Source organism: Gluconobacter sp. P5B12 (genome assembly GCF_018812035.1).
Lineage (GTDB): Bacteria > Pseudomonadota > Alphaproteobacteria > Acetobacterales > Acetobacteraceae > Gluconobacter.
The window spans coordinates 750,623-808,293 of sequence record NZ_JACRVV010000001.1 but is presented as its reverse complement, the minus strand read 5'-3'; the positions used below and the strand labels follow the sequence as shown (position 1 = coordinate 808,293).

At 57.2% G+C, this 57,671-nt stretch carries 53 protein-coding genes (2 of these 53 running past the window's edge); 27 read left to right on the top strand and 26 right to left on the bottom strand.

What is annotated here, in order from left to right:
- Window positions 1–420: the 3' portion of a glycosyltransferase gene (locus KP702_RS03675; protein ID WP_215768510.1), read on the top strand. Its footprint begins 681 nt before the window's first position; only the last 420 of its 1,101 coding nucleotides appear in the window; its start codon lies off the left edge, out of view; it ends in the stop codon at window positions 418–420.
- Here the strand turns inward: KP702_RS03675 and KP702_RS03670 are convergent.
- A complete protein-coding gene (locus KP702_RS03670) occupies window positions 386–1,276 on the bottom strand; it encodes a hypothetical protein (protein WP_215768509.1) in 891 nt (296 codons plus the stop codon). The genes KP702_RS03675 and KP702_RS03670 overlap by 35 nt on opposite strands.
- A 66-nt stretch (window positions 1,277–1,342) precedes the next feature.
- On the opposite strand from KP702_RS03670, the gene KP702_RS03665 reads away from it, so the two are divergent.
- The 3 genes from KP702_RS03665 to KP702_RS03655 all read left to right on the top strand — a co-directional run bounded on the left by KP702_RS03665 (window position 1,343) and on the right by KP702_RS03655 (window position 3,638).
- Window positions 1,343–1,870, top strand: coding sequence for an MmcB family DNA repair protein (locus tag KP702_RS03665; RefSeq protein WP_202206690.1), 528 nt, complete (start codon window positions 1,343–1,345; stop codon window positions 1,868–1,870).
- Between the two features lie 9 nt (window positions 1,871–1,879).
- Complete coding sequence (locus KP702_RS03660) at window positions 1,880–2,668, top strand: inositol monophosphatase family protein (protein ID WP_202206689.1); 789 nt, start codon at window positions 1,880–1,882, stop codon at window positions 2,666–2,668.
- A gap of 91 nt (window positions 2,669–2,759) precedes the next feature.
- The gene (locus KP702_RS03655; RefSeq protein WP_046899537.1) at window positions 2,760–3,638 is read left to right on the top strand and encodes a lipid-binding SYLF domain-containing protein; all 879 of its coding nucleotides are present in this window, start codon (window positions 2,760–2,762) and stop codon (window positions 3,636–3,638) included.
- Between the two features lie 40 nt (window positions 3,639–3,678).
- Here the strand turns inward: KP702_RS03655 and mltG are convergent, their stop codons facing one another.
- From mltG to KP702_RS03615, 8 genes are all read right to left on the bottom strand, one after another.
- Entirely contained in the window at window positions 3,679–4,719 is a 1,041-nt protein-coding gene (gene mltG, locus KP702_RS03650) for an endolytic transglycosylase MltG (RefSeq protein ID WP_215768508.1), read from the bottom strand.
- A gap of 18 nt (window positions 4,720–4,737) precedes the next feature.
- Window positions 4,738–6,021, bottom strand: coding sequence for a beta-ketoacyl-ACP synthase II (gene fabF / locus KP702_RS03645; RefSeq protein WP_202206687.1), 1,284 nt, complete (start codon window positions 6,019–6,021; stop codon window positions 4,738–4,740).
- Between the two features lie 119 nt (window positions 6,022–6,140).
- Window positions 6,141–6,380: an acyl carrier protein gene (locus KP702_RS03640; protein WP_007282219.1), complete on the bottom strand. Its 240-nt coding sequence runs from the start codon at window positions 6,378–6,380 to the stop codon at window positions 6,141–6,143.
- A 202-nt stretch (window positions 6,381–6,582) separates the two neighbouring features.
- Window positions 6,583–7,323 carry a 3-oxoacyl-[acyl-carrier-protein] reductase gene (fabG, locus tag KP702_RS03635; protein WP_202206686.1) on the bottom strand — a complete coding sequence of 247 codons (741 nt, stop codon included), beginning with the start codon at window positions 7,321–7,323 and terminating at the stop codon, window positions 6,583–6,585.
- Window positions 7,324–7,335: 12 nt separating this feature from the next.
- Window positions 7,336–8,280, bottom strand: coding sequence for an ACP S-malonyltransferase (gene fabD / locus KP702_RS03630; protein ID WP_046899540.1), 945 nt, complete (start codon window positions 8,278–8,280; stop codon window positions 7,336–7,338).
- Window positions 8,281–8,351: 71 nt separating this feature from the next.
- The gene (locus tag KP702_RS03625) at window positions 8,352–9,098 is read right to left on the bottom strand and encodes a DUF2987 domain-containing protein (RefSeq protein ID WP_215768507.1); all 747 of its coding nucleotides are present in this window, start codon (window positions 9,096–9,098) and stop codon (window positions 8,352–8,354) included.
- A 26-nt stretch (window positions 9,099–9,124) separates the two neighbouring features.
- Entirely contained in the window at window positions 9,125–10,003 is an 879-nt protein-coding gene (locus KP702_RS03620; RefSeq protein ID WP_215768506.1) for a bifunctional 2-polyprenyl-6-hydroxyphenol methylase/3-demethylubiquinol 3-O-methyltransferase UbiG, read from the bottom strand.
- Window positions 10,004–10,127: 124 nt separating this feature from the next.
- Window positions 10,128–11,537, bottom strand: a complete 1,410-nt coding sequence (locus KP702_RS03615) for a carbohydrate porin (protein WP_373687829.1) — start codon at window positions 11,535–11,537, stop codon at window positions 10,128–10,130.
- A gap of 473 nt (window positions 11,538–12,010) precedes the next feature.
- Between KP702_RS03615 and KP702_RS03610 the strand changes: the two genes are divergently transcribed.
- Window positions 12,011–12,790, top strand: a complete 780-nt coding sequence (locus tag KP702_RS03610) for an acetoin reductase (RefSeq protein WP_215768504.1) — start codon at window positions 12,011–12,013, stop codon at window positions 12,788–12,790.
- A 52-nt stretch (window positions 12,791–12,842) separates the two neighbouring features.
- On the opposite strand, the gene KP702_RS03605 is transcribed toward KP702_RS03610, so the two are convergent.
- From KP702_RS03605 to KP702_RS03590, 4 genes are all read right to left on the bottom strand, one after another.
- On the bottom strand, window positions 12,843–13,574 hold the full coding sequence (locus KP702_RS03605; protein ID WP_215768503.1) for a glycine betaine ABC transporter substrate-binding protein: 732 nt from the start codon (window positions 13,572–13,574) through the stop codon (window positions 12,843–12,845).
- 73 nt (window positions 13,575–13,647) lie between these two features.
- Window positions 13,648–15,807: a M13 family metallopeptidase gene (locus KP702_RS03600; RefSeq protein ID WP_215768502.1), complete on the bottom strand. Its 2,160-nt coding sequence runs from the start codon at window positions 15,805–15,807 to the stop codon at window positions 13,648–13,650.
- Window positions 15,808–15,821: 14 nt separating this feature from the next.
- A complete protein-coding gene (locus KP702_RS03595) occupies window positions 15,822–16,454 on the bottom strand; it encodes a Dabb family protein (protein ID WP_215748777.1) in 633 nt (210 codons plus the stop codon).
- A 93-nt stretch (window positions 16,455–16,547) separates the two neighbouring features.
- Complete coding sequence (locus KP702_RS03590; protein WP_046899547.1) at window positions 16,548–17,369, bottom strand: acyl-ACP desaturase; 822 nt, start codon at window positions 17,367–17,369, stop codon at window positions 16,548–16,550.
- 116 nt (window positions 17,370–17,485) lie between these two features.
- Between KP702_RS03590 and bioB the strand changes: the two genes are divergently transcribed.
- Entirely contained in the window at window positions 17,486–18,511 is a 1,026-nt protein-coding gene (gene bioB, locus KP702_RS03585; protein ID WP_202206803.1) for a biotin synthase BioB, read from the top strand.
- 48 nt (window positions 18,512–18,559) lie between these two features.
- Here the strand turns inward: bioB and KP702_RS03580 are convergent, their stop codons facing one another.
- Window positions 18,560–19,114 carry a flavodoxin family protein gene (locus tag KP702_RS03580; protein WP_202206677.1) on the bottom strand — a complete coding sequence of 185 codons (555 nt, stop codon included), beginning with the start codon at window positions 19,112–19,114 and terminating at the stop codon, window positions 18,560–18,562.
- Between the two features lie 110 nt (window positions 19,115–19,224).
- On the opposite strand from KP702_RS03580, the gene KP702_RS03575 reads away from it, so the two are divergent.
- A complete protein-coding gene (locus KP702_RS03575) occupies window positions 19,225–19,632 on the top strand; it encodes a helix-turn-helix domain-containing protein (RefSeq protein WP_215748780.1) in 408 nt (135 codons plus the stop codon).
- Between the two features lie 105 nt (window positions 19,633–19,737).
- Complete coding sequence (locus KP702_RS03570) at window positions 19,738–21,042, top strand: Hsp70 family protein (RefSeq protein WP_202206675.1); 1,305 nt, start codon at window positions 19,738–19,740, stop codon at window positions 21,040–21,042.
- 4 nt (window positions 21,043–21,046) lie between these two features.
- On the opposite strand, the gene KP702_RS03565 is transcribed toward KP702_RS03570, so the two are convergent.
- The 6 genes from KP702_RS03565 to KP702_RS03540 all read right to left on the bottom strand — a co-directional run bounded on the left by KP702_RS03565 (window position 21,047) and on the right by KP702_RS03540 (window position 28,208).
- Window positions 21,047–22,492, bottom strand: coding sequence for a glycoside hydrolase family 32 protein (locus KP702_RS03565; RefSeq protein WP_202206674.1), 1,446 nt, complete (start codon window positions 22,490–22,492; stop codon window positions 21,047–21,049).
- An 81-nt stretch (window positions 22,493–22,573) separates the two neighbouring features.
- Window positions 22,574–23,398, bottom strand: coding sequence for a hypothetical protein (locus tag KP702_RS03560; RefSeq protein WP_202206673.1), 825 nt, complete (start codon window positions 23,396–23,398; stop codon window positions 22,574–22,576).
- Complete coding sequence (locus tag KP702_RS03555) at window positions 23,395–24,348, bottom strand: MlaD family protein (protein ID WP_202206672.1); 954 nt, start codon at window positions 24,346–24,348, stop codon at window positions 23,395–23,397. The genes KP702_RS03560 and KP702_RS03555 overlap by 4 nt, the downstream gene beginning before the upstream one ends.
- On the bottom strand, window positions 24,348–25,076 hold the full coding sequence (locus KP702_RS03550) for an ABC transporter ATP-binding protein (RefSeq protein WP_202206671.1): 729 nt from the start codon (window positions 25,074–25,076) through the stop codon (window positions 24,348–24,350). Before KP702_RS03550 ends, KP702_RS03555 begins: the two co-directional genes overlap by 1 nt.
- Window position 25,077: 1 nt before the next feature.
- Window positions 25,078–25,893 carry an ABC transporter permease gene (locus KP702_RS03545; RefSeq protein ID WP_202206670.1) on the bottom strand — a complete coding sequence of 272 codons (816 nt, stop codon included), beginning with the start codon at window positions 25,891–25,893 and terminating at the stop codon, window positions 25,078–25,080.
- The gene (locus KP702_RS03540; RefSeq protein ID WP_215768501.1) at window positions 25,890–28,208 is read right to left on the bottom strand and encodes a cache domain-containing protein; all 2,319 of its coding nucleotides are present in this window, start codon (window positions 28,206–28,208) and stop codon (window positions 25,890–25,892) included. Before KP702_RS03540 ends, KP702_RS03545 begins: the two co-directional genes overlap by 4 nt.
- A 289-nt stretch (window positions 28,209–28,497) precedes the next feature.
- Between KP702_RS03540 and KP702_RS03535 the strand changes: the two genes are divergently transcribed.
- Both KP702_RS03535 and hisI read left to right on the top strand, forming a co-directional pair.
- On the top strand, window positions 28,498–29,307 hold the full coding sequence (locus KP702_RS03535) for a folate-binding protein YgfZ (RefSeq protein WP_202206668.1): 810 nt from the start codon (window positions 28,498–28,500) through the stop codon (window positions 29,305–29,307).
- On the top strand, window positions 29,304–29,714 hold the full coding sequence (hisI, locus tag KP702_RS03530) for a phosphoribosyl-AMP cyclohydrolase (protein WP_202206667.1): 411 nt from the start codon (window positions 29,304–29,306) through the stop codon (window positions 29,712–29,714). The genes KP702_RS03535 and hisI overlap by 4 nt, the downstream gene beginning before the upstream one ends.
- On the opposite strand, the gene KP702_RS03525 is transcribed toward hisI, so the two are convergent.
- From KP702_RS03525 to KP702_RS03515, 3 genes are read right to left on the bottom strand one after another with little or no spacing between them, the layout of a single operon-like run.
- Window positions 29,708–30,484: a ribonuclease T2 family protein gene (locus KP702_RS03525; protein ID WP_202206666.1), complete on the bottom strand. Its 777-nt coding sequence runs from the start codon at window positions 30,482–30,484 to the stop codon at window positions 29,708–29,710. The two genes, hisI and KP702_RS03525, sit on opposite strands and share 7 nt — an antisense overlap.
- Window positions 30,481–31,329 carry an S-formylglutathione hydrolase gene (gene fghA / locus KP702_RS03520; RefSeq protein ID WP_202206665.1) on the bottom strand — a complete coding sequence of 283 codons (849 nt, stop codon included), beginning with the start codon at window positions 31,327–31,329 and terminating at the stop codon, window positions 30,481–30,483. Before fghA ends, KP702_RS03525 begins: the two co-directional genes overlap by 4 nt.
- Before the next feature lie 2 nt (window positions 31,330–31,331).
- The gene (locus KP702_RS03515) at window positions 31,332–32,447 is read right to left on the bottom strand and encodes an S-(hydroxymethyl)glutathione dehydrogenase/class III alcohol dehydrogenase (RefSeq protein ID WP_046899562.1); all 1,116 of its coding nucleotides are present in this window, start codon (window positions 32,445–32,447) and stop codon (window positions 31,332–31,334) included.
- 234 nt (window positions 32,448–32,681) lie between these two features.
- On the opposite strand from KP702_RS03515, the gene KP702_RS03510 reads away from it, so the two are divergent.
- The 5 genes from KP702_RS03510 to KP702_RS16445 all read left to right on the top strand — a co-directional run bounded on the left by KP702_RS03510 (window position 32,682) and on the right by KP702_RS16445 (window position 37,123).
- Window positions 32,682–33,557, top strand: coding sequence for a bestrophin family ion channel (locus KP702_RS03510; protein ID WP_215768500.1), 876 nt, complete (start codon window positions 32,682–32,684; stop codon window positions 33,555–33,557).
- A 53-nt stretch (window positions 33,558–33,610) separates the two neighbouring features.
- Window positions 33,611–34,198 carry a CarD family transcriptional regulator gene (locus tag KP702_RS03505; RefSeq protein ID WP_046899564.1) on the top strand — a complete coding sequence of 196 codons (588 nt, stop codon included), beginning with the start codon at window positions 33,611–33,613 and terminating at the stop codon, window positions 34,196–34,198.
- 157 nt (window positions 34,199–34,355) lie between these two features.
- Window positions 34,356–35,156 carry an SDR family NAD(P)-dependent oxidoreductase gene (locus KP702_RS03500; protein WP_064274068.1) on the top strand — a complete coding sequence of 267 codons (801 nt, stop codon included), beginning with the start codon at window positions 34,356–34,358 and terminating at the stop codon, window positions 35,154–35,156.
- A gap of 3 nt (window positions 35,157–35,159) precedes the next feature.
- Window positions 35,160–35,540, top strand: a complete 381-nt coding sequence (locus KP702_RS03495) for a response regulator (protein ID WP_202206664.1) — start codon at window positions 35,160–35,162, stop codon at window positions 35,538–35,540.
- 5 nt (window positions 35,541–35,545) lie between these two features.
- Window positions 35,546–37,123, top strand: coding sequence for a tetratricopeptide repeat protein (locus KP702_RS16445; RefSeq protein WP_202206663.1), 1,578 nt, complete (start codon window positions 35,546–35,548; stop codon window positions 37,121–37,123).
- Here the strand turns inward: KP702_RS16445 and KP702_RS03485 are convergent.
- Together KP702_RS03485 and KP702_RS03480 are read right to left on the bottom strand one after the other, a co-directional pair.
- A complete protein-coding gene (locus KP702_RS03485) occupies window positions 37,117–41,256 on the bottom strand; it encodes a translocation/assembly module TamB domain-containing protein (RefSeq protein ID WP_215768499.1) in 4,140 nt (1,379 codons plus the stop codon). The genes KP702_RS16445 and KP702_RS03485 overlap by 7 nt on opposite strands.
- Window positions 41,256–43,364 carry an autotransporter assembly complex family protein gene (locus tag KP702_RS03480; protein WP_202206661.1) on the bottom strand — a complete coding sequence of 703 codons (2,109 nt, stop codon included), beginning with the start codon at window positions 43,362–43,364 and terminating at the stop codon, window positions 41,256–41,258. Before KP702_RS03480 ends, KP702_RS03485 begins: the two co-directional genes overlap by 1 nt.
- Window positions 43,365–43,578: 214 nt before the next feature.
- Between KP702_RS03480 and KP702_RS03475 the strand changes: the two genes are divergently transcribed.
- The 12 genes from KP702_RS03475 (at window position 43,579) to KP702_RS03425 (ending at window position 56,253) form a co-directional block, all read left to right on the top strand.
- Window positions 43,579–44,535, top strand: coding sequence for a 1-acyl-sn-glycerol-3-phosphate acyltransferase (locus tag KP702_RS03475; RefSeq protein ID WP_202206660.1), 957 nt, complete (start codon window positions 43,579–43,581; stop codon window positions 44,533–44,535).
- Window positions 44,536–44,644: 109 nt separating this feature from the next.
- Window positions 44,645–44,779: a hypothetical protein gene (locus tag KP702_RS16380; protein WP_255494175.1), complete on the top strand. Its 135-nt coding sequence runs from the start codon at window positions 44,645–44,647 to the stop codon at window positions 44,777–44,779.
- Window positions 44,776–46,185, top strand: coding sequence for a tRNA (N6-isopentenyl adenosine(37)-C2)-methylthiotransferase MiaB (gene miaB, locus KP702_RS03470; protein WP_202206659.1), 1,410 nt, complete (start codon window positions 44,776–44,778; stop codon window positions 46,183–46,185). The genes KP702_RS16380 and miaB overlap by 4 nt, the downstream gene beginning before the upstream one ends.
- On the top strand, window positions 46,179–47,363 hold the full coding sequence (locus tag KP702_RS03465; RefSeq protein ID WP_215768498.1) for a PhoH family protein: 1,185 nt from the start codon (window positions 46,179–46,181) through the stop codon (window positions 47,361–47,363). The genes miaB and KP702_RS03465 overlap by 7 nt, the downstream gene beginning before the upstream one ends.
- Window positions 47,332–47,820, top strand: a complete 489-nt coding sequence (gene ybeY, locus KP702_RS03460; RefSeq protein WP_064274062.1) for an rRNA maturation RNase YbeY — start codon at window positions 47,332–47,334, stop codon at window positions 47,818–47,820. The genes KP702_RS03465 and ybeY overlap by 32 nt, the downstream gene beginning before the upstream one ends.
- Window positions 47,817–48,755, top strand: coding sequence for a hemolysin family protein (locus KP702_RS03455; protein ID WP_202206656.1), 939 nt, complete (start codon window positions 47,817–47,819; stop codon window positions 48,753–48,755). The genes ybeY and KP702_RS03455 overlap by 4 nt, the downstream gene beginning before the upstream one ends.
- Before the next feature lie 58 nt (window positions 48,756–48,813).
- Entirely contained in the window at window positions 48,814–49,443 is a 630-nt protein-coding gene (locus KP702_RS03450) for a thioredoxin domain-containing protein (RefSeq protein WP_202206655.1), read from the top strand.
- Window positions 49,444–50,082 (top strand): thioredoxin domain-containing protein, encoded by a 639-nt coding sequence (locus KP702_RS03445; RefSeq protein ID WP_202206654.1) that lies wholly within the window; start codon window positions 49,444–49,446, stop codon window positions 50,080–50,082.
- A 28-nt stretch (window positions 50,083–50,110) separates the two neighbouring features.
- A complete protein-coding gene (locus tag KP702_RS03440; RefSeq protein ID WP_215768497.1) occupies window positions 50,111–54,634 on the top strand; it encodes an AAA family ATPase in 4,524 nt (1,507 codons plus the stop codon).
- Window positions 54,635–54,746: 112 nt separating this feature from the next.
- Window positions 54,747–55,433 carry a metallophosphoesterase gene (locus tag KP702_RS03435; RefSeq protein ID WP_215768496.1) on the top strand — a complete coding sequence of 229 codons (687 nt, stop codon included), beginning with the start codon at window positions 54,747–54,749 and terminating at the stop codon, window positions 55,431–55,433.
- Window positions 55,423–55,737 (top strand): chorismate mutase, encoded by a 315-nt coding sequence (locus tag KP702_RS03430; RefSeq protein WP_202206651.1) that lies wholly within the window; start codon window positions 55,423–55,425, stop codon window positions 55,735–55,737. The genes KP702_RS03435 and KP702_RS03430 overlap by 11 nt, the downstream gene beginning before the upstream one ends.
- Window positions 55,738–56,253 carry a histidine phosphatase family protein gene (locus KP702_RS03425; protein WP_202206650.1) on the top strand — a complete coding sequence of 172 codons (516 nt, stop codon included), beginning with the start codon at window positions 55,738–55,740 and terminating at the stop codon, window positions 56,251–56,253. It abuts the gene before it with no gap.
- 19 nt (window positions 56,254–56,272) lie between these two features.
- On the opposite strand, the gene KP702_RS03420 is transcribed toward KP702_RS03425, so the two are convergent.
- Window positions 56,273–57,671: the 3' portion of a Hint domain-containing protein gene (locus KP702_RS03420; protein WP_252348498.1), read on the bottom strand. The gene runs 347 nt beyond the window's last position; 1,399 of the gene's 1,746 nt are visible here — the last part of the coding sequence; the start codon falls outside the window, past its right edge; it ends in the stop codon at window positions 56,273–56,275.

The window sequence follows — 57,671 nt, the reverse complement described above, 5'->3', positions numbered from 1 at the left end:
CAGATCGCCAGGGAGAAAAAACTCCCGGTCGATTTTCTCGGACATTGCGACAAGCCGTTCGATTTTCTGTCGACGCTGCATCTGTATGTTCAGCCGTCCCAGTGGGAGGGCATGTGCGTTGCCGCCCATGAGGCCATGGCCTGCGCGCTGCCCGTGATTGCTACGCCAGCCGGCGAAATCCCTCACACCATGGAAGACGGGCATTCCGGTCTTGTGGTACCGTTCAACAACGCTCCGGTTCTGGCCAGCGCGATTGCTGAACTCATCATGACTCCGGGAAAGCTCAAACCCATGGGGCGCCTCTCCCGAGAGCGTGTTCTGGAGCGGTTCGGCCCGACGGCGTTTCTGCGTCAGGGAAATGCCGTTCTGGACCGAATTCCTGGCTTCAACCCAGCCCCAGACGACGCTTCACATTCATAAGATCCCGACGCGGGCCAATCCCAACACGCTTGACGTCGACAAGCGTCACCTGACCAGCGGCTGAGAGCGTGTGGAAACCGTCCGGAAAGCGACGGCGCAGCACGGCAGGCGCATCCAGCACATCACTTGGCGTCACTTTCGGCAACCCACGCTCAAGCCCTTCAATCTTCAGCAGACGAATGCCTTGGCCATAAGTGTCACGGCAGTCTTGCGTGGGAAGGAAGAGCTCTCCATCAACAACAATCGGAGTGCCACCCGGACGCGCTCCCGCGCGGTCACTCAAAAACAGTCCAAGATGTGTCCACCGCCCCGTAAGACTATCTGCTACGGAGATGTGCAGAGCGCTTTGCCGTTCATCTCGCGTGCCTGCGGGCGTCCAGAACATCCACCAGCGCTCGGCATAATGGAACGGCGTGGCGTCAATTGCGGCCTCTCGGAAATCAAATGCTTCGACCTTTTCCCATTCCAACGGAAAAGCTTTGGCCCGATACAGGGTCAGGCGGCCTGAAGCACTGGCCTCGGGCAGCATGTATGTCTCCCCACCATGCTCAAAGACGTACGGGTAGGACAGATGCCAGTCCTCAGACAGGACAGGCTGTTGCTGAATCAGCTTTCCTGTCCTGTCATAGACCAGAACATCAATGGTGCCTTTGGGGCTTCGATAGTCGAAGGCTTCCGCAAAAACATGCAGCTTTCCGTCCCGCCAGAGACCAAAAGGATCGGCCAAAAAACGGTGGTCTCCGATATCCGGCAGGGTCGTCACCTCAAACCCGTTGAGACTACCCGCTCGGATCAGGTCCGCCAGAGGAGCGTGGATAATGGCGCAACGCCAGTGGTCCGTGCGTAGAAACGGCATGCCGACTCTCCTTGAAAAACGCGAACAGGGGCAGACGTAAAGCGCAGATCCGGGCAATATGGAACCATGAGTTCGGTCCTTTCCGAGATCCCGCCTGGTTTCCCTGAACGACAGTTTGCCATCCGGCGTGCTGTTTTGGGGCTATGTCGCGCCATGGGCTGGGCAGCAATCAACGAATTTGCTCTTCCCTCGGCCGGGCGTCGCGCAGACGTGATGGCCCTCCTGCCCGATCACAGCCTCTGCTGCATTGAGATCAAATCCGGACTCCGCGATTTCCAGACAGATCAGAAATGGCCGGATTACAGGAACTGGTCTGACAGGCTGTATTTTGCCGTAGATGATGGCTTTCCGCTGGAAGTTCTGCCTCCGGACGTTGGCATTATCACTGTCAGCCTCAGCATGGTGCCCAATAGCCTCTTCCACAGTGTGGTAGCAGAATGCGCCATCATCCGTGACCCCGCAGAACACCGGATCGCACCGGCACGTAGGCGGACAATTCTGCACCTGTTTGCCACCACGGCCGCCAGTCGCCTCATGTCTCTTGAGGATCCGGCCATCACTGCCTCCCTGCGCGCAGCACGCCGCACAGAATAGGATATGTCCATGAGTTTTGACCCTATTGCCGTCCGTCTTGAAGCCGCCCGCAGTGTCGTCCGGGACGCAGCGGCCCTCGCCCTTTCCATGCGCCCTCAGCCTGGTGGCCCGACCGGCACCCTAAAGGGCCGTCAGGACTATCTGACGGAAGCAGACGGAGCGGTTGAAGCGCTCGTTAGCCGCCGGATTCAGGAGCTCTTCCCGGAAGATGGTTTTCAGGGTGAAGAAGGCGGCCTGACACGTGAGGGGCAGTTCCGTTGGGTCGTGGACCCGATTGATGGAACCTCCAATTTTGCACGCGGGCGAGACCGGTGGTGCGTGTCGCTGGGTCTGCTTGAGGGCAATGTACCCGTTGCTGGCGTTATTGAGGCTCCGGCCCTCAACGAAGTTTTCACTGCTCAGAAAGGCAAAGGCGCCTTTTTGAACGGAAAACCCATCAAAGCCTCCCCTATCAGCAACCCGCAGGAAGCCATGATCGAAATGGGATGGTCCTGCAGGGTGTCGACCGAACTGTTTGGTGAAAAAATCGGTGCCATCATGTCTCTGGGCGCCATGCCGCGTTCAGGTGGTTCCGGGGCTCTGGCACTGGCGGACGTCGCATGTGGCCGCAGCGATGGTTACCTTGAAATCGTGATCCAGCTTTGGGATGTCGCCGCAGCACTGATCATTCTTGAAGAAGCTGGCGCTACCGTCTCTCCGTTCCTTCAGACAGGCGGCCTGACAGGAGGCGCCACTATTCTCGCGGCGGCTCCCGGTATCGCCCAAACCCTGTCAAACGCCGTGAAGGTGGAAATCTGACACGACCTGCCACCCCCGCACTCGTGATTTGGCCTCATTTCACGCATAGTGCGGGGAGATCTATTTTTGCCGTTAGCAGAAGGTAAGTTTTATGACCCTGTCCGGTCTCCTGCGTTCGACCGTTCTTGCCGCCACAGGGTGTGCAACGCTCGCTGCGTGTTCTGGCACAACCACCACGACAGCAAGCGAACAGCAGATCGTTGTGGATAAAGCGACGCTGGCTGTTCAGGACCTGTTTGCAAAAACAACCTCGACATCCCGCTCACAGCAGCTTCTGGCGGAAGCCAAAGCCGTCATGGTGTGCCCGTCTGTTCTGAACATGTCTTTCGGTCTGGGAGGCTCTGGCGGTCGCTGCGTTCTCATGAGCCGCGATGCGCGTGGGTCATGGTCTGATCCGGCATTTTACCGTCTGAGCACGGGGTCTCTGGGTGTTCAGGTTGGCGTCCAGAACTCCGAGATGATTTTCTTCATCATGTCCCAGCGCGGCATTCAGGCCCTGCTGGATAGCCAGTTCAAGTTTGATGCGACAGCATCCGCCTCTTTCGCCACGATCGGAACTGGTGTTGAAAGCAGCACGGCCGGTGCAAAGAATACGGACATCTATGCGGCACAGAAGGCTCAGGGCCTGTATGCGGGCGCAGCACTTGGTGGCTCCAAGCTGACAGTGGATAGCGGCGCGAACCGCGCGTACTACAATCAGGCTGTTGGTCCTGAAGACATTATCGTGACGATGCGCGTCAACAATCCGTCTGCCGATCCGCTTCGTCGCATGATGATGAACATTGCGAAACTACCAACAGCCTCCACGGCCCGCTCAACAAGCGCAACAGCTCCAGCCTCTCAGGGAAGCACGTCAACGGATATCGACCCCGTAAGCAGCAGCCCCTACCCCAGCAACTACGACACCTCAAAGCCTTACAGCACCCAGACGCGCGGTGTGCAGAGTTCATCTCTGAACCCTGTGAAGTAAGACAAAAAAAAGCCCCGCACATGAAAATGCGGGGCTTTTTTTATTGTGGGACGACGGGGATTTTTTCTCGGTAGGCGCGGATATTTCGGTCCTGCTCCTGAAGTGTCTCAGCGAAACTATGGCCGCCCTCGCCCGTCGCGACGAAATATAGCGCCTTCCCTTCGGCCGGATGGGCCGCAGCCTCAAGAGACGTCTTACCCGGTGAACAGATTGGCCCCGGTGGCAGGCCGGTTTCTAGGTACGTGTTGTATGGGCTCGGCACCTGAAGATCATCATGTGTCAAAGGACGATCCAATGTCCCCAGACCGTCGCTTAGCCCATAAATAACGCTTGGATCTGTCTGAAGGCGCATGCCGAGTTTAAGACGGTTCAGGAAGACGCGCGCCACCATCGGACGCTCGGACGGCACGGCTGTTTCCCGCTCAATGAGTGATGCCAGAGTCACCAGATCCTGCGGGCTCTCAATCAGGCTATCCAAGGCTTCCACATCACGCTTGTCCCATATGGACTGCACCTGAGCGTCCATCATGCGCTTCAGGCGATCAACCATGGATTGCCTTGCAGTGCCACGGACATAGGCAATAGTCTGAGGAAGGACGCTTCCCTCCACGATTTGAGGGACGTCTCCCGTCAGGAAAGGTGCTTTGCGAAGAATATCCGCAATCTTCAGCGCCGTCAGACCTTCAGGAACAGTCAACTGATGGGAGACAGGCCTACCATGCCGCAAAATTTCCAGCACATGAGCCACGGACGCTCGGGCGGGAAACTGAAGTTCCGCCGCATGAATCTGTCCGTCCCGATGCGTAAGAAACGCTGACAGCCGGAAGAAGGCTCCGGAGGACCATGTTGGGGAAAGAATTCCGTCATCCTGAAGAGCTTTTGTAACCGTCGCGTTGTTACCACGCGGAATGACAAAGGCTTTTGTTTCAGGAAGCGGACCTGGATCAGTATAATGACCGTACCCGGCCACCGCGGCTGCAACAAAGAGCAGCGGCGCCATGAAGATTGCCAGCTTACGGCCAGCCTTGGGGGGAAGAAGAGGTTTTCTGTTTTCTTCGCCGTCCGGCTGGCTTTCAGGCATAAATCAAAACGACTCCGCTCAGTCCTTGCAGCGCTTCAAAATAATGCTGGCATTCGTACCGCCAAACCCGAAGCTGTTGGACAGAGCAACATCAACCTTACGCTTCTGAGCCTTCAGAGGCACACGATCGATTACGCTCTCGCGTGCCGGATTTTCAAGGTTCAGCGTGGGCGGCACGATGCCGTCACGGATGGCCTGAAGGCAGAAGATCGCCTCCACAGCACCCGCTGCGCCAAGAAGATGGCCAATTGCGGATTTGGTAGAGGACATCACCAGGTTCTTGGCATGGTCGCCGAAGAAACGCTCGACCGCATCCAGTTCCAGATCGTCAGCCATGGTGGAGGTGCCATGCGCGTTGACGTAGTCGATATCGGATGCCTGAAGACCACTGTTTTTCAGGGCGGCCTTCATGGCGCGGAACGCACCCTCATGACCTTCAGCCGGGGCTGTGATGTGATGAGCGTCGCCGGACAGGCCATAACCGCCGATTTCGCCATAGATCTTGGCACCGCGAGCCTTGGCATGCTCGTACTCTTCCAGCACGACCACACCGGCACCTTCACCCATGATGAAGCCATCACGATCCTTGTCCCACGGACGGGACGCCTTGGTCGGATCTTCATTGGAGCCAGTGGAGAGCGCACGTGCCGAGCAGAAACCGGCAATACCCAGCGAACAGATGGCAGCTTCCGCGCCACCGGCAATCATGACGTCTGCATCACCGTACTGGATCAGACGGGACGCATCGCCAATCGCATGCACGCCTGTAGCGCAGGCTGTAACGACAGCATGGTTCGGTCCCTTGAAGCCGTAACGGATCGAAAGGTGACCGGAAATGAGATTGATAAGCGCGGACGGGATGAAGAACGGTGACAGACGACGGGCCTTGCCGCTCGAAACTGTCAGGGAACCTTCATAAATCGTCTGCAGACCACCGATACCGGAGCCGATCATCACGCCTGTGGCGCAGCGATCGTCTTCGTTCTCAGGCTTCCAGCCCGAGTCCTCGACGGCCTGGATGGCAGCGGCCAGACCAAGATGGATGAAGCGATCCATTTTCTTCTGGTCTTTGACCGGCACCCAGTCAGACAGCGTGAGACCGCCTTCTTCGGTCGGTCCCTCAGGAACCTGACCAGCGACCTGCGCAGGGAGTTCGGAAGGATCAAAATGGGTAATACGCCCGATACCGGACTGCCCTTCGATCAGACGCTTCCACGTCAGTTCCGCACCCACCGCAAGTGGGCTGACAACACCGATTCCGGTAACGACGACGCGTCTTCCGTTGATTGCATTCCCGCTCATCGATGCCTCATGTCTCACGTTGTAAACGACCATACGATGCGGCCTGAAGACCGCTCCGTGATCCGCCCCTGGTAATCGAGGCGGGATGGGACCAGCCTTAGACCAGTCCCGAAAGCGCCTTAGGCAGCCTTCTGCTTCTCGATGTAGTCAATCGCGTCCTTGACGGTGGCGATCTTCTCGGCTGCATCTTCCGGGATCTCGACGGAGAAAGCTTCTTCGAAAGCCATGACCAGCTCAACCGTGTCGAGGCTGTCTGCGCCCAGATCGTCAATGAAAGACGCTTCCGGCGTGACCTTGCTTTCTTCAACGCCGAGGTGCTCGACAACGATCTTCTTCACCTTGTCAGCGATATCGCTCATCTGTTTGTTCCTTCTGCCCGTTCAGGGCGTTACAAAAAACTCGTATTGCCGTCTGCCAGTCCGGGAACCCATCAGGGCTTCCAGCGCAGGCCACCTCTCCTTTCGGAAAGGCGTTGCCACCGGCCGAACCGGACATCGGCCTTCATCAGACCGGGCAAAGCAGCGCGCGATTAGCACGCTTTGACCTGAAACGCCAAGCGTCTCAGACCATGGCCATGCCACCGTTGACGTGCAGGGTCGTTCCCGTGACCCAAGCAGCCTCGTCAGAAGCCAGATACACCACTGCCGCGGCCACGTCATCCGGGTTTCCCATCCGACCGAGCGGAATAGAGCCAACCAGCTTCTCGCGGATACCCTCAGACAGCACATCCGTCATTGGCGTTTCAATGAAACCAGGAGCCACAACGTTGACCGTCACACCGCGAGGACCGGCTTCCTGAGCCAGGGACTTGCTCATACCAACAATGCCAGCCTTTGCCGCTGCATAGTTGGCCTGACCCGCATTTCCTGTCGTTCCAACAACTGACGCGATGGAAATGATGCGGCCAGCACGACGGCGCAGCATACCCTTAAGGGCAGCGCGCGCCAGACGGAACGGGCTTTCCAGATCCACCGTCATGACCTGCGACCAGTCACTGTCCTTCATGCGAATGGCGAGCGTATCGCGCGTCAGACCCGCATTGTTCACCAGAATGTCCAGCGGAGCCCCGGCCACTTCTTCAGCTTTAGCCACAAGACCATCAGCTTCAGACGCATCCGACAGGTTGGCAACAGCAATATGGGCGCGCTCGCCAAGGCTATCTGCAAGTTCCTTCAGAGCCGCTTCACGCGTGCCGCTGAGAACAACCGTTGCGCCAAGGGCGTGAAGCTGACGGGCAATAGCTGCACCGATGCCACCGGATGCACCCGTGACGAGTGCGATCTTGCCAGAAAGAGAGAACATGGTTCGTTGTCCTTACAGAGCCTTGAGCAGGGCTTCGATTTCAGCAGGTGTGCCAGCATTGTCCGTGGCAAGATCAGGAGCAATACGACGCGCCAGACCGCACAGCACCTTGCCAGCTCCCAGTTCATGCATGTTTGTCACGCCCATGGCCGCCATGGCCTGAACGCTTTCGCGCCAGCGGACCGTTCCCGTAACCTGCTTCACCAGAAGGTCGCGGATCGCATCAGGATCCGTGACCTTCGCAGCAGTCACATTGGCAATAACCGGGACGCTCGGCGCATTCAGTGTAGCCGTTGCCAGCGCTTCGGCCATTTCACGACCGGCAGGCGCCATCAGTGACGAATGAAACGGCGCAGAGACCGGAAGTTTCACAGCCCGCTTGATGCCACGCTCCTTGGCAAGGGCAATAGCGCGGTCCACGGCATCCATGTGTCCAGACACAACGATCTGGCCACCACCGTTATCATTGGCGATCTCAAGGATCTGTCCCTGGGCTGCATCTTCACAGATGGACTGCGCCTGCTCAGCCTCAACTCCGAGAAGGGCTGCCATGCCGCCCTCACCTGCAGGAACAGCCCGCTGCATTGCCTGACCGCGCAGGCGCAGCAGACGGGCACCTTCAGCAATACCGAGCGTGCCAGCAGCAGCAAGAGCAGAATATTCTCCAAGAGAATGACCAGCCAGCAAAGCGGCCTTGTCTGCCAGTTTGAAGCCGCCTTCGGTTTCAAGGGCACGAACAGCAGCGAGCGATACAGCAAAAAGTGCTGGCTGCGTGTTCTCCGTCTTTGTCAGTTCGTCCGCTTCGCCGGAGAACATCAGCTTTGACAGGTGCACTCCGAGGGCATCGTCAACTTCCTGAAAAACGGCGCGGGATGAAGCAAAGGCATCATGCAGGGCCTGCCCCATTCCGACTGACTGACTGCCCTGACCCGGAAAGACAAAAGCGTGAACCGACATGGATCCCCCTGCTGGCATGAAAAACAGGCTCAGGGTGATGCTGTTTCACACGCGATCTGTCAAATTCTGCGTTATCTGTCAGGTGTGAATGTCGCGTATGCCTCGCCAGGAATTTTAACCCGGACCCGGCCAAAAGGCTTGCTGGAACGGAATACCGTATCCTCTGCATAGTCCTGCGGCCGCAGCAGAACAGTCATTGGTTCCCTACTCACGTTTGACGCCAGCACCCGCACGGTTCCGCTCGTCACAGCCTCAAAATTCGCTCCCGGAGCAATATCTATCTTGAGCCGATGAGCATCAGGCATAAACCAGGACAGGATCACACCCGTCAGATCACGGATGCACGCATTGACCTGACGTAGCCAATGACGGGCCTCTATGCCGGTAAATGTCTGCGCCGCAGGCAACGCAACCACCAGAGACAGCTCCGTTCTGACATTATGCCCGATGGCTTCTGTCTGAAGGACCGGCGGGTTCTCTGCCTTCAGGCGGTCTGTCAGCGGGAAATGCATGTCCCGGTCCTGGCCGAAGAACAAAGGGATATCCCCATCCCGGCTATGAACCATAAGGCGCGCTTTTGAAGGGTAATCATGGTCAGGCAGCAACTCCCCTGTAAAATGGAGTGAAAGCCCCTCTTTTGCCGCCTGCGGAAAGCGCTCAAACCGCTCATAGATGCGTGCGATATCCTGATATGTCGCAACGCGCACGTCATGTCGACCAGCGACAATGAGATGCTCCTCGGAAGCACCCCGCGCCTCGTGAAGCCCGACACAGGAAAGGAATGCGATGAAACATCCCGTCAGAAGACGATAGGTCATGAATTTACTTTACAACAAATGATGTCTTATTCAATTTTTTGCAGAACAATCAGAACCTGCGGCAGCCTTACCGGATTATCCAGATATTCGATCAGGCGAAACATCCCGCCCCAAGCTTTAAGAATATAGTTCCGTGGTATGATGGCCTCTCCATAATGCGCCTGAGGCTGAGGGCGCTTTGCAGATGCTGCATGCAGGAACCGCCCGGCTTCAAAATGTGAATTTGCCTGCGCTTCATCCACAAAACTATTTGCACAAGCTTCATGCCATGGATGCTCCAGTCGCATCCCAGAAGCACGACGCAAGCGCTGCTCCGCGCAGAATGACAGAAACCGCCGACTCTGCGTCGTAAAGACAACCAATCCATCTGGCTTCAGAAGCCGATGAAACTCCCTCATCCAGTGGCCGGCCAGAAATTCATCCAGATGTGAAAATGTCGACCAGGACGTGATCAGATCCAGCGTACCGGGCACGAGGGGCAAGGGTGGCACCAGCCCGGCCTGCAAGAAGGGAAGAAATGGATTGGCGCGCCGTGCCGCCATGAGAAAGCGGTCCGTATGCTCGACGCTCACGAGGGACTGTGATCGCACGTCCTTCATGAAAAGGCGTGCCATCCGCCCCCACCCACATCCGAAATCAAGAACGGAAGTCTCGGGCTTCACAGGCCTTCCCGCGTAGGCGCAATACGCTTTTATTTCTCGATAAAAGACATGCGCCTCATGAATGGAAACCTCCCCGTGATGCCCATGAATTTCACGCTGAAGATCATCCGGGGGGAACTCCGGCATCCGAACGCCCCGCACCTCGTGTCCACCAAGGGACGAGACCAGAACATGCAGCCATTCTTCATCCGCAAGCCCGTGAAAGGCTTCAAAAACAGCATCCGTCCTGTCGGAGTGGGTCATTCTTCTACCGTTACGCCATGTCAGTAACGATTTATTAACGCACTTCCACCGACAAGAGAACCAAGCCGCCGCCTCCTGAAAAATTCTGCCCCGCGCTTTTCAGATACAATACAAGAAAGAGTTCTCACATAAACTGGATATGGCTCTTAAATCCCAAAAGAGCGGCATCCCGCAGATTGTATTGGGCGTTCGGGTGAATGTAATACTCAAACAAAGGCGTAAAAATTACACCCTTCACGACGTGGATAGCGTAGTTGAACTCCATCACGACCGCATCCTGCTGAACACCTGTCGCATGATTGGGGAGTGATTGCCCTTTACGGATCAGCGCAGTCTCACTTCGGCTCACACCGGATGCAATCTTGGTGTAGGTCAGAGAAAATCCGAGCGTATCGTAGGGTCGAGAGTTCAGAAATCCGCGGTTAATCAGTGCGCCATAGACGAGATACCGGCGCAGGGACGTATGGGGATCATTGTAAATAAGCCCCGTCATGGCCGTCAGGCCTGAGCCCTTTGCCCGATAGTGCAGCAACTGTTGATCCAGCATGACCCATGTTGACCAGGACGCGCTTCGCTTTTTATGCGCAAGTCCGCTCTCTGCATAAGAACCGTCATACAGATCGTAATAGTTGTCAGTCTGCGGCGTACTGAAGAGCTGGGCACCGAATTTGTAATGACCCGGCAAGGTGCCATGCCCGAAAACCGGCTCCCAGGCTGTTTCGATCGGTGCCGCATACCCGATGATATTGGCCCCATTGAATTTGAATCCGGTCCGATGCTGATAGACCTGATAAATCCCGTTTTCGATCGGATACACCCCTATCTGAACATAGACAGAATGCACCGGCCTTCCCCGGACCCGAAATCCCCAGGTTGCAGCAGGATAGCCCGCGTCAAAATTCGTGTCCGTAATCCCTTTGGGACGACCGCAGAAACTACCGTTCTGGAAATTGCAGAACAAAGGGCTCGCTGCAAAATCCGAAATTTCTGACATACGACCAGCCGCAATCGCCAGACGTCCACCGTAAAGCGTCTCTTCGCCGTACATATAGACCAGATGCACGACAACATTTCCGCCACCGCCATAATCTTCGGAGGCATGATTGAGCCAGTCACCAAACATGCGATTGGCCGTCGTACCGTATCGCCCTACCGTAATCATGTGCGTCGCAAAACCACGCAGACCAGCAAGCTTTTCCCAGTCAACATCAAGCTGCATGGCATACTGGCCCGCATTGCTCGCGCCCTGCTTGTAGTTTTCAAATCCCGACGTTGTTCCGCGCGTCGGCTTCGTTATTGCTCCAGCAAATTCATTCGTATTGTCGACGAGGAAATTAATGCCACGTTTACGCAGCCAGTCTGACAAGGGATTGGAGACGATAGCCTCGGGATGGGAAAATGCTGGCACGGTTGTTTCACGCGATGCATGCACAGGAAGAGGCGTTGACACCAACTGACTTGGCGCAGATCCAATATCGCGGTCCATGACCTGAGCAAAAGCAGGCAGCGATACGAAAATACTGAAAAACCACACATACCATGAGCTTTTCAGAGCATAACCCAGCACACGAAGATGCAAACCTGGCGCCCCCATTTGAACAGGAATAATGTTACATCACGACCTCTGCAACGAATTGCGTCCGATCCAGAGTGAGTATGCAGAATCCCTACGCCACGGCGCGCCTGTAGCGGAATTAACATTTTAGAATTTCTCGCAAATTTGATTAATAATTCACAAATACAAAATAATTAAAACGTTTTTTAGTATTTATTTTAAAGTAATAATACTTACGAATGTAAAGTATATTTAATATTTTTATTCAAAATCATGAAAAGAGTTAATTTAGAAAATTGCTCATGTAATATTTTTTGCATGCGAAACACATTTACGTGCCCATTTTCGAAAACATGTCTTTTTTTGTGGAAAATCAAAGCCCAGAAGCAGAAGACGTTTACCATTCACGCGAACCACATTTCGTGGCGCATGAAGAGAGAGGAAATTTCTGCATGTCTCTTTCTGGTAAAATTGCCGCTGTAACCGGGGCGGCTCAAGGTATCGGCAAGGCCATCGCTCTTCGTCTGGCGCGCGAAGGAGCTGACATTATTCTATTGGATGTCAAACAGGAAACCGTTCAGCAAGCCGCTAAGGAAGTTGAAGCTCTTGGTCGACGTGCTATCGCTCTAACGGCTGACATCAGCAATCGCGATGAATTTCAGAAGACCCTGAAAGAAGCCTCCAGCCAGCTTGGCGGCCTCGATATCATGGTCAATAACGCCGGCATCTGCCAGGTGAAGCCTATTCTGGACGTCACCCAGGAAGAAGTTGAGAAGATTTACCGCATCAATGTTCAGGGCGTGATCTGGGGTATCCAGGCTGCAGCCAACATTTTCAAAGAGACCGGCAAGAAGGGCAAGATCATCAATGCCTGCTCCATTGCTGGCCATGAAGGCTTCCCTCTTCTTGGGATCTATTCTTCCACGAAGTTTGCGGTTCGCGCTCTGACGCAGTCCGCCGCCAAGGAACTGGCAGCGTTCGGTATCACCGTCAATTCCTACTGTCCGGGCATCGTCGGGACGGATATGTGGGTCGAGATCGACAAGCGCATGTCTGAGATTACTGGCGCTGACTTGGGCGCAACGTACAAGAAGTATGTTGAAGGTATCGCTCTCGGACGGGTCGAAACAGCGGACGACGTTGCTGGCTTCGTCGCATTCCTGTCGGGTAAAGATTCCGATTACATTACTGGCCAGTCCATCCTGATCGATGGCGGCCTCGTCTACCGCTAAGGCTGTAGATACAAAAAAGGGCCGGATTTCTCCGGCCCTTTTTTTGAAATCCTCAGGCATCCCGCGGAATAAGACGTCCACGCTGCCATGCTTCCGCAGCATCATCAGGGTCCTGCCCTTCGACGCCAATATTGTAATCCAGCGCACTCATGACCTTGTTGCCGAGCATCATCTCGGACAACTCGTCAAGAAGATCTGTGTCTGCCTTGCGCGCTACATCTTCCCGCAGAACCATGCGCGCAGACATTTCCCCGCCAAGCAGCTTGTCAGGGTCCTCAACCAGCGTCAGCAACGCAGTATGGAACACAGCGTGAGGCTGAGTGGCGACAACAAGGGGAGATTCCCCGTCAGCCTGCGCCTTTTCCAGACGACCGATTAGAGCGGCCTCTCCAACGACTTCAAGCGGCAGGGAGGAGAGAGCTGGAAGCTGTTTGAGTGCCTTTTCAAGAACCTCGCGGCTGTCATCCGCAATGATGACGCGATCCACCTCGGCTGATGTCAGCGTATTGACAGAGCCAAGAGAACGAAGTGCTGCAAACGAAATCTGCGGCTGATACAGATCCCCGATCACACGAAAGCCCGGACCAGCGAATTTTTCATCACGCGGGAACCAGGCAGAGACCAGAAGATCAATCTCGCCCTGCTCCATGGCTTCAGCCACATCTTCAGGATCGAGGTCTACGAACTCGACGCCCACCTCATGCGCTTCGAGAACACGGGCGACCGCACTGGCACACCCGGCATGTAGCGAGGTGTACAGATGGCCGATCGTCATTTGCGTCATGAGGCAGTCCGTCAGTCAGAAAATTGAAACGTGAGACCGTGGATAAGCCTCACGCTTCATTTTGTCACGACCCTTACCAGATCTTTACACGCTGATCCGGGGCCAGATAGAGCTTGTCGCCGTCTTTTACGCCAAATGCATCATACCATGCGTCAATATTATGCGCTGGCATGTTCACACGCGTGACGGCCGGGGCATGCTCGTTCGAAAGCATCTGCTGGCGCAGCGCATCCGGACGATCCTTCTCACGCCACACCTGTGCCCAGCCCAGGAACACGCGCTGATCGCCTGTCAGACCATGAACGGTTGTCTGCGGCTTGCCATGCAGGGAGTCATGATAAGCCTGCAGACCGAGGTTCAACCCGCCGGAATCCGCAATATTCTCGCCCATGGTCATCTTGCCGTTCACGTGCGTGCCCGGCAGGGGCTCCTGCGCGTCGTATTGTGCACCAAGACGATCCGCCAGCTTCTGGAAAGCATCAGAAGATGCTTTGGTCCACCAGTCATTCAGGCGGCCATGCTCATCATAATGACGGCCCTGGTCGTCAAAACCATGGCTCATCTCATGACCGATCACGCCACCAATGGCACCGTAATTCACAGCCATATCGCCCTTCGGATCGAAGAACGGCGGCTGAAGAATAGCTGCCGGGAAGACGATCTCGTTCATGGTCGGATCATTGTAGGCATTCACCGTCTGCGGCGTCATGCCCCATTCGTCACGATCCACCGGCTTGTCGAGTTTGTCCACTTCATGCTGCCAGTTGAACGCCACACCACGCACGGCATTGCCGTACACGTCGCCCTGACGAACCACGAGGTTGCTGTAGTCCCACCATTTCTTGGGATAGCCAACCTGAATGGCGAAGTGATCCAGCTTGTTCAGAGCAGCCTTGCGGGTCTGCTCGTCCATCCATGTGTTGTGCTCAAGGCGATCATGGAAGGAAGACTTCACCTTCTGCACCAGTTCCGTAATCTGAGCCTGTGCTGACGGCGGGAAGTAACGGGCAACATAGATCTTGCCCAGAGCCCAGCCCATGGCACCATTGGTCACGCGTGTCGCACGCTTCCAACGAGGAGACTGCTGCGCCACGCCTGACAGCGTGCGACTGTTGAAGTCAAAGGACGCGTCAGAGAAATCGTGAGACAGATAAGCTGCGGCATTGTCGGCCAGATGGAAGGCAAGCCAGGCCTGAACCACGCTGTAATCAGCCTTCTTCAGAACGCGGGACATGGCAGCGATGCCATCGGGCTCACGCACGTCCACCTTGCGATCGGCAATATTTGCAGCCGGAAGCCCTGCCGTCGTCAGGAACGTGACCCAGTCAAAGTCCGGAGCAATCTTCTGTAGCTGCGTGACCGTCATCGGGTTGTAGAGCTTGAGCGGATCGCGCGTCTGGTCGCGGGGGATCTCAACCTTGGCAAGCGCCGTTTCAAGATCAACCACGGCCTGCGCGTTCTTGGCTGGATCAGCCCAGCCCACAAGCGTCAACATCTTGGCGACATAAGCCTGATAGGCCTTCTTCTTGTCGGCAAGCTTCGGGTCTGTGTAGTAGCTGATATCGGGCAGGCCCAGGCCACCGCTGACACCAATGCTCATGCCCTGATCGAGCATCAGCATGTAGTGTTCCGGATCTTTCTGGTCCTGCTCAACGCCAATCTGGAATGTCGAGAACGCCATGGACTTCAGAGATGTACCAAACGCTTCTGCAAGGCTCTTGGCATCACTGACCTTACGGATCTTCTCAAGATCCGCGGCTAGCGGCTTGGCTCCCAGAGCATCAACCGCCTTCTGGTCCAGATAACTGGCGTAGAAAGTGCCAATCTTGCCCATGTCGTCAGACGGCTCGGCAGAAACATGCTTCTGCGCTTCGTTCAGGATCGCCTTCTGGCGCTCCATGGACAGCTCATACAGAATACGGAACGGGCCGTAGCTGCTCATATCCCCCGGAATTTTCAGGTTCTTGAGGTACGTGCCGTTGGCATATTCGAAAAAATTGTCGCCTGGCTTGACGCTATGGTTCATGCCGGCTTCATCAAAGCCCCAGCCTGAATTGTAACCGGCGGCCTGCGCGCTAGCGGCCGTCAGGCCCATAGCCAGTGCAAGCACACTCGCACCCTGCGTCAGGCGGCGTTTAACAGAAACTGTAGTCTTCACATTATGCCTCATGTTCTGGCGATCGCCGTAGCATGAGGCATAAAAGATCATTTCGTCAAAAGGTCGTCCATACAAACGGAGACTTTTTGTTACTTCCCGCTTTTGCGGGTTGTCTTCCGCGCTTTGTCCGCAGGTGCGGAGACGGCCAGCACGTCATAATCAAAAACCATGACCTTATCGAGATATGGCCCGGCAAATTCCTTGAAGGCCTCATGGGCGGGGTCGAAGAAGGCCGGATCTGTCACGACGGGCTTACCAACGTAATAGTTCCGATCCCCTTCTGAGCGAAACGTCACGAGGAATGCCTGCTGCAGACCACCCTCTACACCTTCGCCGCTGTTCTGAAACCCGGTTTCAATGCTGACCACTACGGGACGACCGTCCGGGCGTCGGCTGTCCTGTGCAAGATGCAGAAACCGGCCGGACACTTCCGCACGCTGCGCCGTCGTGGCGTCCTTTTTGTAGCGGAACATCACCATGTGACGCACTGTCCCCACACGCCAGTCAGCCGCTGTGAACTGAGCGTATCCGACCTGTCGGGCGAGCTGCTGGGAGGCAACCGTTGCCGCTGCCGGTGTATCGCTTGTCACCGGGCCTGACGTCGCGATCGGCAGGGAGTATGGATCTGCTTTGGCTGAGAAGCCCTGCGACAGCCCTGCGATGGACAGAAGGGCAGCGGCTCCCCAGATAAAGCGACGGGACAGAAGTGGTCGAACGTCCATTCTCAAGCTCCAGTTACCAGACAGAAAATGCAGTTCTTCATGGCACGAAACGGCCCCTTCCGTCTTGTGAATTTCCGTAAGTCTGGCGAACTGTCAGGCCGCGATCTGACGCTGAAACGATTTGCGGCGCCACTGGATCAGTCGATACACCCCATTCGCTGCCAGCTTCTGCCAACGGGAATGCGGGGTGAAGCCGATTGTCTTGAAGATCATGGCCGTCACACGATCAATGTGCTTCTGCTGATAAAATCCCATGGCTTTGGACATGTAAGCCGCAATGCACCGCTTGTGGTCATAGGGCATATCCGGGGATTCATTGGTCGTGTGATAGGCGGACGCCAGCTCATCGTCCTCACTCTCGGTCACACGCCCAAGAGCAATGCGTGTCCGTGCCCAGACACTGAGCTTCTCGCGCTTCAGATAGCGATGCATGTGATCATAGAAGAGTTTGAAATGCCGGTATTCATCGGCGGCAATCTGCTTGCAGATGGCTTTCAGCAGGGGCTCGTCCGTCGCATCCGCCAGCGCCGTGTAAAAAGACGACGTTCCCGTCTCGACCATACAGCGCGCAATCAGTTCGCCCGTGCGGGACCCGCGGATAGACGCATCGACGTCTGCATCAATCTTGTAACTTGCGCGATAGCGCTCAAACGCCTCTTCATAGTCCCAGCTCGGATCTGCCAGCATGGCCCAGCGGCCCAGAGCATCTCCGTGCTGAACTTCTTCCACTGCCCAGTTGGCTGTTGCTGCGCTGAAATCCGGGTCTCCCACAAAGACGTGTCTCAAATATTCAGCGTAGTCCAACCCATTCTTTTCAACGACTGAAGCAGACTTCACCAGAGGAATGATATCCGGGTCCACGCGGGATGGATCAAAGGAATCCCAGTCCATCTGCTCGATACGCCAGTGTTTCATCGCTTTGCCTCGTCCGTTTTCCGGCTCATAATCATGACGATGAGATGACACGCCGGGGCCATTTTGGGTAGGTGTGACGCAACAACGTTGGAGAAAGCCCCGTGACGGCTCAGAAAATGACACAGCCAGACGTCCGCCACGACTGGACGCGCGCCGAGGTTGAAGCGCTGATCAACCTCCCCTTCCCGGACCTGATGTTCCGCGCCCAGGAACTGCACCGTCGTTATTTCGACCCCACAAAAGTGCAGATTTCCACGCTTCTTTCGATCAAGACAGGCGGTTGCCCCGAAGACTGCGCCTACTGTCCGCAGAGCGCCCGACACGAAAAAAGCGTGAAGGCCGAGCGCCTGATGGCCGTCGAAAAGGTGATGACCGAGGCGCGCGCAGCAAAGGCAGCAGGCGCAGGCCGATTCTGCATGGGTGCTGCCTGGCGCTCCCCGAAGGACCACGATCTCGACTCCGTCTGTGAGATGATCGAGGGCGTGAAGTCCCTTGGTCTCGAAACCTGCGTCACGCTCGGGATGCTGGACTCCGTACAGTCCCAGCGCCTGAAAGATGCCGGGTTGGATTATTACAACCACAACCTCGACACCTCTGAGGAGTTCTACGGCTCCATCATCTCAACCCGCACGTATCAGGAGCGCCTCGATACGCTCTCCAACGTGCGCGATGCCGGCATCAATGTCTGCTGTGGCGGAATCGTGGGTATGGGCGAAGATCTGTCCGACCGCGCCGGCCTGCTGATGACGCTCGCCAACCTGCCGAAGCATCCCGAGAGCGTACCCATCAATCTGCTTGTTCGCGTTGAAGGCACACCGTTAGGTGAAGCTGAAGCGGTCGATCCGATCACCTTCGTCCGTATCATCGCCACAGCCCGCATCATGATGCCGGAAAGCCATGTCCGTCTGGCAGCAGGGCGTGAAAACATGACGGATGAGGCACATGCTCTGTGCTTCCTCGCAGGTGCCAACTCTATCTTCTGTGGCGAGAAGCTCCTGACCACGCCAAATCCTGCTGAACACCGCGACCGTCAGCTTCTGTCCGCTCTGGGCATGACGCCGATGGTTCAGTCTGAAGCAGAAATGGGCGCACTGCGTCCTGCCGTTCCGGACGTCGCTGCCTACGAAGCAGCTCTGTCCTGACAAACAAAGGGCGAGGCATTCTGTGCGCCTCGCCCTCATTGTGACCGATTAAGCTTTCAGACGCGCAGCAATATCAGCCACACGACGGCCATAGCGCTCAGCCGTCAACAGATCTCCCTTCTGCACACCATCGACACCCGCATTTGCCGGAGCGCGCGCCAGAAGCCCGACTGACCCGCCCAGATTGTTCGGGTCGTCGCCTGTCGCATCAAGAGTGTTGGATGGCAGAACACCCAAACTCACCCAGATCCCACCATGCTGGGATGCCAGTGTCTGGAGCGTAATCAACGTGACCTGCTTGTCCCCACTTGGGCTGGCGGAGTTCGTGAAGCCACCAAACACCTTGTCCTGCCAGCCACGTGTGAACCAGATCTTGGATGTGGCATCCGCAAATTTCTTAAACTGCCAGCTCACGTTGCCCATATAGGTCGGCGTTCCAAAAATGATGGCATCCGCCTCATTCAGCGCAGCCCATTCGGCCTCGGTAATTTCGCCGTCAGCACTAATCGCCACGAGTTGGGCCTGAGCTCCCTGAGCCACATGCTCCGCCACCACCTTGGTGTGCCCATATCCCGAATGATAGACGACCAAAACTTTAGACATCGTTCCTGTCCTTCAAACCAGTTCATACGATACGTGGTATCCATTGGATACCAACAGTCTTCGTGGTATTATGCTAGCAAATTCGGGACAAGAAGGCACTTTCCAGACACATGGTTACCTTGCAGAAACCAGACACCCCCACACGAAACCTCTGCTTCAACGTCTATGCAAAAGAGTGCCCTACACGCCTTGTGCTGGACCGGCTTGGTGACAAATGGGCTCTTCTCGTGCTGGACCGCCTTCAGAATGATGTTGTGCGCTTCAATGTCCTCAAGCGGGACATCAATGGGATTTCGCAGAAAATCCTGTCTCAGGTGCTGAAAAACCTTGAGCGCGACGGGCTTATTTTAAGGCAAGCCTATCCAACCGTGCCTGTCACTGTTGAATATAGCCTCAAACCTCTCGGAGAGACCCTGATCCAGGCTGTTTCAAGCCTCACGCACTGGGCTGAAACCCATATGGCTGACATTCAGGACTCTCAACGTCTTTACGATGAAGCAAAAAACAGCGCACTCTGACATTTTGCGCCTTTCATAAAGCCATTTTTCAACTTTTCCCTTGGCCTCGTAGCCGTTCTTTCCTAAACCCTCGCCCTTCGCGAATTCGGGACGGGACCAGCCAAAATGACGACGCAACCTCTTAAAGCGCCAAAAATTCGCGTCGGCATCGACTTTGGAACGACCAATAGTGTCGTCGTCATCGCAGATGAACAGGGCAACACGCAGCCTGCCATCTTCAACTTCATTGACAGCCCGTCTTCCGAAACCTGCCGCACCCTGCTCTGTCTCTGGATGGATCAGGAGGGCAATCGACGCGTTCTTCAGGACGCCATCGGGCTTGATGCCATCGAAGCCTATCTGGATGATCCGGCAGAAAGCCGCCTCATCATGTCCATGAAGACCTATCTGGCCCAAGGCTCATTCCGCGAGACACGTGTTTTTGCCTCGACCATGACGCTTCAGAACCTGATCGCCCGGTTCCTGCGTTCCCTGATGGACAAGGCCGACATTACACCAGAGCAGGTCAGCACAACGATCGGCAGGCCCGTGCGCTTTGCGGGTGAACTGGCCGACGACAATCTGGGTGTGAAGCGCCTGAAGGAAAGCTTTGTCGAGGCAGGTTTCGCTGAGCCGAACGTCGTACTTGAGCCCGAAGGGGCGGGCTGGCGCTTCATGCAGCGACTGGATGCACCAGCAACCGTGCTGGTAGGAGACTTCGGCGGCGGCACAAGCGATTTCTCTGTCATGCGCTTTGACCCCCATGGCACACCGCGCACCGTCACACTGGGTCATTCCGGTGTCGGGATTGCGGGAGACCAGTTTGACTTCCGTATTATCGACAATGTCGTCGCACCCGCACTTGGTCGGGACACGACATATCGGGTGATGGGTGGGCAGCCTCTTCCCGTCCCTATTGAATGGTATGCGAGCCTCGGGCGCTGGCATCGCCTGTCTCTGATGCGGACCCCTCAAACTCTTCGCAGCATTGCAGACGTCGCAAAGACAGCTTCTGATCCGCAGAAGCTGCGAAATCTTCTGCGTCTGATTGAAGATCAGGAAGGCCAGAACCTGTATCGGGCGATTGGTCAGGCCAAAAGCGATCTCTCACGGCACGACAGCACGGTCCTGAAGTTCAGCCACCGGGACCTGAAAATCGAGCAGACCATCACGCGTGCAGATTTCGAAAGCTGGATCAAACCAGATCTGGAAAAACTCGCAGCCGCCATCGACGATGCCCTGAACGTTACAGGCCTCGGCATTGACGATATCGATCACGTCTTCCTCACCGGCGGCACGTCTTTTGTTCCGGCCGTTCGGAAGTTGTTCACGGATCGCTTTGGTGAAAGCCGGGTCGATGGCGGATCAGAATTCGTCTCTGTCGCTGAAGGTCTGGCCCTGATCGAAGTGGAAGCAAGAGCCTCGGCCTGAATGTTCAGGCCGGGCTACTGGTCAGGCGATCTGGAGAAATGGGGCTCATCGCGCGGGCAGAGACAACGGCCTCACGGAATGTTCCTTCCACAGACAACTTGAAGGCCACATTCGTATTTCCATAAGCCCGGGTCGTGAGACAGACACCTGAAGAGGTGAAAATTTCCACGACCGAACCATCTACGAAAATATCCAGCATATTGCGGGCGGCCAATGGCAAGGGTGCGGAATCTCCATTGGCCATCAATTCTTTTCCGGGCCGGTATGGATCGTAATCAAGCTCCAGAAATGGCCCCTCCCCTCCAAATGTCAGGCGCCCGGCCTCGGTTCCGATAAAGGTCAGACGAATTCGGCCATTCGGTCCATCGGGAGCGGCCCAGGACGAGGGCGTGAGCTGGCGGAAATGCGGGCCTTCCAACACAGCCAGATTGGGATGGGGTGCAAGACGCAGAGCGGCATCCCCGTCAGCCGTGAGAACCCGCGGCAAAGACATGACACCACTCCAGCCCGCTTCCATGGCCCCATGACTGCGCTCAGGCTTCTCAGGCACCCAACCCCAGAGAACGCGCCGCCCGTGCTCATCCAACATGGTCCGTCCGGCGTAGAACGAGCCATATCCAAGAGGCTGAATAATGCGCGGATGAAATGCACCTTCGCTGTAAATGCCTGAAGCATAATAAACAGTGCTGCCCAGCGAGTAGATCAGGACCCAGGTGTCACCGAGCGCAAAAAAGTCCGGACATTCCATGGCATCGTCGTAAGCGCCAGGCAGATGCGTGGGGCCATAGAAAATAGTGCGATAGGTCCAGTCTTTTAGATTCTCACTATCGTATTTCAGAATGACCCCACCCGGACCAAACTGGGATTGCCGAACGTTGGCGCCGAGCAGCATGTGCCATCCCTCGTGATCCTTCCAGACGAGCGGATCGCGAAATCCATCAACATGCAGTCCCGGCGGGGGCTCGGACAGAACGGGCACAGGGTTCTGCTTCCAGTGCATCATCTGAAGATCAGATGTCGACGTACACTGCACGGATGGCTCAATACCCGTGTAAAAAGCGATCGCCTGATCTTCAACGATCACAACGCAACCACTGAAAACTCCGAGGGCATCTGGCCCCCCGGGAACAGGGCTCATTGCAACGGGTTCGTGATGCCAGTGAACGAGATCAGGGCTGGTCGCGTGGCCCCAGTGAATGTTTCCAAACGCAGCTTTATCCGGCCCCCACTGATAGAACATATGATAACGACCATTGACCCAGACCGGGCCGCAGGGATCGTTCATCCACCCATAAGGAGCAATCAGATGATATTGAGGGCGCAATCGATCCGCGGCCATCACGGCGGCTGACGGAAGACGATAAGGCCGCGCCTGACTCCTGTGCGTCCGCCCCAGAGCCAGCAAGGCCGCTCCAGACCCAAGAACCATTCGCCTGGATATATGCCTCATCTTCTCTCCCTCTCGTTCCGATTTCGTTACTATCGAATGAGAGGGGCGGCTCTGGCAATGACGGAAAAAATTTTTCCTTGATCAGCGAATGGCTGCTGCAGGCGTACTCACGGCAGAGACCGTGATGGAGGCTTTCTCCACATGGCCAGTCTGCTGCACGCTTCGGCTTGAGAGTTCCTGCTGTCGTAAAGCAGCAGCGGTATTCATGTCACCCTGTGCTTCAGCAGCCTGAGCGGCAACGAGCAGAGCACGCCGCATCCCTTCATAATCCTGCGCATCCCGTCTCTTCTGTGCCAGGGACATGGCCTGTTCCAGCGCAAGTGCTGGCGCATGATTCAGGAGTGCCAAACGCGCAGCCAGATCCTGATGATCCAGCATGGCGGCAGGCTCTTTTGAGGGAGCCAGTACCGCTTCCATGCGGGCCAACTGTGTTACGTTACCTTGATCTGCGGCCCCCAGACCAGCCAGATAAGCCGCACGGTTACGAATGCCTACATCAGGCGACTGAAGCGCCACGAGCGCAGACGCCTCAGAACCCGTCAGGTCATGCTGCCGATATAACGCTGCACTTCTGACAAGCTCCAGATCACTGGTCTGACTGTACTGACGCAGCTTCAGAGCTTTCCCAGTATGATCGAGTGCTGTCAAAGCATCGGCAGGCTTGTTTTCTTCCAGCAGGGCCGTCGCAAGATTAAAGCCCGCATCATGAATCTGGGCAGCATCATCCCGAATAAGGGCACGATCCATCGCCGCACGGTACTGACTTTCGGACTGGTCTGGATGTCCAAGCTCGAAAGCGCTCCGCCCGGTGTCCATGGCGTTTTCATACGCCTGGTCCGGATCAGGCCCCTTGGTTACAGACGAGCAACTCGCCATGGCAAGACACAGTAGAATCATGCGCTTCATGGACGGACAGCCTCCGCTGGCAGACGGTGACTGGGAGCTTTCTGCGCTGTACCACCCAGCAGCCATAGGCCCCTGAGCTGATCTGTCAGCTTGCGGAGGCTATTGGCACTCGCTTCCGCCTGCGTGATGAGCGCAGGAAGCTGGGCCGTTGCGGCACTGGCATGGGTAATCGTTTCCTGCACCTGCGGCATGCTCTTGCGAAGGGTGTCCGTGGCCGATTTGGCATTATCCATCGTGCCATCAGCTTTCGTCATGACACCCCCAAGCTGCTTTTCGATCGGCTGAAGGCGGGCAATAACTTCTGTAAGATTTTCCAGCGCCTGATTGGCTTTCTGAAGAGTATCGTCCTTCGAAAGCAACCCGCCAACCGTGCCCTTGCCGGCCCGCATGTCCGTCAGCATGTCATTGACCTGCTTGGTAATGGCCTGAACGCTATCCATTGCGGGGACGAGTTTGTTTCTCAGGTCCGTAACCGTCTGGGTGATCACGTCTGCCGGGTTTGCCTCCACTGTCGCGTTCAGCACGGCATAGCCCCAGTCCATGTCTTCCCCACGGCCACGGCCCAACTCGATATAGCTGGCACCTGCCACCACGAAACGATGCCGGATCACCGCAGAACTATCCTGACGGATGAAGGGCACAAACTGCGGCTCGATATAGCCCTCGGCATACATCCGGCCAGTGCTGTTCAAATCCAGATGGCGGATTTCACCGGCATGAACACCCATGATCTCAATGTCGTCCCCGATAGCCAACCCCGCCACGCCGGTTTCCGGCAGAACAAAGTGGATCTTCTTCTCGGGTGTCAGCCACTGCTTGAGAAAGCCGGCTTCTGCCACAGCCACAGCGAAGAGGACGATGGTGACAAGAACCAGCAATCCCACCCATTCATCCGCATAGCGGTTCTGGAAAAGCGGGCGGGCAGTGTCAGGGCGGCGTACGCGGAACATCAAGACCCTCGCATCGAAAACAGTCCATCATCATACAGTCGGAGGCGAATGGTCGCATCCGCTTCATAAGCCCCCCAGGCGCTGTCATTCGGGGCGAGCCAGACAACAGCACAGCCCCGGTCACGCGCATCCGTCAGAGCAGACAGAAAAGCGTTCATGAGCGGAGGGTTGGCACTTCCCATCGGATTTTCCAGCAGAAGAAGCGCGGGCTCCCCCAGAAACGCACGCACGCAGTCAGCCCGGCAACGATCCAGAGGAGACAGTTTGCCCGGAGAAACGACTGGCAGGCCGGGCAAGCCAAACTGCATTCCCAACTGCACGGCCTGTTGCATCAACCGTTCCTCGGGCACCCGAGTATGATGCAGTTGTGGCCAGAGGATGTTCATATAGGTGCCATACAGGTCAATCCAGCCGCCATTGGCCACCATTCGACCAATCCGCCCCCGAAGGGCAGCAGCACGCCGTTCGTCCAGATCAGACCACTCAAGGCCCATACAGCGGGCAATACCGTCTTCCAGATCCACCAGCCCGACACACATATCGGAGAACAGGCTGGCCTGCTGCATATCCCGACATTCAATGAGAGCACAGTCACCCGGGTTCAGGCGCAGGTTGTAGCGTACAGAGGCCAGACCACTGCCATCAAAGCGCGGCCGGGCATCCAGCAACTCCAGAATAGGATCGAGGATGTTCAGTTCAGCAGGTGGGACTGTCTTCTCGTCGGCCATATCAACCGAGCCAGACGCTGAGGACGACGTTAATCGTCATGATGGACAGGATGCCACGCGCAAATCCTCTTGGCATCAGCGAGGACAGATCGTCTTCGGTTGTGGCATCCATCCCGGACAGGCAGGAGCACACACCCACCGCAAAGCCACTGAAAATGAATTTGGCCGGAATGGCAAAATAGTCGACCGGGTGCATGCTACTCACCACCTGATCCAGAAACGCCCAGACCGGCATGGTGATGACACCTTCAACACGACACACCGCATAACCGACCAGCAATGCCGTCAAACTGAAGATGATGCCCAGCGTGAACCCACTGATGGTCATGGCCAGACTTCGCGGAAGCAGAAATGCCACGAACGGATCAATCCCCATCCCCGTCAGAACGCGCATCTGACCACCCGTCGTCAGGGTTCCCAGTTCCGTCAGCATCAACATCCCGGAACGCCCCAGAAGAATGACGCCAACCAGCACCGGAGCAATCTCCCGCACCATCACGGTAGACAGGATCGAGCCCGTCATCTGGGCCATCCCGGCAAAACCCAGCCAGTAAACGGCCTGTGCCACAATCCCGAACCCCGTCAGAGCGGCCGTCACCAACACACTGAGAAGACCGCCGCCTGTGGCCTGCTGAAGAGAATGCCAGAATTCGATCCGCACAGTCCGGCGCCAGGACGTGGGCGACAGACCAACACGAATGACGCCCCAGGAAGCACCAATCACCATCAGGGTAAACCGCATCTGGGTCCGGGTAAAATATCCCAAAGTACCCAAAGCGTTCTGCACGCGCGGAATGCGATCGAAACGGGTTTTCATCGCCGCCCCGCCAGAATGAAACTGCGGGTCACGCCGCTGTTCGGCAGATAGAACATGCCTCTGGCTCTGAAGAGGAAATGCTCCCTCAGTTGGATATAAGCCTGTTCCGAAACCTGAATTGTCCCGGCATCAGGCGCACTGGCAGCCAGAAGCTCAGCCACATTGATGGCCTCACCCCACAGATTGAAAACCGACGGTTCCTTGCCCAGCATCGCCGCCATGACAGGCCCAACATCAATACCCACGCGGAAGACCGGATCAATATCTACGGACGCCAGAAGGGACAGGCAGGCTTCACGGATGGACACCGCAGCATCTGCCAGACGCAGCACCGCGCCAGGATCAGGCTCCTGCGAACATCCGCCGACTAGCACCAGACGGTTACTCACCACCTGAACAGAGAACAGCCCCGTCTCCCGGGCAATGCGCTGAATGTCTTCGCTAAGCGACGAGACAACTTTCATGGCCCGTTCGGCGCTGTGGCGATCCATTGCATAAGGATCAGCAAAGGAAATCACCATGACTGGCACCTGCGGGTAAATCCCGCTTGGCACCACGCCGTCCTGAACACCCGAACCCGGTGGCAGAAGGAATCCCTCATCGTAACGCGTGTCTTTCAGCTCATGCGACACGCTCGGACGCGCCCCAGCCTGCTGGTCTCCCTGATCCAGAGCCTGGGAAAACCGTAGTGCCACGACAGACGAAACAATCGCGACAATATGCTCCATCGCGTCTGCTCTGGATGGGTCTTCCAGAATAATGACGCCAACGGCCTGATGCCCCCGCATAACCGGATGAAAAACGAGCGACCTGGCATCCACGGCCCGCATAATGATGCGCTGGAAATTCTGACTGCGCTCGTCCTGACGCGCATCTTCAATGAAAAGGGAATGCCCTTCCATCAAGGCATCGAAAAGCTTGCTGTGCTCGCGTTTCGTAATCTCGATACCTGTGCTGTGGACATCCCGCACAGGATCGAAAGCATCTTCGCACAGTAGGCGTTCTCCATCTGGAAGCAGTCGCCAAAGGCTGGCGCGCCGGGAGCCCGTTCGCGCCGCCAGAGCTTCCGTCAGGATCGGGACATCGTGAGACGCTTCGAACAGATCTGGCGTACTGGCAATCTCGTACAAAGAAGCATTTTCTGCCCGCATCTGCTCACGACCGACTTCAATCCGCTTGCGCAGCCGGTCGATACGACGCCCCTGTATGATCAACCCAAGGGCCAGCAAAGACGCCAGTCCAACAACCAGAGCCGAAAACCAGAGGTTCTGACGACGCGCCGTAATGGCAAATTCCGAGAAATCGTTTTCCGGCGCGTTCAGCAACAAGACCCAGCGCCTGTGCACGAAAGGAAGCGTCGCGGCGATGGTGACGTAATTCTTGTTGCGCGCCGTCACGAGGCCCGGTCCAGGTCCTTTGACCTTGAAGGTATTCAGGGCCCGAATGAAAACAGGCTGCGTCTTTGGATCGAGTTGCATATGAGCGGGATCAAAAGACGGCTCCGATCCGTCTTCGCTCATATTATGCCCGGCGATGATCTGCCCCTTCATATCCACGATCACGGCTCGACCACTGCGGCCAACCTGAAGCTCGTTGAGAAAAGATGTCAGCCGGTTCAGGGAGATATTGGTGGCAAAGACTGCGCGATGCCCATCTTTCATCGGGAACGCGATGGAAGCGGTAATGGTAAATTCGCGAGCCGCCAAATACGCGTAAGGATTGGTCCAGTAGAGCGCCCCGTCTCCCCGTCCAATCCGTTTGATGGCCCCTTGAAACCACGGGCGCACCGTGACGTCATATTTGTCAGCCGGATCTGAAGCCGTACTCAGATACGTGCCATTCTGATCCACATACGTGTGTCTATAGACCTCATGGCCATTCTCGACCTGAAAATGAGTCTGCTCGTAGTCCTTGCCGTGCCGTGTCACCATCCAGAACTGGCCCTGATCACTGGCCAGATAAAAGCTGTCTACCTGAGGCGTATGGGCCAGCATGGAACGGCCATAGAGCATGAACGAGTCTGGTGACGCATCCGTCAGCGGTGAGCCGAACATGTCCGGAGCAATACTTGCGCTGTCAGACGCCGGTGAAAGGTAATTCCGGACCTCTTCCGTCACATACTTCTGCTGACTGCGCAGCAGATCAGAGGAAAGCGCAATCGCGCCCTGCCGGGTGGTCCGATAGTTGTGCAGGCTGATCGTAATAATGGCCGCAATGACCAGCAACACACCAACAATAGGCCCAAGAAACTGCAGAACCCTTTGCCGGCTACTGGCGGGGCTTCGTGTCGGATCAACAATCTCGGCAGCTGACAAGGGCGTGTTACTCCGGAACTACGGATAGTCTGATGGTATTTCTGACAGGCTTTGACATGACAATATCTCCTGCCCATTCATCTGCCGCAACCCATACGACACTGAACGAACGCTCGAACCCGCAGGTTTTTTGCCTGCTTCCAATAAACTTTCGTCAATTCTTGCTCTGTACAAAGAGGCATCTTAATCCGTATCGTACAAGTCCTCTTTCATTCGCCTCCAAACGGCAGCATATCATCCGTCTGCATGTCTGCCTCGCCTTTCATTCACGCATGCCCTGGTGCCTTCCATGATTGAACTGCTCCCCCGCCGCTCTGTTCTGACCTTTTCAGGCGCTGACCGAGCCTCATTCCTGCAAGGGCTGATCACGAATGACGTTCAGACACTGGCCCCTGACAAGGCCGTCTGGAGTGCCCTTCTGACGCCGCAGGGCAGATGGCTAAGCGAGTTTTTTCTCTTCACCGATGGCGACCGCATCCTGATGGACTGTCCATCAGAGCATGCAGGAATGCTGGCCAAAAAGCTGTCCCGCTTTCGTCTGCGCGCGGATGTCAAAATCGAACTGACAGAGCTGCATGTCATTGTTGGCGCCACTGACACGGTACCATCTGAAGCGCTCTGCTCCGCGCCCGACCCGCGCTGCGAGAATGCCGGATGGCGCGCGATTGTCTCCCAATCACCTGTCGAACCCACACAGGGCCATGACTGGCTGGACCGACGCCTCGCTCTTGGCCTTCCAGACACGGACGATTTCGAGAGCGAAAAAACACTCGCACTCGAAGCCAATCTGGACCTGCTGCACGGCGTGTCATGGAAGAAAGGCTGCTACATGGGGCAGGAGTTGACGGCGCGCACCCATTATCGTGGCCTTCTCCGCCGTCGCATCCTGCCAGTCACGGTGAAAGACGGGACATTTCCAGAAACAGGTGGCATTCTCACGATGGGTGACAAAGAGGTCGGTGAATTGCGCTCGCGCCATGGATCGCACGCTCTGGCCCTCCTCCGACGTGAAGCGTGGCTGTCGCCAGACCTTGCTTTTGAGGGCAAACCGGTCTCCGTTGTGTGGCCTGACTGGTTCCCTCTGGAGATGCGTTCGTGACTTATACCCCGCCTGCCCCCGCCATCGTCGATGACATTGTCAGCCAGACGAAGTTCGATGCGAATGGTCTGATTTCCGCCATCGCGCAGGACACGAAAGGCGTCATTCTCATGCTTGCGTGGATGAATGCGGATGCTCTGCGTGAAACACTTTTGACGGGGCGTGTATGTTACTGGTCCCGGAGCCGACAGTCTCTCTGGCGCAAAGGCGAAACGTCAGGCCAGCAGCAGCATCTTCTTGAAGCTCGTCTGGACTGTGACATGGATGCCGTCCTGATGATTGTGGATCAGACTGGCGTCGCCTGCCACACCGGGCGTCGCAGCTGTTTTTATCATGGCGTTACACCAGACGGGCTGCGCGACACCGCACAGCCCGAAATCAGTACCAAAGAACTATACGGTCACTGACTGACGTTAACTGGCACCGCTGCTCCCGGCAGCGGCCAACCCGGCATCATGAACGTTGCCGGGCAATTGTCCTGCACCTGCGGGGACGAGAGATAAGCACCATTCCCCGGAAAGACTGAAAGCTTCTTCGGGTCCAGAGTGAACCAGAACTGCGTCAGGACAACGCGCCCCTCGTGGTCAGGCTCACACTGAAACTGAAGCGCTCTTTCCTCCCGAACACCAGTGAGTTGCACGAACATCGACAGCAGATCGTCTTTCTTCACCTGGAAGCCGCTATGCTGTGCGAGCCACTGCCCATAGGCTGAAGACGCAAAACGATCCCGCAGGATCATGGACGTAACGAAGAACTTGTCAGCGTCATATCCGAAACAACGCGCATGCTTGGTATATTCATGCACATGCAGCGGGTGCTTGAGGTGTGGCACCACGCTTGCCAGCGCACTCTCAGTGGCAGGCTGAAGCTTTGGCGGCGCATCGTCATGGTCATAAATATCGCACCCCTTTATCCACCACTGCTGCACCGGCACCGCCTGCGCTTCCAGAGCATGCGGCTCGGATGCCCAGAGCCCATGCAGCCCGATCAGATGGTTATGAGGTTGCCCCGTGAGGCATCCTCCGCCCGTTGCACAAAAGCCGGGCTGCCAGGTCAGGGCCAGTGTATCGTGGCTAAAATCTGCATGCGTGACCGGCGTCAGGGCTGGCCCGACAGGGGCCTGCGACGAGACGCAGCCCCCCAGAACAAGCAGGGCGGCAACTACAAGACGTCTCATGCCTTCAGTCCTTTGGCGTGATGGCTCAGATGATCAGCAATGACGGTCTGGATAAACCAGTAGGAATGGTCACTGTCGTCATGCCGGCGCATTTCCAGCTCTTGCCCACATTCTTTTGCGGCTTCGACAAGGGCGTCCGGACGGAGGTCAGCGAGATACTGATCCTGAAGCCCCTGATCCACGAGAATTGACGTTGGATGCTTATGCCCGCTCCGCAGTAAAAGCGTGGGATCACATTCCTTCCACTTCGCAGGGTCTCCGCCGAAATAGGCATCAAAGGCTTTTCGCCCCCAGGGAATAACGCTGGGATGACAGATGGGCGCGAGGGCTGAAACTGTTTTCCAGAATTCCGGATGGTTTAGAGCTTGATTGAGAGCTCCCATGCCGCCCATGGAATGGCCCATGATTCCGCGCCGATTTCCATCCAGCGGAAACAGGCTTTCGGTCAGAGCGGGAAGTTCCTTCCGGATGTAGCTCTCCATCCGGTAATGGGCACTCCATGGCGCGTGCGTTGCATCCACGTAGAACCCAGCCCCGGTTCCCAAGTCATATTCATCATCTTCCCCGGCTGTTCCGGTGTTCCGCGGAGACGTATCAGGCGCCACAAGCGCAATGCCGTGTTCCGCTGCGAAACGCACGGCATTGGACTTGATGAGAAAAGTCTCATGCGTACAGGTCAGACCGCCGAGAACATGGATAACCGGAACCTTTTCGCCTGCCAGAGCCTCTTTGGGCAGAAAAATCCCAAAAGTTGCAGGCACGCCCAGCTCAGCCGACTGATGCCTTAGAAAACGGACAGACCCGCCACAACAGGCATGCTGCCCCAGCGTCTCAACATCAGTCATGCTCAATACTCCACGACGCTGCGGATGCTCTCGCCGCGCGTCATGAGGTCAAAACCGTGATTGATTTCGGAGAGCTTGAGTTTGTGGGTGATGAGGGAATCAATGTCGATCCGTCCCTCCATGTACCAGTCTACAATCTTGGGAACATCTGTGCGGCCTCTCGCCCCACCGAAGGCTGAACCGATCCAGCGGCGACCCGTCACAAGCTGGAATGGGCGCGTGCTGATTTCCTGCCCTGCCCCGGCCACCCCGATCACGCAAGACACACCCCAGCCACGATGAGCACTTTCCAGAGCCTGCCGCATGAGGGTGACATTCCCCACACATTCGAACGTGTAGTCGGCGCCGCCGCCGGTCATCTCAACCAGATGCCCCACCAGATCACCGTTCGGGCCCAGGTCCTTGGGGTTAACGAAATCCGTCATACCGAACTCGCGGGCCATCTGCTCCCGGGCCGGATTGACGTCAATACCGATGATGCGTGTCGCCCCGACCATCTTGGCGCCCTGAATGACATTCAGGCCAATCCCGCCAAGCCCAAACACCGCGACAGTCGATCCCGGCTCCACCTTCGCCGTGAACATGACTGCCCCGAGACCCGTCGTGACACCGCAACCGATGTAGCAGACCTTGTCGAACGGAGCGTCAGGACGGATTTTCGCAAGCGAAATTTCCGGAAGAACCGTAAAATTCGCGAAGGTCGAGCACCCCATATAGTGATGGATGGGCTGGCCCTTGTATGAAAACCGGGATGTCCCATCCGGCATGACGCCCTTGCCCTGTGTGGAGCGGATGGACGTACACAGATTGGTCTTGCGAGACAGGCAGGACGGGCACTCACGGCATTCCGGCGTGTAAAGCGGTATGACGTGGTCGCCCGGCTTCAGATGTTTGACGCCTGGCCCCACTTCCCGGACGATGCCCGCACCCTCATGCCCAAGAATGGCCGGAAAGAGGCCCTCAGGGTCCTGACCGGACAGCGTGTACTTGTCCGTATGACACAGACCAGTCGCCTTGATCTCGACCAGAACTTCACCCGTTTTCGGGCCTTCAAGCTGCACGGTGTCAATTTCAAGAGGCTTTCCGGCCTCAAAGGCAATCGCGGCGATGACATCCATCTGAACTGGCTCCCTGATATATGTGTACAAAGTGTCTCATGAGGGAAACGGGACGCAAGAGCCGCGTTACGCTTTACACTCTTCTCCTGCCCTGACACTTGACGCTTGAAAGGTTTCTTTTCCGGTTCGAGTGGCAAAAGAGTGCAAGAGAGTGGACATCTTTTGGTGTTGGCCGGTCACACTTTTCACGGTTAGTTTCACCGGCCATACCGTTTTCAGGCAAGGAGCACAGGCTTGATCGTCAATCGCCAACACGGGCTAGCCATTCTTTTCAGAGAGTCCTTGCCACCTCTTCTGATTCTGGCGCTCTGGGACCTCGTGGTCGTCATTCTCTTCCAGATCTATCATCAGGAGTGGATGGACCAGCCAGCGCTGCCAATTTCTCTCATGGGCTCTGCACTGGCCATTTTTCTGGGCATGCGCAACAACGCGGCCTATGCCCGGTGGTGGGAAGGACGAACCCTCTGGGGCTCCATCACGAACAACTGCCGGTCGTTTGGCCGTGAGGCTGCATCCCTCCTCGGCGGGCGACCTGACCTGGCCAGATTGATGGCAGCCTACCCGCACGTCCTGCGCGCAGCTCTGCGTGGCGACAAGACGGGCGAGGAAGTAGATCGCCTCCTTCCGTCCAACATCCGTGAAAAAGTCTTCGCCTGCTCCAACACGGCCAACGCCCTGCTTTACGAAATTGGCCTTGGTGTACAGCAGGAAGTGGCTCTCAAGAATATTGACGGCGCCGTCCATGGCACCGTGGATCGCATCCTGTCTGATATCGCCAATGCGCAGGGCGGCCTTGAGCGTATCCGCAATACGCCGCTCCCGGTGCAGTATTCGGTCATTCCTGAAATCGCGACGCATCTTTTCTGCATCATTCTGCCGCTTTCTGCGGTGCAGACCCTGGGGTGGATTACGCCGCTTGGTTCCAGTGTCATCGGGCTTCTGTTCCAGATGCTGGATCGCAGTGGTCGTGACCTGCAGGAGCCGTTTATTGCCAGCGTTCATGCCCTCCCGATGCACACGATGGCGCGGACAATCGAACGTGACCTGCTTCAGCCGATTGGAGAGCCTGCTCCTGGCATCATTCAGTCCAAGCACGGCGTTCAGCCCTGATTGGACATGATAGTGCAGGACAGGAGGGGGTTTTTCTGGTATCATCCGTGGCTATGAACACCTTCAAGACCCCCCCGAAGGGCGGCATGACCGACGAAATGGCTCGTGCCGCAGCCAAGTACACCGCCCGTCAAACCGACCCTGAACACGGCACTGACCCGTTCAGCGAAGGTGACTCCATCGTCTATGCCGCACATGGCGTAGGCCGCGTGGAAAAGATTGGTATGGTCGAAGTGGCCGATACCATGATCGAGATGATCCAGATCTCGTTCCCCGGCAATCAGATGATGCTCCGCATTCCGCTTGCGAAGGCCCGTAAGGCTGGCCTCCGCAAGATCGTCACGCGGGATATCGTGGACAAGGCGATGACGGTCATCAAGGGCAAGCCGCATGTCAGCAAAGGCATGTGGGCCCGTCGTGCTGTCGCCTATCAGGAAAAGATCAACTCCGGTGATCTGATCCAGATTGCGGAAGTTCTTCGTGACCTGCGTCGTAACGTCGACAGCCTTGATGGTAGCTTCTCTGAGCGTAAGCTTTTCGAAGCTGCACAGGAGCGCTTTGTCGCGGAAGTTGCCGTTCTCGAAAATACGGACCCCGCAACGGTCCTTGAGAGCCTGACCAAGACCATGAAGGCCGCCTGAGCCTTCCAGAATTCTGTGATGTCTTCGCGTAATTACGAAAACATCACAGTTTGAAAAGCATCCTTCAGGCCGTTTCCGCGTTGGCGACACGGAAGGCCCCTCCTGGATGCCCTATCCCATTTTTAAATCACTGACGTTCAAGGAGAGGTGAGGACCTATGCCCGCCCCTTACAGCAATCGTTTCGCCGGCAAGAAAGTACTCGTTACGGGTGCGTCCCAAGGTATTGGTGAGGCAACAGCCTTACGCTTTGCAGAAGAAGGCGCTCAGGTTGCGCTGAATGGCCGCAAGGAAGACAAGTTGATTGCTGTCCGCGACAAGCTTCCGAAGGTTTCTGGCGGTGAACACCCGATCGCCACGGGTGACATCTCCAAGGAAGAAGACGTCCGCCGCCTGATGCGTGAAAGCATTGAGGCCATGGGTGGACTGGATGTGCTGGTTTGCAATGCAGGCTATCAGATCCCCTCCCCGTCTGAAGACATCAAGCTGGAAGACTTTGAAGGCGTGATGGCCGTCAATGTGACGGGCGTGATGCTGCCCTGCCGCGAAGCCATCAAGTACTGGCTCGAAAACGGCATTCAGGGCGCGATCATCGTGAACTCCTCTGTGCACCAGATCATCCCGAAGCCTCATTATCTCGGTTATTCCGCCTCCAAGGGCGCCGTGGGCAACATCGTCCGCACGCTGGCTCTGGAATATGCAAGCCGAGGCATCCGCGTGAATGCAGTCGCACCAGGTGCAATCGTGACGCCGATCAACATGTCCTGGATCAACGATCCAGAGCAGTACAAGAACGTGGCTGACCACATTCCGATGAAGCGCCCGGGCGAAGGACGTGAGATCGCGGATGCCGTCACATTCCTGGCCGCCGAAGACAGCACCTACATCACGGGTCAAACCCTCTTTGTTGATGGCGGCCTGACGTTGTATGGTGACTTTGAAAAGAACTGGTCCTCGTAATTTATGACATCTTCCCTCACTGTTCTCATCATTGAAGATGATTTTCTGATCCGGACCTGTCTTGTGGAGTTTCTGCAAGACAGTGGGATTACAGTGAGGGAAGCCAGTAACTGCGCGGAAGCCATTGCCTGTATTTCCGCTGAAAGCAGCCTTGATGCTCTCGTGGCAGATATGTCTCTTCCTGATGGCGACGGCATGAGCCTCAGCCATCAGGCCAGAGAAAAATGGCCTGATCTCCCCGTGATTTACATTAGTGGTCATGGGGACCTTCGGCGGGATGAAGCCTCTGACAATCCGGCTCTGGCCCGCTTTATCTCCAAGCCTTATTCGCTTGCAGCCATTCTGAAAGCACTTCGGGAGATGGCTGAACCTGTTTCAGGATAAACACTGTGACAGCTAGCCAAAGTACTTCCACGACGGACGGTGAGGCCCTCACCCGCGCTGAAAATGCCATACAGGCAGGCAATCCGAAGCAGGCACTGGACATTCTGGGGCCACTCCCCCCGAGTGATGCTGTTCATCTGGCGAAGGGGCGTGCTTTTTTCCGTTCCGCTCAGTATGCGCAGGCTGCAATAGAACTTGAAGCCGCGAGCAAGCCTTTCGGCGGCCATGCCATCACTGCCCTCATTGAGGAAGCAGCTTCCCTTCGTCGCCGGGCTGATCTGCTCCTGCTTATCAAGGAATGCCGTCGCCTTTCCCCGCAAGACACACGTCTTCTGGATGCCTATGGTACTATTCTCATGCATCTGGGACGCTTCGACGAAGCAGATGTGGCCTTCCGCGATAGCCTGCGAAGACGCCCTAATGAGAAGGGAACGCTCAATCTTCTGGTCATGAACTTGACGGAACAGGGCCGCTTTGACGAAGCACTCTCCATCATGGCTGACCTCCGCCGCAAGCATCCGGAAGACTGGAAGATCGGCTGCAATACAGCCGCGATCCTGAACAACATAGGTCGGCTGCAGGAAGCGGCAAATGTCTATCGAGAGACTATACCGCTTGCCCCTCAGGAACCTGCGCTTCGACTGAATCACTCTATTGCCATGCTCAAGAGTGGCCGGATGGCGCAAGGATGGACAGAACATGAGTGGCGTTTTGGCGTCCCCGGGCACACCAACCTGCCCAAAGACACCCTCCTGCCCAACATTTCCCCGACTCTCAATCTTCAGGGCAAGCGCGTGCTCGTCACGCAAGAGGAAGGATTGGGTGATACGTTGATGTATCTTCGGTACATCCCTGCGCTGGCACGAACAGGTGCAGTTGTGCACATCTGGGGATCTTCAACACTGGCAGATCTGTGCCGTCGCGTTGAAGGGGTAGCCGTTGTTCAGCATGGCGGCGAGGCCCCTGCTTTTGACTATCACTGCCCCTTCATCAGTCTTCCCCGCGCATTCTCGGCCACACCGGACGCCATGGGCGCTCCCGTGCCTTATCTGACGGCTGACCCTGGCAAGGCGTCTCAGTGGAAGAAATCCCTGAAGGCGGATCGTAACCTGCGTGTTGGTCTGGTCTGGGCCGGCGGCGCACGCCCGGAAAACACTGGCGCGCAGATGGTGGACCGTCAGCGGTCAATGCCTCTTGCGGCGCTGGCACCCCTCGCGGATGTAGAGGGCGTTACATTCTACTCCCTGCAGAAAGATGACGCAGCGCTTCAATGCCTGGATTTCCCGGCCCCGCTGGTGGACTTCATGCCCCAGTGTCTGGACATGGACGACACAGCCGCCCTGGTGTCCTGCCTTGATCTGATCATCTCCGTGGATACGTCCATGGTTCATCTGGCTGGAGCGTTAGGCAAACCGGTCATCATGATGGACCGTTTCAACAACTGCTGGCGTTGGCTCCACGAGCGCGAAGATAGTCCGTGGTATCCACAGATGCGGATCGTCCGCCAGACCCGTTTCCGGGAATGGTCGGACGTCGTGACCCGCGTGAAGGCCCTTCTGGAAGACGCTGTTCAGGCTCAGTAATCAAATCCGTAAGACAGACCCACACTTGAGCCGGGATCGTTCTCTGGCGTGGTGAAGCCTGTCACCTGGCCGCCCGTCCCGACTGTCGTATTGAGCTTCAGCCGCTTGGTCAGATCAATCTGGACCTGAGCCTGCGTACCGGAGCCAGAGGTGGCCTGTTTTGCGCCGACATACACGCCCTTCATAACGTACTTGCCCGCTTCCACGCTGGTCCCACCGTTATCAACGCCACCACCCCCACCGACAGCCAGTCGGTCCAGACCAAGGGCATTCCGCACCTTCCCAAGTGGATCGAATGATGACCCGCCGGCAAGCTGTGCGACGGCGGCAGCAAGCTCTGCAAGCTGCGTTGTGGAAAGTGAATGGGCATCCGTTCCGAATAGCAGAATGGCCATGACTTCATCGCGCGGCTGAGTCGGTACAGACGAGAAGTCGATCTTCGGCGCACTGGCATAACCCGTGACAAGAAGGCTCGCGAGCGTCCCCTTGGCATTACGGTCCGCGCGGAAATCCAGTGTCGGGTCCAGCTTGTGATTGACGCCTGTTCCGTTGAACGCGACGCGACCATGCGTAAAGTTCAGGTTAATTCCGGCCAGATTGAAGTTGCCCCGCTTGAGATCGAACCCCCCTGTAATGGACGGGGCACTACTCGTGCCGCGCACATGCAAGCGGCCCTGCATTTCCGCATCCAGGCCATGCCCCTGGACCACAAACTGTCCCGGCGAAATTACATCAATCCCCAGCCCGATGATGAGGCTGCTGGTATTGTCAGGTGCCTTCTGCCCCGGCCGGACTACGTCAAGCTGCGCGACCGATGCTGGCATCGAGTTTGGAATATTGACCGTCACGCTTGGTAGAACAATCTTCCCATCCACATCCACACGCGTCGTGGCCTGACCGTGGATGTGCAGGTCCGTGTTGATGACGGCTGTTACAAGATCACTTGAGACAGGGCGGGCCTTGTCGGAAATAACCTTGATGTCCACCGGCAGACCGGGACGGAAAATTCCAACCGTACCGTCAAGTGCGATCGTTCCCGGCCCAGCGTGAGCCAGAATATGCTCCAGCGTGAGGCTATCGCCCGAAGCGACAACGGCACCATTGATGTCCGTCAGACGAACGCCCTGTGCATAGTGGTCAAATGAAACGTTCTGGAGCTCTACACGCCCCGTCGCTCGTGGCTGGCTGGCCGTCCCGGCGACGTTCAGATTGATGCCAACCTGCCCTTTCGTCGCCATTCCACTCGCACCGAGCACGCCATTGGCAACAGAAAGATCGACATGACCTGTTGTCGCCAGTGCAATTGCTCCTTCCTTGGAAAGAGGCGCCGTCCCTCGGACAGCCAAGGCAACTTTCGGCCCTGCTCCAAGCGTCACATCAACTTTGGCAGTCTTTCCGGCCAGACCGATATTGGCCAGAATTTCGGCTGCTGGCAGTGATGCTGCGGGGCCTGTCTGCATTTTCAAGCCATGCGCCGTCAGCGCGACAGTCCCGGTAGGAGCGTCAATCGTTCCCGCCAGATTGGCCTTCGCAGAAATGACACCACTGGCAGCAAGTTCGGGGGCAAAAGGCTTGGCTATGGCAGGCGTCAGTCGGTCAACTGTCGCCGTCAGAGCCAGACGAGGTTTGATGGACCCGGCAATATCAATCGTTGCTGGCGCAACACCTTGTGGGGCCAGTGTCGCCCGCAGATGATCGACCCCCATGACATCTCCGAAAGAGACATTCGCAGGGCCACCCAGTCGGATATACTCTTCCTTGGCCATGGCCGTCAGACGGTCCACACGCACCGTCTTCTTGGGCAGGTTGAGCAGAACAGCTGTATCCACATTGGCCGGAGAACCCATGACGTTCTGAAAGGCGCCATTCAGGGTCACCGCCATGGCGGACTGAGGACCTTTGACTGTGGCATGAGCCTTGCCGGTGATGTCCTGAGAGCGGACACCCGTTAGATCCAGCGCCAGATCTGGAGCAGGATCATCAATCGGGTTGGAAATCGTTCCTTTTAGATTGAGAGCCTGCACACTGGCCTGAGCCATACCGAGTGCACCGTCCAGTCCCAGCTTAACCTGTGGAGGCGCGCCCTGCGGTTCAGTTGTATGAATGGACAGCGCCAGATGGCCTTTGATGGCCTGCCCGATCAGTCGCTGGAAATCCGAAAGATTTTTGATGCTGACGTCCAGATCACCCAGCGGCACTTTGGCGCCATTCGGAAGGCGGAGTTTTCCCTGCCCCGTCAGGCTGTTCCAACTCAATTTGTTCAGATCGAGATGGAAAGCACCGTCATCCGTTTTCTGAACAGCTGTATCCAGCTCCAGCGGGGCATGATCCAGTGTTCCATGTGCCGTCAGGGTACCTTGCGGCCGGCCGGGCAAATGCTGGAAATCAGCATCCAGCGCGACCGGGCCCTTGGCGACATCCTTCGTACCGAACTCACCCTCAAGCCCTGCTTTGACAGCCAGATCATCGGTAGGGCCATCGGCGGTTGCCGTCAGGGTCATGTTGCCCAGAAGCGCCGGGCTGGCCTGCCGCAGATCAGGAAGAGCAACCGTTGCTTTGGTTTGCATCGTGTTGCCATGCGCCAGATCAACAACGGCAGACACCAGAAGATGCAGCGCCTGACCGTCCAGACCAAAGCTCTTCACCGTTAGAACATTGGCGGATGACTTGCTGAGCTGAAGCGCCAGATGACCATCCTTGCCAATCAGATGGAGAGCCTGTGGCTGACCATCCGTAACAGAGATCGTGCCTGAGCTCGCAAGTGTCAGATCATCATGATCGGTCACTGGCATGGCGAAGTCAGCCGCAAGGGCCGCACTACCACTCAGATCCGTACTTCCGATCGCGGCAAGAGGATGCAGATCTGGCAGCGCCAGTGTCACATGGCCCTTGGCCGCTGGCTTGACATCAACATTGGCTGCGACGTGCATCAAAGGATGGTCAATCTTGGCGACAACCGGAAGTGTCGCTGCCAGAGGATGAGCCGTCACATCCAGTGTCAGAGGCGCCGAAGCCAGAAGTGTTGGCTGGCTTCCGGGAATGCGCAGGCCATCCAGAGCAGCTTGCAGATGTGCAACGGTATTTTCTGGCTTTGCGGCTTCCGTGCCATCAAACGTCGCGTGCAGATGGCCGACGGATGCGCCGCCAGCAGTCAGAGCATCAATATCCAGAAGCCCCTGTCCGGCAGGAGCCTTGAGCGGACCATGTAGATCCGTGTTCAGGGCAATCGCATTCCAGCCAATGCCAGGCTTCAACGTCATTGCAGGGGCATTGGCCTTGACGTGCAGGTTCGCGATGTTGGTGTAGAGATTGATCTGCCCTGTGGAAGATGCCGTAATCGGTCCAGCACTCAGGCCGAAATCAAGGGCCGCCGCCGTGCGGGGGCCTGCAAGGTTCAGATGCATGTCCACAGGATCAAGCTGCGGAAGCTGTCCGAGTGTGGTTGCAAAGCCGTTGACACCTTCCTTGAAGGTAACGGCGAGAGCCAAACGATCTCTCGGCGTCTGGGCTGAAAGCGTAAGTCCTCCGGCTGCATCCAGACGGGCCAGTTGCAGGGCGATGTCTATCTTGGGCAGTGTCTGCATCGTCACGCCATTCAGGAACGGCGCGATAGACGCAATATGAGCGTGACCGTTCAGGCTGAACAGCGTTGCCTTGCCCGTGAAATCAGGACCAATTTCGATCCGACTGACTTTCAGAGCATCCAGATCAACCTGGATATTCAGCTTTGATGGGCTGGAACTGGCTTGGGTTTCAGTCGTCTCTGCCGTTGTGTCAGAAATCGGTTTGCGCAGAAGAGCGAGGCGCTCAGCGCTCAAAACCTTGACGTGTGCATCCATGCCCACAAGGGACAGGGGCGACCAGCGAAGTTCAAAGTTATCCAGTTCGAGCCAGACGCCCTTGCTGTCCTTCACTGCAAGCCGCGCAAGCTTCAGATGCTGCGGAAGCGCACCGGACAGGCCGGAGATCTGCACCATTCCACCCGTAAGTGGACTGACCTTCTGTTCAATCAGGCGTTGGCCCGGACCGATATTGATCCCGATAAGGACGACAACGAGCGCCAGGACAACCAGCCCGAGCGGAACGCCAATGACAAGAGAGACGATCCAGAGAATAATCCTGCGGGCGCGCATCAGAATGTCTCTCCAAGACCAATATACAGTTCCCATTTGTCGCCATAGGCCGGTCTGTTCATCGGCAGCGCGACATCGACACGAATTGGCCCGATAGGGGTGAAATAGCGCACCCCTCCGCCATAACCCACACGAAGTGTTCCCTGTCCGGGGCGGGAACCTGTGCCGACCTGTCCGGCATCCACGAACCCTGCCAGACCGAGGTTCATGGGCAATCTCTGCCTGAACTCAACTGTCCCAGCATCCAGAGAGGTGCCACCGATCGCATATTTCGTGTGACCGTATTGCGGGCCTACACCCTGATATCGGAAGCCACGCACTGTCGCCGGTCCACCCGCATAGAGCCGTTGATCTGGCGGGATCTGATACGTCGAAGCGCCCTGCACAGACCCAACAGTTCCACGAACCGCGATAACGCTCTTGCCAGGTTTTGTCAGGCCGATCTTGGCCAGATCGAAATAAGTGGAGACCTGCGCGGACAGTAGTGTGAAGAACGATGTTCCGTTCTCCAGCGACACAGAAGGTGTGGCAGACAGAGAGGCCCGAACACCGTGTGTGGCCGGATCAATCGGATTTTCCAGCTGGGTGCTATCGTAGGCCGCACTGAGAGGCGCCGATACGATGAAGTAGCTCCGGGTATCGCCGAACTGCTGGATCTGCTCCTGCATGCCCATCAGGCCGCCGGACACATACCAGAACTTGCCGAGACGACGTCCGATGCCACCACGGATGAGGAAGGCGGTCTGATGATAGGAGTACAGAAGCTGACGAATAGCTTCGACACGCAGGCTCAGGTTTTGGTTCTTATGCAGGAAGTCCGGTTTGCTGAAGTCCGCATAAACGTCATAGCCCAGCCCCTGCTGCGCTGATCCTCCAAGACCCGTAATGAGAGCTGTGAGCTTGAGCTGCTCTGCATTGCCCAGCAGATTATGGTGCGTCCAGGTTGCACCGGCACGCCCACCGAGATCCGTCGAGTACCCGGCCTGCACTGCAACAGTGCGTCTTTTTGCTTCCTTGAAGCTGAAATTGACCGGCATGGCCTGAAGAACGCCCGGCATGAGCGTCTGGCTTGCGGGAAGTGTGATGATGGGCGGCGCATTATGCACCTGAACAGAAGAGAACACGCCGACTGCTGCCAGATCCTGACGGGCAGCTTCAATCTTGGAGGGCTGGTAAAGCTGCCCTTCCCGGATCGTCAGACGCCGCCGCAGAAAGGACTGATGCACACGCTTGAGGTCATCCATCCCGATTGGACCGATGACAACCTTCGGCCCTTTCCCCACACGGAAGACAATATCAAGGGTCTCATCATGCGGCTGGAGATAGGCCAGCGGCGTAGAGACATCCGCGACGGCGTAACCCTCTTCCTGCAACTGGGTCAGCAGGTTGCCCTGGGCAGCCAGAACGTCCGAAGCAATCGCAGGCTGGCCCGCCTTGAGCTTAAAGGCCTTCTGTTCGTCAGATGTAAGCTCAACCGGCACTCCCTGCTCCGCAGCCTGCCCAGAGGTATCAACCGCTCCCATTTTGTCGGCAGTCTGAGCTTTACTCGAGACCGGGGTCGCACTTCCTTTGGGGGATGGCGCTGTTTTCGGAGCGCCAGAAACGTCTGGTTGAGGTTCTGCTTTCGGTGGCGGTGTCGTCAGGATAATTTTTCCAAGGCGGAACTGGTTCCCCTTGCTGACGGAAATCGTGATGGTGACTTTGGCGTCTTTGGGAAGAGTGTTCAGCACGTCCGGCACGGCCGGATCACGTCCGTCTAACTCTCGTGCTCCCGTCTTGATAAGAATTGTAACCGTCCCGGCATAATACCCCTGAGACTGCAGAGCCGTATCCACGCGGTCATAATCTGACCTGATACGACCAGCGAGCGCATAGGGTCCAACGGCATGCGTGTTCTGAAGAGATTGCAACTGGGAGGATGCATTTATAGCGGCATCAAGGTCAGCGTTTTTGGTCGGCTGAATCGTGACCTTGTAAGAGACGGTCTGTTCTGTCGCCTCCCCGGCAACAGGCGTATCTGCCCTGGCTCCGGACGGATGACAGCACGCCGCCATTGCCCCAATGGCAAGAGAGAGAGAAACAGCAGATGAGCGACCGCGTGACTTCACCGGAGGTCCTGATAATCCGTTTTGAGAAATGATCGACCCCAGAAGGTCGAACCACGAAAAGCGAACCGATCAGATGTGGCCGCATACCCTTGTGGCAGTACCCCAGAGCGCACTGTCAAGTCCATGATAGAAAGACCATTTGAGACACGCATACAACGTTCGTAAGACAAACGAGATTGTCTCCGCCGCCTGAAATCCTTATCACTCAGCACCCATGCCCCATCCTGATGCTCAGCCACCACTCGGCCGCCGTCGCCATAACCGACCGATCATTGACGAAAGTGTCAATTTTCCAGACGAACAGGCAATGACCCAGTTCTCTGCTTTCAGTCGCACCGCTTGCGTGACGAGGCTTGCGGCCGTGCTGATCTGGGCATTCTGGGTTTCTACCATCCAGTTTGTACTCATCCGTCTTCCAGGCTCCGGCAAGGTTCGGGTGCCCCGGATATTCTGGCGCATGATCTGCCGCATTCTTGGCTTGCAGGTCCGCATCGTGGGAACGAGAGCCGGAAAAATCCTTAACGCCAAGGATGTGCAACAGGGCGAGCGCCCCATCATCTATGTCGCGAACCATTGCTCGTGGCTGGATATTCCTGTTGTCGGTGGCGCACTTCACACGGTCTTTGTCGCAAAGGGTGAAGTGGGATCCTGGCCGTTGATCGGAACCATCTCCCGGCTGGGCAGGACAATTTTCGTCAGTCGCAACCGCCAGAATACCGGCAAAGAACTGCAGGAAATGACCGAACGCCTATGGGACGGAGACGACATCGTCCTGTTTCCTGAAGGGACATCTACTGACGGCTCCCGCGTTCTGCCTTTTCTTTCCTCGTTCTTTGCTGTCGCGAAGCCGGGACGGCTGGATCAGGTTGGCATGCCGAAACCCCCTTCAACCCTCGTTCAGCCAGTGTCGATTGTTTATGATCGCTTGGAAGGGTTACCTGTTGGCCGTAGCCGTCGATCCGTCTTTTCCTGGTACGGAGATATGGATCTGACGCCTCATCTGTGGTCCTTCTGCCAGTGGCGCTCTATGCGTGCGACAATTCTGCTACATCCCCCCTTAGACCCAGAAAATTTCCGCTCCCGGAAAGAGCTGGCGAATGCCACCTTTAAGGCCGTCAGCGAGGGCGCGGCAAAGCTTCGGCAGGGACTTGTTCCTGACGACCTGAACTGAACCTCATTATCTTTGGATCAAACCAAGGTTTGTCTTGACTTGCAGGCTGGCCCCGCGTCACCTTCAGTTCCATCGATGGGAACAATTCAGCGTCCATCCGGAGATGGTGATGCCGCTTCAGGCCAGTCTGACATGTCGGTCCATTCTCATGTTTGACCTTTCCTCTGTCGGGGCGGGCTTGACCCCGCAGCCTCCAGCCCTGATGTGTGTGCCTGATATTGCCAGCCCCGGATTGAAACCGTGACCACCGAGACTTCCGCTTCCGTACCCGCCCCTGCTGAACGTGCCCGTCATGGCCTGCATGTTATTACGTGGGGCTGTCAGATGAATGTCTATGACAGCGCACGCATGGCGGATGTTCTTCGCCCGCTGGGATATGGCCCTGTCGACACGCCTGAGGCTGCTGACATGGTGATTCTCAACACCTGTCATATCCGTGAGCGCGCAACGGAGAAGGTTTTCTCCGAGCTTGGACGGCTGCGCAAAATTCGTGATGAACGAATTGAGAAGGGTCAGGATCGCAGCATCATTGCTGTCGCCGGATGCGTGGCGCAGGCCGAAGGAGAAGAAATCCTTCGCCGTGCGCCCTACGTCGATCTGGTGCTTGGGCCACAGACCTACCATCGCCTTCCGGAAATGGTCGCCCGTGCGGCACGCGCTGGTGGCGCTGTCATCGAAACAGACTTCCCGGCCGAACAGAAGTTTGACTTCCTGCCCGCCGAAGCTGCGCCGCAATCTTCAGGCAATCTCACTGCCTTTCTGACCATTCAGGAAGGCTGCGACAAATTTTGTTCCTTCTGCGTTGTTCCTTACACGCGAGGCGCGGAAACCAGCCGCCCCGTTTCATCGGTCATGGCAGAAGCCCGCCGGATGGTTGCTGCAGGCGTGCGGGAAATCACCCTGCTGGGGCAGAACGTCAACGCCTATCACGGTGACAATGGCCAGGGCGGAAGCGCAACACTGGCTGAGCTGGCTGCCGAGCTGGGCCAACTGGATGGACTGGACCGCATCCGGTACATGACCTCACACCCGCGCGATGTGGACCAGAGCCTCATTGACGCGCACCGTGATAACCGTGCCCTGATGCCTTTCCTCCATCTGCCGGTTCAAAGTGGTTCCGACCGCATCCTGAAAGCCATGAACCGTGGCCACACGGCGGATGAATATCGCGAGAGTGTCCGTCGGCTGAGGGAAGCTCGTCCAGACCTGGCACTGTCTTCTGATTTTATCGTGGGACATCCCGGTGAAACAGAAGAAGACTTTGAAGCCACGATGCAGCTTGTTCGCGATATCGGCTTCGCCATGGCATACAGCTTCACATATTCCCCCCGTCCTGGCACCCCAGCCGCGGGCCAGCCTTTTCAGGTGGCCGAAGACGTGAAGACCCGTCGCCTGGCAGAGCTTCAGGCCCTTCTGCGTGAACAGCAGGATGCGTTCAATGCAGACATGGTCGGCACGGTTCAGAATATTCTCATTACGGGGAAAGGCCGCAAGCCAGGACAGCTTTCCGGACGGTCTCCGTATCTCCAGCCCGTTCATTTCGAAGGGCCGGACCATCTGATTGGCACCATCGCCAAGGTCGCCATCACCACTCGCATGACCAACTCACTTGGTGGAACCCTCATCCGGGAGACAGCCTCCGCTTGCTGACAACGCCCCCGACGCGCTCCGTCGCCACCCCTGGTGGTACCGAAGGCAATCGCACCGTCGCATTGCGCTTCAATGACAATATTCTCCTTCAGAGACTTCTGGGAGATCATGACAGGCACCTCGTCCAGCTTGAGGAGGGGTTCAATGTCAGGCTTTCATGCCGCGGCAACAAAATCGCCATTTCAGGCGAAACCGATGCCGTAGGCCGCGCTCAGGCGGCTATCGTTGCGCTCTACAATCAGCTCGAACAGGGCGGCACTATCGACAGTTCTCAGGTTGATGGTGTGATCCGGATGACTGCGCTGCCTACACGGCATCACGAACGCCAACGCGCTGCTGTTCCCCCGGCCCCACCTTCCAGGCAGCAACAGCCTCGTCGCGAAGCAGGTCAGCACAAACCTGCCCCTCAAAATTTCCAGACCTCTCCGACGTCTGCTCCTCTGACCGATCTTCCGGCCATTCGCACCAAGCGCGGCGTGATTGCTCCGCGGTCTCATGGGCAGGCCGCATACATGGAAATGCTGGGTCGGACCGATCTGGTTTTCGGAATTGGCCCTGCCGGAACCGGCAAAACCTATCTGGCTGTTGCTCAGGGCGTTGCCATGCTTCTTGCCGGACAGGTGGACCGGATCATTCTTTCCCGCCCGGCTGTTGAAGCAGGCGAGCGTCTGGGCTTCCTGCCCGGCGATATGCGGGAAAAGATCGACCCCTATCTTCGCCCGCTTTACGATGCCCTGAATGACATGATGCCGGGTGACCAGGTCGTGCGACGGATGGGCACGGGGGAGATCGAAGTTGCCCCGCTGGCTTTCATGCGCGGCAGAACGCTCGCCCACTCTTTCGTCATTCTGGATGAAGCCCAGAACACGACCCCAGCCCAGATGAAGATGTTCCTGACCCGCATGGGTGAAGGCACACGCATGGCTGTTACAGGTGACCTTAGTCAGATTGATCTGCCCAACGGGGTATCATCTGGGCTAAGGGAAGCCGTCGAGACCCTGGAAGGTATCAAGGGAATCGGCATCACTCGCTTTACATCCGTTGATGTGGTGCGCCATCCGCTGGTCGCCCGTATCGTCGATGCCTATGAACAGAAAGCGCCTGCCCCCCTGGATAATTTCCGGGATCGGCCGCGCCGGGATAACAATGGAACCTCCAAGTCGTCACGCCGGTACTGACATCATCATCGAGGATGCCAGATGGCGCTCCTCGGTCTCTGATACAGAGCGCACGATCCATCGTGCGCTCACCGCCGTCGCCCGTCAGGGTGGCCCGGATTTCAGCCGGTCTCCTGCTCCGTCGATTCTTCTCTCGACAGATCGGATCGTAAAGCGGCTCAATGCCCGCTTCCGCAACAAGAACAAACCCACGAACGTTCTGACGTTCGAGCCGGTCTCTCCCCTTCACGGCGGAGATATCATTCTGGGTTACGAGACAGTCCGGAAAGAAGCGGATGCTGCCCATCGCAGCATGCGCGCTCATCTGTCCCATCTCGTGGTTCATGGGGCCCTGCATCTTGCAGGATACGATCATTATCTTCCCGGCGAAGCCCGGGACATGGAAGGGGTTGAAACCCGCACGATGCGCCAGCTTGGTTTTGGCGATCCATGGCGACAGGCAGGAAGACGGGCATGAGCGAAGACACTACGGACCGTTCAGACGACGGTAAAAAGAACTCTCGCGGATTGTTCGGACTGTTCGGCCGACGCAACCGCGATCAGGGTCTGCGTGAGTCCATCGCGACACTCGTTCACGAAGCCGCCCAGCCTTTCGAGGAAACGGGAGACGAGCCGGAACTGGACAGACAGGAACGTGCCCTCATCATGAATGTCCTGCGCTTGCGGGACATCACGGCAGATGACGTGATGATCCCGCGCGCAGATATCATTGCCATGTCAGAGAGCATCTCTTTCAACGATGCCCTGGATCACATGCGTCGGGAAAACCATTCCCGCATGCCAGTCTATCGCGGCCAGCTCGACGATATCGCTGGCATGATCCATGTGAAGGATCTGGTGGCTTATGTTGATGAGCCTGAGGCGTTCGACATCCGCCCGCTTCTTCGTCAGCCTCTGATGATTGCTCCGACCATTCCGGTGCTTGACCTGCTGCTACAGATGCGTCAGCGCCGGATGCACATGGCCCTTGTCATTGATGAATACGGTAGCATCGACGGCCTCGTCACGATCGAAGATCTGATCGAGACGATTGTGGGTGATATCTCGGACGAACACGACGACCCTGTCACGACCCCGTGGGTAGAACGCGCGGATGGCTCTTTCGATATTGATGCCCGTCTGCCCGTCCGCCAGCTTGAGGAACGGCTAGGGGCTGTTCTCACGGATGCCGAGCGCGAAGCCGAGATCGAGACAGTTGGTGGACTTGTCTTCCGTCTGGCAGAGCATGTTCCGGCAAAAGACGAAGTTCTGACCCATGAGAGCGGGCTGGAATTCCGCGTTCTGGATGCCGATGCGCGCCATATTCGCGCCTTGCGGATGCGGGTACCGGAAGGCTGGGAAAAGAAGCCCCTGCCGGATACTGGACAGCAGGATGACGAACGCGGGTCTTGACGTCTGAACCAGATCAGCGTTGTGAGTAGGACATCTTGTCCGTAGTGGAGCCTTGTCCATGACCCTTGGCCGTCGTGCATTTCTTATTGCCGGGCCTGCCCTTGCGGCAGTGACATCATTTTCTTCCGCCCGCGCGGAAGAAAATGGACTTCCCCCAACTGATCCCCGTATGGGGCCGCGTGTTCTGGGTTCCCCGGAGGCCAAGGTCCAGGTCGATGAGTGGTTTTCGCTCACCTGCTCTCACTGCGCTCATTTCGCACAGACTATTTTTCCCCAAATCAAGGCCAACCTGATCGATACCGGGAAAATCCGTTATCGGTATCATGACTTCCCTTTGGATCAGGTTGCACTCCTCGCCTCCATGGTCGCACGCTCCCTTCCTGCAGACCGCTACGCGCCCTTCGTGGATGATCTGCTGCGCACGCAAGACCAGTGGGCTTTTGCGCAGAACATCGATCCGGTGCAGGAACTGAAAAAGCGCGCCGCCATGGCAGGCGTCTCATCGGCTGAGTTCGACAAGATCAATGCCGATAATGCCCTGCGCGAGGCTATCGTGAACCGGCAGGACCGCGATGGTGCTTTCCTTCAGATCCAGGGTACCCCTTATTTCCGCATCAATGACGCTCCGGCACCGGATGTCGTTTCCAGCTATGATGCGTTCGCCAAAGCAGTTGCAAAGGCTTCCTGAATGACCCGCCCCATGATTTCCCGCCGCTTCATTCTCTCCGCAGCCCCGGCTCTTGCCGTGGCTGGTACGGCAGCCCGTGCGGCAGATGCGCCGCCAGCCCTTCCCGCCAATGACCCGCGCATGGGACCGCGCATTATCGGCAATCCGAATGCCAAGGTGCTGGTGCAGGAATGGTTTTCCCTGACCTGCACGCATTGCGCCCATTTCGGAACAGAAGAGTTCCCGAAGATCAAGGAACAACTCATTGATACCGGCAAGATCCGCTATCAGTTCCATGATTTCTGTGGTGACCGCGTCGGCCTGACGGCGGCCATGGTGGCACGTTCCCTGCCGGAAGAGCGGTATGTCCCGTTCATTGAAGCGCTGCTCTCCAGCCAGATGCAGTGGGCCTTTGCTTCCGGTGGCGATCCGATGCAGCGTCTGCAGCAGATGTCCGCTCTAGCCGGCGTCTCTGCGGCCCAGTTCAAGAGCGTCAGCGAAGACACAGCATTCATGCAGGCCATGTACAATCAGGTACAGAAGGACGCAGATACCTACAGCATCCAGGGCACGCCGTATTTCCGCTTCAACAACACGCACTACGATCAGGACCCGGAAACCTACGAGAAGTTTGCCGATCTGGTCGCCAAGGCGTCCTGATCTCTTTCCGGACGTTTCACAAACACCGATGTCAACTCACACCACGACGATCAGCCGCCTGACGATCGGCGGCTTCAAAAGCTTCGCCGATGAGGTGCGCGTTGACATCCTTCCGGGCCTGACGGGCATTATCGGCCCAAACGGCTGCGGCAAATCCAATGTCGTCGAAGGCCTGCGCTGGGCCATGGGTGAGACCTCCGCCCGCGCCCTCCGGGGCGGCGAGCTGGACGATCTGATCTTTGCCGGAACAGGCGCACGTTCCGCCCGGAACATTGCTCAGGTCACGCTTCATCTGACCGGCGCCAAGGGTCTTGCCCCTGCTCCGTTTCAGGATGCTGAAAACCTCGAAATCACGCGTCGTGCAGAGCGTGGCTCCGGCAGCGAATACCGCATCAACGGTCGCGTCATGCGTGCGCGTGACGTGCAGACGCTTTTTGCCGATTTGGCATCCGGTGCGCGCAGTTCCGCCATCGTCAGCCAGAACCGTGTCGGCCAGCTTATCGCGGCCAAGCCGGAAGAGCGTCGCCTTCTGCTGGAAGAGGCTGCTGGCATCACCGGCCTTCATGCCCGCCGTCATGATGCGGAACTGAAACTCCGCCAGACCGAGACCAACCTCTCCCGTGCGGAAGATCTGCGCCTTCAGATTGAAGAGCGGCTCGGCAGTCTCGAAGAGCAGACCGTTCAGGCCCGGAAATATCGTGAGCTCTCCGAGAAGTTGCGTGAAGCCGAGGTTCAGCTTCATGCGCTTCTCCATGCCCGCGCCAATCTTGCCGTACAGCGCAGCAAGGATGATCTGGCCAAGGCCCGTGAAGCTCTGCGCAAAGCTGAACAGGAAGCCGAGCACGCGACCATTGCGGAGTTCGAAGCTCGCAAAGCCACCCCACAGGCCAGAGAAGAAACAGACCGTCTTCGCAGCGCTCTTGAACGACTAAAAGTCCAGTCTGAAACGGCACGAGTGGACGTCACACGTGCGCGGGAAGCAGAGGCCGAAGCACTGGCACGCTTCCAGCAAGCGGAGGCAGATTTTGCCCGAAGCACGGAACGGCTCTCGCAGGATCGAGCCGCTCAGGTGGCCGCTCTTGCAGATCTGGAAGCGCAGGAAAAGGAACGCGCCCAACTTCCTGAACAGCGCGCTCAAGCCACCGAAGAGCAGAACCGGCTCGCAGCACTTGAGCGAACGCAGGCAGCGTCTCTGGAAGAAGCAGTCCGTCTGCGGGACGCAGAAGCGATCCGCCGCGATGGGCTGAAAAGCGCTCTGGATGCTCTGACAACGCGACTTGATGCCGAAACAGGCGCTCTTCAGGCGCTTGAAGCAGAACTGACTGCGCTGGAGAAAGATCGGCCGGACGATGATGCTCTGGAGAGCCTGCGCCAACAGGTTGACGTCGCCATCAGTGAATCTGAGGACGCCAGACAGATCGAAGCTGCGGCTCTTGCCACGCTTCAGGATGCGCGTCTGGCAATGGAATTGCAGAGCCGCACCCTCGAAGACGGACGGCAACGCCTGACTGTTTTGGAAAAGACCGAGGCGGATCTGAAGCGCCGGCTTCAGGCCGCGACAGACCGCCTGTCTCAGGACCGCACCGTTCATGCTCAGACGGCAGTCGCTCTACTGACGGATGCACAGCGCGGCGCGCTTCAGGCTCAGCGGGAAAAGACCCTGCAGGCATTTGAAGATATTTCTGCTCGGGAACGCGCGGCGCGTCAGGCTCTGGATGAGGCCAATGCGGCATGGCTTGAAGCCCGCGCGAAGGCCGAGGAAGGCGTTCAGCGCCATAAAGGCCTTCTCCGTGCGAAAGACAATGCCCAGCAGGTCGCCAGTCAGGCAGCCCAGCGTGCAGAAACGGCTCTTCGAGAGCGGGATACCGCCGCGAAAACTCTCGTACCGGACACTGACGTAGCCGTCCTTCGAGCAACCGTCACAGGTCTGGAAGAGAGACTGGATGCCCTTCAGCGCGCTCTTTCCGAAGCCGAAAAAGCTCTTTCTTCCGCGTCCGAAGCTGAGAGCTCTACCCGTGAGGCTCTGACCCGCACAGAAAGCACGATCCTGCGCCTTCGTTCGGAATGTGGAGGGCTGGAACAGACACTCGCCGCCGTCGCCGCGCAGCCAGACCCGTTAGAAGACAGGCTTGATATTCCTGCGGATCTGGCAAGGGCCGTCGCTGCGGCATTGGCGGATGGGCTCGATGCCTCGCTCGCGCCCACGACCGTCGCAGCCGACCGTCGGTGGCTTGCGCTCACGGCACTAGAGAACTCACAGATTGACTCCTGCCCGCCTCTCTCGTCTCTGGTTGCGGCGCCAGACGCTGTTAAACGCTGTCTGGACGCTGTTTTCCTGCTGGATGATCCCGGTAGAGGTGCCGCTCTTCAAACGCATCTCCAGCCCGGCCAGGCGCTTGTCTGCCGGAATGGCGCTCTGTGGAGATGGGACGGTTTCATTCGCTCGGGAGACGCGCCTGATGCCGGAGCCGCCCGTCTGGAGCAGAGACAACGTCTGACACAGGCCCGCGCCCTTCTCGCTGAGCAGGAAACGGGACTGCCGGCCGTACAGAGCGCTTTCCAAGAAGCCCAGCGCACTCGCGTCGAAACGGAACAGACCTTGCAACGTCTTCGGTCGGAACGTTCGGGGCTGGAGCCTGAACTGAGCAAGGCCCGCACGCAGCTCTCGTCAAGCGAACAGCAGGCTGCGCTGGCCAAAGGTCGATGGGACGAAGCAGAACGTCGTTTGTCAGACGCCGAGGCCGCTGCGAAAAGCGCACGCTCGGACGCTGACAAAGCAGCGGCCGATTATGATGCTCATCCTTCTCCGGCAGCTCTGACGGACACGGCTGAACAGGCGGCTCAGGTCGTGGCGGAAGCTCGAACAGCTCTCTCGGCACTGACGCGGGATCTCCAGACAGCCCGGACAGAGGCTGAACAGGCTGATCGTACTTTGGATCAGGCCGTTTTGCGCCATGAGACGGCGCAGACACGTCTTCAGGAACTGGAAGACGCTCTGACGCGGCTGGAGCGGGACATTGACGGTCTTCAGACTGAGCTTGAAACCGCAAGAACCACGACAGACCGGCCGGACCTTCCGGATCTGGAGCGCCGTGAAGCCGTAGCCCGTCAGCAGCATCAGGATGCCCGGCAGAAACTTGAAGCCGCGAGCAAGACCACGAGCGATCTCCGCCAGAAGACAGATCGCCTTTCTGCCGAATTGCAAACCCTGGACCAGTCCGCCACGGCAGCCCTCGCCCGGCGCACGGCACTTGCTCCACGTGCGGCGGAGCTCAAAGCGCTCGTCGAGAAGCTCACAAAGGACCATCAGGCGCAGGACGCTGCCATTGCAGAGCGTCCAGACCCGGCGCTTCTGGAACAAAACGTACTAGGTGGCACTGCGGAACTGCAAGAAACCCGGAAGGCGCTTCAGGCGGTTCAGGAGAGCCTGTCTCGTCTTGCGCTGGAAGATATGCGCCTGAACGGAAGCATCGCGGCGCTCAGAGGACGATTGTCCGACCTTGAGGGGCAGATTTCTCTGGCCGTTCAATCCCATGCGGAACTGAAAGAGCGCCGGAACACGCTGGAAAATGCGTGGAACAAAGCAGCCCATACTCCGGTTCGCCTCGAAGCCGCGCTGAAGCAACAGGATCTGGATCTTGAGAAGGCCCAGACAGCCTATGATGAGGCCCGCGCAAAGGACGAAGCCACCGATCAGGCTGGTCAGGCTGCGCAGGAACGTCGTCGGGATGCCGACCTAGCTCTGTCTTCGGCTCGTGAAGCCATTGCCCGGCTGACCGAACGCGCCGAACAGGCCGTGGCAGCACGTGAGCGTCTGTTGACGGAAAGCGACCCGCCAGAAGGGGGCGTTTATCCCTCTGATCTGTCCGAGCAGGCCGAAACGTTCACCCGCCGCAGGCTCTCCCGCCTCACCCGTGAGCGGGACGATCTGGGAGCCGTCAATCTGCGGGCCGAGACAGAGTATCAGGACGCCAAGCAAACCGCCGAGACCATCGCCCGCGAGCATGAAGAACTGACGGCGGCCATCAATCGGCTGCGTGGCGGCATTGGGACCATCAATCGTGAAGGACGCGAGAGACTTCTGGCCGTCTTCACGGAAGTGGACCGGCATTTCCAGTCATTGTTCTCACGGATGTTCGGAGGCGGTCGCGCGCATCTGGGTATGGTCGGGAGTGATGACCCACTGGAAGCCGGTCTGGAAATCTTTGCCCAGCCGCCGGGGAAAAAGCTCTCTACCCTTTCCCTACTCTCTGGCGGGGAGCAGGCTTTGACCGCCCTTTCTCTTATATTCGCGACGTTCCGCTGTAACCCTGCGCCAATTTGCGTGCTGGATGAAGTGGATGCTCCGCTCGATGACGCCAACGTGGAACGCTTCTGTTCCCTGTTGGCCGATATGACCAAGGAAGCCGGTACGCGCTTCCTTGTCGTGACCCATCATCAGCTTACCATGGCCCACATGGACAGGCTTTATGGTGTTACGATGCAGGAACGTGGTGTAAGCCGGGTATTGTCGGTTGATCTAGGGCGTGCTGCCGCTCTTGTCGAAGGCTGAAGTCTTTTTTCTTCAATCGAAAATTGACGTTAAGGCGTTGAAGCCTTTTGATAGACAAAAAGCCTGAAAGATCGAACCGATTTTCCCCGAACCACCTCTCCCTGACCCGATCATGACGCGAATCCGCGAACACGGTCTTCGTGTGGTGGGAGACGTGCATGGTGATCTGAACGCGTTCCGTCACGCGACTGCGACTGAGCGCTTCGTCATCCAGCTGGGAGATCTGGTCGATCACGGCCCAGACAGTGCCGGCGTGATGGAGCTGATGCTTGATCTGCTGGAAACAGATCGCGGGCTTTTTATTCTCGGCAATCATGACCGCAAGCTGGGGCGGGCGCTGGAAGGTCGTCGCCTCAGGCGTGATCCGCCACTTGAAGAAACACTTCGGCAGTTTTCCCTGCCGGAATATGAAGGGCTTCAGCAGCGCACCTATGAGGCGATTGCTGCAGCCCCGACATGGCTGCGGCTCGGGCGGGCATTATTCGTGCATGGCGGGTTCCATACCGCCATGTTGTCCGAAGCGCCTGTTCCGGGTCTGGGCGAAATGTCTGCCCCCCTCTCTCGCGCCCTTTTTGGTGAAACCACCGGCCGCATGCAGCCGGACGGATATCCCGAACGCCGCCTCACCTGGATCAACCGCATTCCGGACGGAATGACGGTCTATGTCGGCCATGACCGCCGCTCGACTGACGGACGCCCCTGGCGCCGGACGGGGCGTCTTGGCGGCACGGCTGTCTTCACGGATCTGGGCGCAGGAAAAGGTGGCCACCTTGCATGGATCGATATCAATGACTTCTGACAGCTCTTCCGCCCTCGCAGAACTTGAGCGCCTGCGTGCCAGCATCGACAATATCGACGCCGCCCTGATTCATATGCTGGCAGAGCGGTTCCGCTGCACCAAGGCTGTTGGCGAACTCAAGGCGCGTTCCAGCCTGCCCGCCGCGGACCCCAACCGTGAAGCCCGGCAGATCGAACGCCTGCGCCAGCTTGCGCGGGACGCACATCTGGACCCTGATTTTGCTGAAAAATTTCTGGCATTCGTTATCAGGGAGGTCATTAGACATCACGAAGCGATTGCCGCCCAAACCCACGGTACACGCTGAATGGCCGAACGCCTGCTCCTCGTCCTGCGGCACGCTGAAGCCGGCCCCCATCTTTATTCGGGAGCGGGTGATATCGAGCGGCCACTGACTGCGACGGGCCATCAACAGGCGGCAAGAATTGGTGCTCAGCTTGCAGGGCTGGAGCTACCTCATCCCTTTCAGGTGATTTGCAGTTCCGCCCGTCGAACACAGGAAACGGCAAAGGGCGTTCTTTCCGCTCTGCCTGATACGATTATTCCGCAGATTGAAGGCAACCTCTACGGAGCAGGTCTCGACACCCTTTACGGTTTCATTCACGCGACATCGGATGATATCCGGACGTTGCTCCTCATCGGGCACAATCCGGCCATAGGAACGTTGGCGCATGATCTTGCAGGAGCCGCTCTCAAGAATGACGCCTTTGCCGCACTGAGACACGGATATGCACCAGCAACCCTGACAGTCTTTCAGACAGCAGAAGACTGGGTCAATGTCCGACCTTCCACTGTTCAAGCCAGTCAGGTTCTTACGCCCTGACTGGCTTAATCAATTACATTCAGGCGCAGAGAAGAGTAAGGCGCCTTTCGGCAGGTTCAGGCTTTACATAAGGTCCAGCCTCAACCACCTCAATTTCGAGCACTCCGGCTTCCGTCGCTGAACGCAGCCCAAGTTCAAGGAGAGCACTGCCGTTCGTCCACCGCATGCCGGACGGATCTGCGGCATACCAACCGTCAGCTTGTTCAGGTTGCAGTAGCATAAGCTCGCGCATGCCCTGCCCATCCCAGAGACGGATTGCTCTCGTCAGAACACCAAGCACCCGCCTGTCATCCAGATAGGGGCCAACCGAATCACACAACCGAGATGCCTGTGACACCAGACGGACAGCACGCGCACCACTCGGTAGCGAAAACAGGAAGCGTCCTTCAATCTGCCGCATGGGAGCAATGCGCTGGCCTGCTTGCGTTTCAAGGTGCAAATCATGTGCACGCGTTGTTTGAACTGCGCACGCAACAGTGAGCCCAAGCTGTTCAGAGCGCTGAGCCAGACGGGCATGAACAGGCTCTACGACTGCCCGACCCGTCACCAGTGGCGCAGAAGCGTCATGCACCCAGCTTTTCGTAACAGTTGAGAAGTGAGTAATGCTCCCTGGCTGAGCAAAGCTGTTGCGATTTCCTGTGTCGAGATAGCTCTCTGTGTTCAGACCGTTTGCCACGATCACATCATGATGGGCTGTCTCAACATGGTAGTAGTCATAGGACGTAATGTCTGTTGCGTAAGCAATGCTGCCGCCATTTACGAGCATACGCACTGGAATGAACACGCCATCCAGATAGAGGCAATGCTCTGGCGTCAGAAGCAGATCCGTATGGGGGGTACCCTCGGCCACAGCACCTGCACAAATGCGGACGGGATATCCTGCCATATCAAGATGTGGCCCTTGGCGAACCTGCGCTTTCTTACTGCCAACCCAACTCAGACGCTCAACCTGCTCGGCACCATCCCGAATGACCACAACGTCATCTCCGGCACGCAGGTCTTCAACAGCGACCTCACCAGCCGGTGTCTGGATCAGGCTTCCTCCAAGAAAGCAGACCGGCCCAAGCGCAGCGATTGTTGAACCGTCATCATCTTTTGTCAGGGTTACACCATTGCTGCTGTAATCGCCCTGCATCCGTGTGGAATAAATGGTGTTTCCAGCAGATGTGACGTTCAGATAATAAGCGCCTCCACTGCTGACAAACGTCGCCGTCTCTCCGTCCGAATAGCTCAGTCCGTCCAGATCAATCCGTCCACCTGACAACAAAATCGTCTCACTCAGGGTGCCTCCGCTTTGCAGTGTCAGCACCGCACCTGAGGAAATGACTGTTGTATCGGCAATTGCTCCCGACGCGACATAGAACGAGGCTCCGCTGCGGACCTCAGCATGATCGACAATAGACCCTGGCAGAGCCGAC

Coding starts and splice junctions, on each gene's coding strand:
- KP702_RS03670 (WP_215768509.1), bottom strand. CDS start 1,276: ATGCCGTTTCTACGCACGGACCACTGGCGTTGCGCCATTATCCACGCT.
- KP702_RS03665 (WP_202206690.1), top strand. CDS start 1,343: ATGAGTTCGGTCCTTTCCGAGATCCCGCCTGGTTTCCCTGAACGACAG.
- KP702_RS03660 (WP_202206689.1), top strand. CDS start 1,880: ATGAGTTTTGACCCTATTGCCGTCCGTCTTGAAGCCGCCCGCAGTGTC.
- KP702_RS03655 (WP_046899537.1), top strand. CDS start 2,760: ATGACCCTGTCCGGTCTCCTGCGTTCGACCGTTCTTGCCGCCACAGGG.
- mltG (WP_215768508.1), bottom strand. CDS start 4,719: ATGCCTGAAAGCCAGCCGGACGGCGAAGAAAACAGAAAACCTCTTCTT.
- fabF (WP_202206687.1), bottom strand. CDS start 6,021: ATGAGCGGGAATGCAATCAACGGAAGACGCGTCGTCGTTACCGGAATC.
- KP702_RS03640 (WP_007282219.1), bottom strand. CDS start 6,380: ATGAGCGATATCGCTGACAAGGTGAAGAAGATCGTTGTCGAGCACCTC.
- fabG (WP_202206686.1), bottom strand. CDS start 7,323: ATGTTCTCTCTTTCTGGCAAGATCGCACTCGTCACGGGTGCATCCGGT.
- fabD (WP_046899540.1), bottom strand. CDS start 8,280: ATGTCGGTTCACGCTTTTGTCTTTCCGGGTCAGGGCAGTCAGTCAGTC.
- KP702_RS03625 (WP_215768507.1), bottom strand. CDS start 9,098: ATGACCTATCGTCTTCTGACGGGATGTTTCATCGCATTCCTTTCCTGT.
- KP702_RS03620 (WP_215768506.1), bottom strand. CDS start 10,003: ATGACCCACTCCGACAGGACGGATGCTGTTTTTGAAGCCTTTCACGGG.
- KP702_RS03610 (WP_215768504.1), top strand. CDS start 12,011: ATGTCTCTTTCTGGTAAAATTGCCGCTGTAACCGGGGCGGCTCAAGGT.
- KP702_RS03605 (WP_215768503.1), bottom strand. CDS start 13,574: ATGACGCAAATGACGATCGGCCATCTGTACACCTCGCTACATGCCGGG.
- KP702_RS03595 (WP_215748777.1), bottom strand. CDS start 16,454: ATGGACGTTCGACCACTTCTGTCCCGTCGCTTTATCTGGGGAGCCGCT.
- KP702_RS03590 (WP_046899547.1), bottom strand. CDS start 17,369: ATGAAACACTGGCGTATCGAGCAGATGGACTGGGATTCCTTTGATCCA.
- bioB (WP_202206803.1), top strand. CDS start 17,486: ATGACACAGCCAGACGTCCGCCACGACTGGACGCGCGCCGAGGTTGAA.
- KP702_RS03580 (WP_202206677.1), bottom strand. CDS start 19,114: ATGTCTAAAGTTTTGGTCGTCTATCATTCGGGATATGGGCACACCAAG.
- KP702_RS03575 (WP_215748780.1), top strand. CDS start 19,225: ATGGTTACCTTGCAGAAACCAGACACCCCCACACGAAACCTCTGCTTC.
- KP702_RS03570 (WP_202206675.1), top strand. CDS start 19,738: ATGACGACGCAACCTCTTAAAGCGCCAAAAATTCGCGTCGGCATCGAC.
- KP702_RS03565 (WP_202206674.1), bottom strand. CDS start 22,492: ATGAGGCATATATCCAGGCGAATGGTTCTTGGGTCTGGAGCGGCCTTG.
- KP702_RS03560 (WP_202206673.1), bottom strand. CDS start 23,398: ATGAAGCGCATGATTCTACTGTGTCTTGCCATGGCGAGTTGCTCGTCT.
- KP702_RS03555 (WP_202206672.1), bottom strand. CDS start 24,348: ATGTTCCGCGTACGCCGCCCTGACACTGCCCGCCCGCTTTTCCAGAAC.
- KP702_RS03550 (WP_202206671.1), bottom strand. CDS start 25,076: ATGGCCGACGAGAAGACAGTCCCACCTGCTGAACTGAACATCCTCGAT.
- KP702_RS03545 (WP_202206670.1), bottom strand. CDS start 25,893: ATGAAAACCCGTTTCGATCGCATTCCGCGCGTGCAGAACGCTTTGGGT.
- KP702_RS03535 (WP_202206668.1), top strand. CDS start 28,498: ATGATTGAACTGCTCCCCCGCCGCTCTGTTCTGACCTTTTCAGGCGCT.
- KP702_RS03525 (WP_202206666.1), bottom strand. CDS start 30,484: ATGAGACGTCTTGTAGTTGCCGCCCTGCTTGTTCTGGGGGGCTGCGTC.
- fghA (WP_202206665.1), bottom strand. CDS start 31,329: ATGACTGATGTTGAGACGCTGGGGCAGCATGCCTGTTGTGGCGGGTCT.
- KP702_RS03515 (WP_046899562.1), bottom strand. CDS start 32,447: ATGGATGTCATCGCCGCGATTGCCTTTGAGGCCGGAAAGCCTCTTGAA.
- KP702_RS03505 (WP_046899564.1), top strand. CDS start 33,611: ATGAACACCTTCAAGACCCCCCCGAAGGGCGGCATGACCGACGAAATG.
- KP702_RS03500 (WP_064274068.1), top strand. CDS start 34,356: ATGCCCGCCCCTTACAGCAATCGTTTCGCCGGCAAGAAAGTACTCGTT.
- KP702_RS03495 (WP_202206664.1), top strand. CDS start 35,160: ATGACATCTTCCCTCACTGTTCTCATCATTGAAGATGATTTTCTGATC.
- KP702_RS03485 (WP_215768499.1), bottom strand. CDS start 41,256: ATGCGCGCCCGCAGGATTATTCTCTGGATCGTCTCTCTTGTCATTGGC.
- KP702_RS03475 (WP_202206660.1), top strand. CDS start 43,579: ATGCCCCATCCTGATGCTCAGCCACCACTCGGCCGCCGTCGCCATAAC.
- KP702_RS16380 (WP_255494175.1), top strand. CDS start 44,645: ATGCCGCTTCAGGCCAGTCTGACATGTCGGTCCATTCTCATGTTTGAC.
- ybeY (WP_064274062.1), top strand. CDS start 47,332: ATGGAACCTCCAAGTCGTCACGCCGGTACTGACATCATCATCGAGGAT.
- KP702_RS03455 (WP_202206656.1), top strand. CDS start 47,817: ATGAGCGAAGACACTACGGACCGTTCAGACGACGGTAAAAAGAACTCT.
- KP702_RS03450 (WP_202206655.1), top strand. CDS start 48,814: ATGACCCTTGGCCGTCGTGCATTTCTTATTGCCGGGCCTGCCCTTGCG.
- KP702_RS03445 (WP_202206654.1), top strand. CDS start 49,444: ATGACCCGCCCCATGATTTCCCGCCGCTTCATTCTCTCCGCAGCCCCG.
- KP702_RS03440 (WP_215768497.1), top strand. CDS start 50,111: ATGTCAACTCACACCACGACGATCAGCCGCCTGACGATCGGCGGCTTC.
- KP702_RS03435 (WP_215768496.1), top strand. CDS start 54,747: ATGACGCGAATCCGCGAACACGGTCTTCGTGTGGTGGGAGACGTGCAT.
- KP702_RS03430 (WP_202206651.1), top strand. CDS start 55,423: ATGACTTCTGACAGCTCTTCCGCCCTCGCAGAACTTGAGCGCCTGCGT.
- KP702_RS03425 (WP_202206650.1), top strand. CDS start 55,738: ATGGCCGAACGCCTGCTCCTCGTCCTGCGGCACGCTGAAGCCGGCCCC.